General features: G+C 44.5%; 45 protein-coding genes, 3 tRNA genes and 1 pseudogene (1 of these 49 only partly in view). 22 read left to right on the top strand and 27 right to left on the bottom strand.

The window, feature by feature from the left end:
* Positions 1-59 precede the first annotated feature (59 nt).
* Positions 60-132 (bottom strand) — tRNA-Ala (locus tag ACT7WV_RS12330).
* A gap of 164 nt (positions 133-296) precedes the next feature.
* Between ACT7WV_RS12330 and trhO the strand changes: the two genes are divergently transcribed.
* Complete coding sequence (gene trhO / locus ACT7WV_RS12325; protein WP_445103173.1) at positions 297-1,193, top strand: oxygen-dependent tRNA uridine(34) hydroxylase TrhO; 897 nt, start codon at positions 297-299, stop codon at positions 1,191-1,193.
* Here trhO and ACT7WV_RS12320 read toward each other — a convergent pair.
* Positions 1,168-1,845, bottom strand: coding sequence for a class I SAM-dependent methyltransferase (locus ACT7WV_RS12320; protein ID WP_445103172.1), 678 nt, complete (start codon positions 1,843-1,845; stop codon positions 1,168-1,170). The genes trhO and ACT7WV_RS12320 overlap by 26 nt on opposite strands.
* A 196-nt stretch (positions 1,846-2,041) precedes the next feature.
* On the opposite strand from ACT7WV_RS12320, the gene ACT7WV_RS12315 reads away from it, so the two are divergent.
* The 3 genes from ACT7WV_RS12315 to ACT7WV_RS12305 all read left to right on the top strand — a co-directional run bounded on the left by ACT7WV_RS12315 (position 2,042) and on the right by ACT7WV_RS12305 (position 7,469).
* A complete protein-coding gene (locus ACT7WV_RS12315) occupies positions 2,042-3,463 on the top strand; it encodes a WD40 domain-containing protein (RefSeq protein WP_445103171.1) in 1,422 nt (473 codons plus the stop codon).
* A gap of 283 nt (positions 3,464-3,746) precedes the next feature.
* On the top strand, positions 3,747-4,916 hold the full coding sequence (locus ACT7WV_RS12310; RefSeq protein WP_445103170.1) for a hypothetical protein: 1,170 nt from the start codon (positions 3,747-3,749) through the stop codon (positions 4,914-4,916).
* Positions 4,917-5,030: 114 nt separating this feature from the next.
* Complete coding sequence (locus tag ACT7WV_RS12305) at positions 5,031-7,469, top strand: WD40 repeat domain-containing protein (protein WP_445103169.1); 2,439 nt, start codon at positions 5,031-5,033, stop codon at positions 7,467-7,469.
* A gap of 132 nt (positions 7,470-7,601) precedes the next feature.
* Here the strand turns inward: ACT7WV_RS12305 and ACT7WV_RS12300 are convergent, their stop codons facing one another.
* The 6 genes and pseudogenes from ACT7WV_RS12300 to ACT7WV_RS12275 all read right to left on the bottom strand — a co-directional run.
* A complete protein-coding gene (locus ACT7WV_RS12300) occupies positions 7,602-8,636 on the bottom strand; it encodes a cysteine hydrolase family protein (RefSeq protein WP_445103168.1) in 1,035 nt (344 codons plus the stop codon).
* 247 nt (positions 8,637-8,883) lie between these two features.
* A complete protein-coding gene (locus ACT7WV_RS12295; RefSeq protein ID WP_445103167.1) occupies positions 8,884-10,272 on the bottom strand; it encodes an S-layer homology domain-containing protein in 1,389 nt (462 codons plus the stop codon).
* A gap of 151 nt (positions 10,273-10,423) precedes the next feature.
* Complete coding sequence (locus ACT7WV_RS12290) at positions 10,424-11,317, bottom strand: RRXRR domain-containing protein (RefSeq protein WP_445103166.1); 894 nt, start codon at positions 11,315-11,317, stop codon at positions 10,424-10,426.
* Positions 11,301-13,055 (bottom strand): group II intron reverse transcriptase/maturase, encoded by a 1,755-nt coding sequence (ltrA, locus tag ACT7WV_RS12285; protein ID WP_445103165.1) that lies wholly within the window; start codon positions 13,053-13,055, stop codon positions 11,301-11,303. Before ltrA ends, ACT7WV_RS12290 begins: the two co-directional genes overlap by 17 nt.
* Before the next feature lie 51 nt (positions 13,056-13,106).
* Positions 13,107-13,595, bottom strand: a complete 489-nt coding sequence (locus ACT7WV_RS12280; protein ID WP_445103164.1) for a hypothetical protein — start codon at positions 13,593-13,595, stop codon at positions 13,107-13,109.
* Positions 13,596-13,639: 44 nt separating this feature from the next.
* Positions 13,640-14,020: pseudogene (locus tag ACT7WV_RS12275) on the bottom strand (RRXRR domain-containing protein); the annotation flags it as partial.
* 390 nt (positions 14,021-14,410) lie between these two features.
* Here ACT7WV_RS12275 and lepB point away from each other — a divergent pair.
* A complete protein-coding gene (lepB, locus tag ACT7WV_RS12270; RefSeq protein ID WP_463424249.1) occupies positions 14,411-15,070 on the top strand; it encodes a signal peptidase I in 660 nt (219 codons plus the stop codon).
* 153 nt (positions 15,071-15,223) lie between these two features.
* On the opposite strand, the gene ACT7WV_RS12265 is transcribed toward lepB, so the two are convergent.
* The 3 genes from ACT7WV_RS12265 to ACT7WV_RS12255 form a co-directional block, all read right to left on the bottom strand.
* Positions 15,224-16,369: a CO2 hydration protein gene (locus tag ACT7WV_RS12265; protein ID WP_445103162.1), complete on the bottom strand. Its 1,146-nt coding sequence runs from the start codon at positions 16,367-16,369 to the stop codon at positions 15,224-15,226.
* A gap of 27 nt (positions 16,370-16,396) precedes the next feature.
* A complete protein-coding gene (locus ACT7WV_RS12260; protein WP_445103161.1) occupies positions 16,397-17,917 on the bottom strand; it encodes an NADH-quinone oxidoreductase subunit M in 1,521 nt (506 codons plus the stop codon).
* Positions 17,918-17,994: 77 nt separating this feature from the next.
* Positions 17,995-19,866: an NAD(P)H-quinone oxidoreductase subunit F gene (locus ACT7WV_RS12255; protein ID WP_445103160.1), complete on the bottom strand. Its 1,872-nt coding sequence runs from the start codon at positions 19,864-19,866 to the stop codon at positions 17,995-17,997.
* A gap of 701 nt (positions 19,867-20,567) precedes the next feature.
* Between ACT7WV_RS12255 and ACT7WV_RS12250 the strand changes: the two genes are divergently transcribed.
* The 7 genes from ACT7WV_RS12250 (at position 20,568) to ACT7WV_RS12220 (ending at position 26,925) form a co-directional block, all read left to right on the top strand.
* On the top strand, positions 20,568-20,879 hold the full coding sequence (locus ACT7WV_RS12250) for a carbon dioxide-concentrating mechanism protein CcmK (RefSeq protein WP_445103159.1): 312 nt from the start codon (positions 20,568-20,570) through the stop codon (positions 20,877-20,879).
* Between the two features lie 82 nt (positions 20,880-20,961).
* Entirely contained in the window at positions 20,962-21,303 is a 342-nt protein-coding gene (locus tag ACT7WV_RS12245) for a carbon dioxide-concentrating mechanism protein CcmK (RefSeq protein ID WP_445103158.1), read from the top strand.
* An 8-nt stretch (positions 21,304-21,311) separates the two neighbouring features.
* The gene (locus ACT7WV_RS12240) at positions 21,312-21,614 is read left to right on the top strand and encodes a EutN/CcmL family microcompartment protein (RefSeq protein WP_445103157.1); all 303 of its coding nucleotides are present in this window, start codon (positions 21,312-21,314) and stop codon (positions 21,612-21,614) included.
* A 161-nt stretch (positions 21,615-21,775) separates the two neighbouring features.
* A complete protein-coding gene (locus ACT7WV_RS12235; RefSeq protein ID WP_445103156.1) occupies positions 21,776-23,491 on the top strand; it encodes a ribulose bisphosphate carboxylase small subunit in 1,716 nt (571 codons plus the stop codon).
* A gap of 360 nt (positions 23,492-23,851) precedes the next feature.
* Positions 23,852-24,508: a carbon dioxide concentrating mechanism protein gene (locus ACT7WV_RS12230; protein WP_445103155.1), complete on the top strand. Its 657-nt coding sequence runs from the start codon at positions 23,852-23,854 to the stop codon at positions 24,506-24,508.
* Between the two features lie 94 nt (positions 24,509-24,602).
* Positions 24,603-25,367: a BMC domain-containing protein gene (locus ACT7WV_RS12225; RefSeq protein ID WP_445105634.1), complete on the top strand. Its 765-nt coding sequence runs from the start codon at positions 24,603-24,605 to the stop codon at positions 25,365-25,367.
* Positions 25,368-25,965: 598 nt separating this feature from the next.
* On the top strand, positions 25,966-26,925 hold the full coding sequence (locus tag ACT7WV_RS12220; protein ID WP_445103154.1) for a LysR family transcriptional regulator: 960 nt from the start codon (positions 25,966-25,968) through the stop codon (positions 26,923-26,925).
* On the opposite strand, the gene ACT7WV_RS12215 is transcribed toward ACT7WV_RS12220, so the two are convergent.
* Together ACT7WV_RS12215 and ACT7WV_RS12210 are read right to left on the bottom strand one after the other, a co-directional pair.
* Positions 26,922-28,040 carry an ABC transporter permease gene (locus ACT7WV_RS12215; RefSeq protein WP_445103153.1) on the bottom strand — a complete coding sequence of 373 codons (1,119 nt, stop codon included), beginning with the start codon at positions 28,038-28,040 and terminating at the stop codon, positions 26,922-26,924. The genes ACT7WV_RS12220 and ACT7WV_RS12215 overlap by 4 nt on opposite strands.
* Positions 28,041-28,057: 17 nt before the next feature.
* Positions 28,058-28,933 carry an Npun_R2479 family HD domain-containing metalloprotein gene (locus tag ACT7WV_RS12210; protein ID WP_445103152.1) on the bottom strand — a complete coding sequence of 292 codons (876 nt, stop codon included), beginning with the start codon at positions 28,931-28,933 and terminating at the stop codon, positions 28,058-28,060.
* A gap of 591 nt (positions 28,934-29,524) precedes the next feature.
* On the opposite strand from ACT7WV_RS12210, the gene ACT7WV_RS12205 reads away from it, so the two are divergent.
* Positions 29,525-29,596, top strand: a tRNA-Gly gene (locus ACT7WV_RS12205).
* A gap of 669 nt (positions 29,597-30,265) precedes the next feature.
* Positions 30,266-32,956, top strand: a complete 2,691-nt coding sequence (locus ACT7WV_RS12200; RefSeq protein ID WP_445103151.1) for a TIR domain-containing protein — start codon at positions 30,266-30,268, stop codon at positions 32,954-32,956.
* Here the strand turns inward: ACT7WV_RS12200 and ACT7WV_RS12195 are convergent.
* The gene (locus ACT7WV_RS12195; protein WP_445103150.1) at positions 32,926-34,869 is read right to left on the bottom strand and encodes an NB-ARC domain-containing protein; all 1,944 of its coding nucleotides are present in this window, start codon (positions 34,867-34,869) and stop codon (positions 32,926-32,928) included. The genes ACT7WV_RS12200 and ACT7WV_RS12195 overlap by 31 nt on opposite strands.
* A gap of 249 nt (positions 34,870-35,118) precedes the next feature.
* On the opposite strand from ACT7WV_RS12195, the gene ACT7WV_RS12190 reads away from it, so the two are divergent.
* Positions 35,119-36,036 (top strand): calcium-binding protein, encoded by a 918-nt coding sequence (locus ACT7WV_RS12190; protein WP_445103149.1) that lies wholly within the window; start codon positions 35,119-35,121, stop codon positions 36,034-36,036.
* 208 nt (positions 36,037-36,244) lie between these two features.
* On the opposite strand, the gene ACT7WV_RS12185 is transcribed toward ACT7WV_RS12190, so the two are convergent.
* A complete protein-coding gene (locus tag ACT7WV_RS12185) occupies positions 36,245-36,511 on the bottom strand; it encodes a hypothetical protein (RefSeq protein WP_445103148.1) in 267 nt (88 codons plus the stop codon).
* Positions 36,512-36,656: 145 nt separating this feature from the next.
* On the opposite strand from ACT7WV_RS12185, the gene ACT7WV_RS12180 reads away from it, so the two are divergent.
* Positions 36,657-37,874 (top strand): RNA-guided endonuclease InsQ/TnpB family protein, encoded by a 1,218-nt coding sequence (locus ACT7WV_RS12180; RefSeq protein WP_445102131.1) that lies wholly within the window; start codon positions 36,657-36,659, stop codon positions 37,872-37,874.
* Between the two features lie 273 nt (positions 37,875-38,147).
* Here ACT7WV_RS12180 and ACT7WV_RS12175 read toward each other — a convergent pair whose 3' ends face one another.
* Complete coding sequence (locus tag ACT7WV_RS12175; RefSeq protein ID WP_445103147.1) at positions 38,148-40,706, bottom strand: sigma 54-interacting transcriptional regulator; 2,559 nt, start codon at positions 40,704-40,706, stop codon at positions 38,148-38,150.
* 360 nt (positions 40,707-41,066) lie between these two features.
* Between ACT7WV_RS12175 and ACT7WV_RS12170 the strand changes: the two genes are divergently transcribed.
* Together ACT7WV_RS12170 and ACT7WV_RS12165 are read left to right on the top strand one after the other, a co-directional pair.
* Positions 41,067-41,321 (top strand): SemiSWEET transporter, encoded by a 255-nt coding sequence (locus ACT7WV_RS12170; protein WP_463424248.1) that lies wholly within the window; start codon positions 41,067-41,069, stop codon positions 41,319-41,321.
* 519 nt (positions 41,322-41,840) lie between these two features.
* Positions 41,841-45,167 carry a PAS domain S-box protein gene (locus ACT7WV_RS12165; protein ID WP_445103145.1) on the top strand — a complete coding sequence of 1,109 codons (3,327 nt, stop codon included), beginning with the start codon at positions 41,841-41,843 and terminating at the stop codon, positions 45,165-45,167.
* Positions 45,168-45,221: 54 nt separating this feature from the next.
* Here the strand turns inward: ACT7WV_RS12165 and ACT7WV_RS12160 are convergent, their stop codons facing one another.
* The 3 genes from ACT7WV_RS12160 to ACT7WV_RS12150 form a co-directional block, all read right to left on the bottom strand.
* Positions 45,222-45,746: a hypothetical protein gene (locus ACT7WV_RS12160; RefSeq protein WP_445103144.1), complete on the bottom strand. Its 525-nt coding sequence runs from the start codon at positions 45,744-45,746 to the stop codon at positions 45,222-45,224.
* Positions 45,733-46,599 carry a lysostaphin resistance A-like protein gene (locus tag ACT7WV_RS12155; protein WP_463424247.1) on the bottom strand — a complete coding sequence of 289 codons (867 nt, stop codon included), beginning with the start codon at positions 46,597-46,599 and terminating at the stop codon, positions 45,733-45,735. The genes ACT7WV_RS12160 and ACT7WV_RS12155 overlap by 14 nt, the downstream gene beginning before the upstream one ends.
* Before the next feature lie 103 nt (positions 46,600-46,702).
* Positions 46,703-47,107, bottom strand: coding sequence for an AbrB family transcriptional regulator (locus ACT7WV_RS12150; protein ID WP_445103142.1), 405 nt, complete (start codon positions 47,105-47,107; stop codon positions 46,703-46,705).
* A 402-nt stretch (positions 47,108-47,509) separates the two neighbouring features.
* On the opposite strand from ACT7WV_RS12150, the gene ACT7WV_RS12145 reads away from it, so the two are divergent.
* Positions 47,510-48,508 carry a succinate dehydrogenase/fumarate reductase iron-sulfur subunit gene (locus ACT7WV_RS12145; protein WP_445103141.1) on the top strand — a complete coding sequence of 333 codons (999 nt, stop codon included), beginning with the start codon at positions 47,510-47,512 and terminating at the stop codon, positions 48,506-48,508.
* Between the two features lie 14 nt (positions 48,509-48,522).
* A complete protein-coding gene (locus tag ACT7WV_RS12140) occupies positions 48,523-48,708 on the top strand; it encodes a chlorophyll a/b-binding protein (protein ID WP_445103140.1) in 186 nt (61 codons plus the stop codon).
* 241 nt (positions 48,709-48,949) lie between these two features.
* Here ACT7WV_RS12140 and ACT7WV_RS12135 read toward each other — a convergent pair whose 3' ends face one another.
* From ACT7WV_RS12135 to psbX, 5 genes are all read right to left on the bottom strand, one after another.
* Positions 48,950-50,395 (bottom strand): trypsin-like peptidase domain-containing protein, encoded by a 1,446-nt coding sequence (locus ACT7WV_RS12135; RefSeq protein ID WP_445103139.1) that lies wholly within the window; start codon positions 50,393-50,395, stop codon positions 48,950-48,952.
* Positions 50,396-50,540: 145 nt separating this feature from the next.
* A complete protein-coding gene (locus tag ACT7WV_RS12130) occupies positions 50,541-51,047 on the bottom strand; it encodes a TolB family protein (protein ID WP_463424246.1) in 507 nt (168 codons plus the stop codon).
* A gap of 20 nt (positions 51,048-51,067) precedes the next feature.
* Positions 51,068-51,634 (bottom strand): TolB family protein, encoded by a 567-nt coding sequence (locus tag ACT7WV_RS12125; RefSeq protein WP_445103137.1) that lies wholly within the window; start codon positions 51,632-51,634, stop codon positions 51,068-51,070.
* Positions 51,635-51,737: 103 nt separating this feature from the next.
* Entirely contained in the window at positions 51,738-52,559 is an 822-nt protein-coding gene (locus ACT7WV_RS12120; protein WP_445103136.1) for a Ycf66 family protein, read from the bottom strand.
* 200 nt (positions 52,560-52,759) lie between these two features.
* Entirely contained in the window at positions 52,760-52,879 is a 120-nt protein-coding gene (gene psbX / locus ACT7WV_RS12115) for a photosystem II reaction center protein PsbX (RefSeq protein ID WP_445103135.1), read from the bottom strand.
* A gap of 480 nt (positions 52,880-53,359) precedes the next feature.
* Here psbX and ACT7WV_RS12110 point away from each other — a divergent pair, with 480 nt between their 5' ends.
* A complete protein-coding gene (locus tag ACT7WV_RS12110; protein WP_445103134.1) occupies positions 53,360-53,650 on the top strand; it encodes a YggT family protein in 291 nt (96 codons plus the stop codon).
* A 140-nt stretch (positions 53,651-53,790) separates the two neighbouring features.
* Here ACT7WV_RS12110 and accC read toward each other — a convergent pair whose 3' ends face one another.
* Positions 53,791-55,137, bottom strand: coding sequence for an acetyl-CoA carboxylase biotin carboxylase subunit (accC, locus tag ACT7WV_RS12105; RefSeq protein ID WP_445103133.1), 1,347 nt, complete (start codon positions 55,135-55,137; stop codon positions 53,791-53,793).
* 246 nt (positions 55,138-55,383) lie between these two features.
* Here accC and ACT7WV_RS12100 point away from each other — a divergent pair.
* Positions 55,384-55,465, top strand: a tRNA-Leu gene (locus ACT7WV_RS12100).
* 99 nt (positions 55,466-55,564) lie between these two features.
* Here the strand turns inward: ACT7WV_RS12100 and purF are convergent.
* Both purF and purL read right to left on the bottom strand, forming a co-directional pair.
* Complete coding sequence (purF, locus tag ACT7WV_RS12095; RefSeq protein WP_445105633.1) at positions 55,565-57,067, bottom strand: amidophosphoribosyltransferase; 1,503 nt, start codon at positions 57,065-57,067, stop codon at positions 55,565-55,567.
* A gap of 195 nt (positions 57,068-57,262) precedes the next feature.
* On the bottom strand, positions 57,263-57,671 hold the 3' portion of the coding sequence (purL, locus tag ACT7WV_RS12090; protein ID WP_445103132.1) for a phosphoribosylformylglycinamidine synthase subunit PurL. The gene runs 1,985 nt beyond the window's last position; the window shows 409 of its 2,394 coding nt (coding positions 1,986-2,394); its start codon lies beyond the right edge, outside the window; the stop codon is at positions 57,263-57,265.

Raw genomic sequence — 57,671 nt, 5'->3', positions numbered from 1 at the left:
AGTGTTAACAGCGACACCAATCTGTTAACGGCGACATCTAATTTGTGAATGTACATTAATGGAGGTTAGCGGACTCGAACCGCTGACATCCTGCTTGCAAAGCAGGCGCTCTACCAACTGAGCTAAACCCCCATGTACCTACACTAGGTAAAGGTGCATGCTGCTGAATCAACATGCCTTTGCTATTATACACTTTAAACTTCCGTTGCATAGGGGTAAGCGAAAAAAAGATCTGGAAACATGTCGCGCTGCTTGCTTCTTATCGGATTCATCTAGAGAATTGGTTAAACAGTACAATGACCCAAGTAGTTGCCACATTCTATAAGTTTGTTAAGTTGCCCGACTTGGCACAGAAACAAGCTTCCCTGCTGGAATACTGCCAAGCACAAGACATCAAAGGAACGATTCTGCTAGCGGCAGAAGGTATTAATGGTACGATCGCAGGTTCTTGTCAGGCAATTGATTCAGTTTTAGCTTTTTTGCGCTCAGACCCCTATTTAGCAGACTTAGAGCCTAAAGAATCTTACACCGACTCTCCCCCATTTGAGCGCCTCAAAGTCCGCTTGAAGAAAGAAATCGTCACTTTAGGTTTACCAGAAGTTGACCCCAATCACCAGGTAGGCACCTATGTTGGCCCCGAAGAGTGGAATGCACTACTCTCAGATCCACAAGTGGTGGTAGTTGATACCCGCAATGCTTATGAGGTAGACATCGGCACCTTTAAAGGCGCACAAAATCCTCAAACTGCCTCTTTCCGCGAATTCCCTGACTACGTTGAGCACCATCTAGACCCTAGTAAGCATAAAAAAGTAGCCTTGTTTTGTACAGGTGGCATTCGTTGCGAAAAAGCCTCCTCTTTTATGTTGAGTCAGGGATTTCAGGAGGTATATCATCTAAAAGGCGGTATTCTCAAGTATTTAAAAGAAGTTCCAGCTAACGAAAGCTTGTGGCGGGGTGAGTGCTTTGTCTTCGATCAACGCATCGCCCTTCAGCATGGCTTAGCTACCGGAAACCACGATCTTTGCCGCAGTTGTGGACATCCAATTGCTGAAGCGGATCAGGCTTCCCCAGAATACCAGGAAGGTATTTCTTGTCCCTACTGTTTTGCCCATCTGACGGAAGAAAAAAGAGCACGTCAGCAAGAAAGACAAAGGCAGTTAGAGTTAGCTAAGAAGAAATCTCAGAACACTTAAGTGCTAAAGTTAAACCATCTGCGATCGCAACTAGACTAAGGGTAATTCTCTGGTCTTGATGCAGCTTCTGATTAAACACTCGCATTGCCTTAGTTCTATTATCCTGCACTTGGGAGTCTGCTACTCGCCCAGACCAGAGTACATTATCCACCGCAATTAGCCCACCCGGACGCACTAGCGCCAGTGCTTGCTCAAAGTAGCTTTCGTAGCCTCTTTTGTCGGCATCGATGAAGGCAAAATCGAAGGTATTTGCTTCTCCTTGTGCTATTAACTGTTCTAAGGTTTCTTGTGCTGGGGCAATGCGCAGGTCAATTTTGTCAGCCACGCCTGCAAGTTGCCAGTAACGACGGGCAATTGAGGTGTACTCTTCGTTAATATCACAGGCAACTAGTTTACCATCCGGTGGCAACGCTAAAGCTACTGCTAAGGCACTGTAGCCAGTAAATACCCCGATTTCTAGGGTTTTCTTCGCGCCCATTAATTGCACGAGTAACGTCATAAACTGCCCTTGTTCCGGGGCAATTTGCATCCTTCCCAGAGGATGTTGGGCTGTTTCTTGGCGCAGTTGAGTTAAGATTTCTGGTTCCCGCAGCGAAACTGAGCACAAGTAGTCGTAAAGTTGGCTATTGAGTCCTAAGTTTTGATTGGCCATTGTCCGGATTTACTAAAAGAAGATTAATGCCGCGCTAAGAGAAAAGTGAGAAAAGGGTTAAATTGTTAAATGGTTACTGGAAAATTGAGGCTATAAGCTAGATTCTGGTGTTGGGAGTTCAATTTTCTTTTTCCCTTTCTAGGGGTTAGGCGATAAGTAGTTATCGTGATGGGACGATCAAGATCTGGCAGTGTCAATGAATAATCTCAATCGCTACTATCAAATTCTGGGGCTTAATCCCGGCGCTTCTAGGGAGGAAATTAAGCAAGCTTATCGAGACTTGGCGATGGTTTGGCATCCAGACCGTTTTCATAATAATCCTCGCCTCCAACAAAAGGCACAAGCAGAACTGCAAAAAATTAACGACGCTTACCAACAGCTAAGAGTTTATCAACCCAGTTCTGTGCCGCCAACTTCCTCACCCCCAAGCAACTCAACTCCTCAAATTGATGCCGAAACCTACTACAACCGGGGTATAGCACATGCTAAGCAAGCAAGGTATCAGCAAGCAATTGCAGACTTTACTCAGGCACTAAGCATTAATTCTGGCTACGTTAAAGCTTACCAATACCGGGGGCTAGCTTATCTGAAGCTGGGAGAACAATTAAAAGCAATTGAAGATTTCCAAACAGCAGCAGAATTCTATAGACAACAGGGAAATAACCAGGCTTACCAAGAACTTCTAGAACGCCTTAGCCAGCTAACAACTCCCGCGTCGTCTCCAGCAGTAAGGAATTGGCACTATATCTACAGCCTCAAAGGTCATACTAAGGTGGTAGAATGCTTTGCTATTAGTCCTAAGGGACAGATTTTGGCTAGCGGTAGTTGGGACAAAACGATCAAATTGTGGAATTTGCAAACAGGCGAGGAAATTTACACTCTCAAGGGTCATAATGCCTTAGTTCTGACTATTGCCATCAGTCCCGATACTCAGATAATTGCTAGTGGTAGCCTCGATAAAACCATCAGGCTGTGGAATTTGAAGACAGGCAAAAAACTGTCCACCCTTAAGGGACATAGCCAGGGTATTCTTACCATCGCCATTAGTTCGGATAGTCAGATAGTTGCTAGTGGCAGTAGTGACAAGACTATCAAATTGTGGGATATCAATAAAGGGAAGAAACTAGGAACGTTAGCAGGTCATACTCAACAGGTAAATGCCCTTGCTATGAGTAACAATGGTCAGTTTCTCGCTAGCGCTAGCAGTGACAAGACTATCAAACTTTGGGATATTAATACTGGACGGGAAATAGATACCTTAGCAGGTCATACTCAACAGGTAAATGCCCTTGCCATCAGTCCTGATGGTCAGATTTTGGTTAGCGCTAGCAGTGACCACACAATTAAACTATGGTCACTCACAAAAAAGCAAGAACTTGATACTCTCACCAGTCATCAAGCGGAGGTAAATACTCTTGCTATGAGTCCTGATGGTCAGATTTTGGCTAGTGGCAGTAGTGATAAAACCATTAAACTTTGGTCAATGGAAGATAAGCAAGAACTTTCTACTCTCACGGGTCATACTAAAAAAGTAAATGCAGTTGCTCTAAGTCTCCATGGTCAGATGCTCGCTAGTGGCTCTCGTGAGAGTACCATTAAGATTTGGCAGTGTGAGTAACCCAACTGGCATCAATAATGTTACATTTCCGGCAGATAACCGACTTCTGCATCAAATTCAATCAGGACAATCAAGACTTGAATCAAGAAGTCGGGGATCTGGGTTGTTTTTTGAATAAATTTTTTCTGAGTTTACGGATACAAGTGGTTGTTGTCTGATTAGTGTAGTGGCGGGAAAAGCAATTGTGATCTAAATAGTAAGTATACCTCTTTGGTAAAACCCGCCTTCAACAGAGTACACATCTCTGGTTTACTAAAAATTATTCGGGTTTCCCTATCCAGCTATGAACAAACGCCACGGCTTCGAGATTGCTGAATACCTCTTCCTCGCTGGCTTAGTCTGGGGAAGCATTAAGGCTGCCCAAACTGACCAGGTTTTGTATGCAGTAGTACCACTGACTGTAACTCTGCTGTTGAATATAGCCAATCGGCAGCAGCAAAGCCACTTAAATCAGCAGCAAAATGAAGCCGTGATTGCTCAAGTCAATCAATTGATTGAAACTGTTAATCAGCGCCTTGGTCAAGTTGATACCCAAATACAACAGGATCAAAGCCGCGCACAAGCAGAACTGGCTCAATTTCAAGAGTTTTTGCAACAACAAAATGCTGCAGAACTAGAGCAAATGTATCAACTGGTTGAAATGGTCAACCTACGTCTAGTTCAAGTTAATAAAGAAACACAACAAACCGATAACTACCTACAACAGCAGATTGCTCAATTAAAAGAGTTATATCGGCAACAGCAAGCAGCAGGTTTCTCTCAGGCGAAGCAACTAATTGAACCATTCAACGAACGTCTCACTCAACTAAAAGCACGAATACAACAAATTGATAGCCAAACAAAAGAGAGAATTGCTCAATTAAATAAGGTACATCAGCAGCATCAAGCAGCAAATTTTTCTCAGGTAAATCAACTAATTAATCCCCTCAACGAACGCCTGACTCAAATCAGTAGGCAAATCAAGCAAGTTAATCATCAAAGCCAAGAGCAAATTGCCCGATTAAATGGACAATTACAAAGGTTACATCGGCATTACCAAGAAGAAGGGTTTACTCAAGTTCATCAACTACTAGAACCGATCAACCAGCGCCTTGCTCAACTTAAGGGACAAACACAACAAGTTGAGAGAAAACTTCAAGAAGAAATTGCCCAATTAAAGGAATTAAACTGGCAGCACAACGAGACGGGTTTTGCCCAAGTGCAATGCCTAATTGACCCAATTAACCAGCGCCTTGCTCAACTCAAAAGACAATCCCAACAGATAAATGGTCAAATTCAAGAGCAGATTTGCCAATTAACAGAGACTAACCGACAGCAACAAGCGACTATTGCTCAACTCCAGAGTGAATTAGAGGCTCTAGTGGTGATAATACCCCGAAATGAGCAGCCAGCCTCCCCTAACCTCAACCAGAAAAATGCCCCGATGATCACTAATAGTCTGAATTGGGGATAAATTCCAGAGTGCATCTGCCATGATTACAGTATTGCTACCCTCCATGTAGCGATCGCACTCTTGCGCCCGTCTTGAGAAGATGCGATTCTAACGGAAAAGTCAAGCAGTACAGCCATGACCAAACGCCACTGGCTAGAGATTAGTGAATACCTATGCATCGCTGGTTCAGCGATCGGAACTGTTGCCGCAGCAGTAACCCAGCAGGTGACTTTTGCCGCAGTTCCCCTAACCGCAACAACTTTGTTGAATGCCGTCAATCGTCAGCGTTCCTACAAAATCAATCAGCAGCAGCACACGGCTACAGTTAATCAAGTTCATCAACTCTTCAACCCTTTTGATCAAAAAATAGCTCAACTGGATACGCAAACCAAGCAGCAGTTTGAGCAATTACAGCAGTCGCAACAACAGCAGCAGGAAGCAACACTGCTACAAGTAAATCAACTCTTTGACCCCCTTAGCCAAAGATTTACTCAACTGGATACGCAAACCAAGCAGCAGTTTGAGCAATTACAGCAGCAACAAGAAACGACACTGCTGCAAGTAAATCAACAAGTCAATGAACTGTTTGCACCCCTTAATCAACAACTGACTCAACTAGATACGCAAACCAAGCAGCAGTTTGAGCAATTACAGCAGCAACAAGAAACGACACTGCTGCAAGTAAATCAACAAGTCAATGAACTGTTTGCACCCTTTAGCCAAAGATTTACTCAACTAGATACGCAAACCAAGCAGCAGTTTGAGCAATTACAGCAGCAACAAGAAACGACACTGCTGCAAGTAAATCAGCAAGTAAATGAACTGTTTGCACCCCTTAATCAACAACTGACTCAACTAGATACGCAAACCAAGCAGCAGTTTGAGCAATTACAGCAGCAGCAGGAAGTGAGTCGGCTACAAGTAAATCAACTGTTCGATCCCCTTAGCCAAAGATTTACTCAACTAGACAAGCAAACACAACAGCAGTTTGAACAATTACAACAGTCCCAACAACAGCAGCAGGAAGTGAGTCGGCTACAAGTAAATCAACTGTTCGATCCCCTTAGCCAAAGATTTACTCAACTAGACAAGCAAACACAACAGCAGTTTGAACAATTACAACAGTCCCAACAACAGCAGCACGACGCCACGCTGTTTAGAATAAATCAACTGTTCGATCCCCTCAACCAACAACTGACTCAACTAGACAAGCAAACACAGCAGCAGCTTGAACAATTACAGCAGTCGCAACAACAGCAGGAAACGACTCTGTTACAAGTAAATCAACTGTTTGACCCTCTCAAGCAACAATTGACTCAACTGGATACAGGAACAAAGCAGCAGTTTAAACAATTAAACCAAGAGGTTGCTAAGTTTGAGCGACTCGTTGATGCGATTAACCAGCGTTTAGCTAGTCAGGAGGCTGCAATACCGCAGATTAACCTCCATCGATACAAGCAGATTGAACAATTAAAGGATGCGATCGGTCGGCTCCACAATACGATAGGCTACATGGAAGAGGGCAAAGACTTGCATTGGCCGTCCAACGATCAAGAAACCGGTGAGGTAAAAAAGAGTATCGGTGAGATTGGTAGTTCTCTCCAGGATTTAGTAGTTGGCCTAGAAACTCCAGGAAATTCTCAGTTATCTGCCCAATTGCGATCGCCTAATTGGCAATGTTTACACACCATTCCTAATGGACATTCTGCTAGGGTTAGTTACCTGGCGATTAGCCCAGATGGAGAGATTCTGGCTAGTGGCAGTGATGACCAAACTATCAGACTGTGGCGGCTAGCTACAGGCGAGTCAATTGGCACTCTTGCTGGACATTCTGGCTGGTTTAAAGGGGTTAATTCCTTGACTATTAGCCCGGATGGTCAAATTCTGGCTAGTGGCGGTGGTGACCAAGCCATCAAGCTCTGGCAGCTTACCACAGGTGAAGCGATTAGCACGATTAAAGCTCATTCTGGTTGGCTGAAAGGGGTTAATTCCCTTGCCATTAGTCCAGATGGTTTGATTCTCGCTAGTGGTGGTGGTGACCAAACTATCAGATTGTGGCGGCTGGCTACAGGTGAGGCAATTGGTATACTCAAAGGGCATACTGGGTCAGTCCTGTCTCTCGCTTTCAGTCCTGATAACCAAATTCTCGCTAGCGGTAGTGAGGATAAGACGATTAAGCTGTGGCAATTAACTACTGGCAAAGAAATTATTACCTTCACAGGGCATATCGGACAAGTTAATGCGATCGCGATTAGCCCAGATGCACTAGTATTAGCTAGCGGCAGTGAAGACAAGACGATTAAGCTCTGGGAATTGCCTACTGGCGCAGAAATTCGCACTCTTGGCGGTAATTTAGGCAAAGTTCAGGCTTTAGCTATTAGCCCAGATGGTAAAACTCTGGTTAGTGGCGGTACTGATCAAGTTATTAGGCTGTGGCAATTGTTTACTGGTCAACACAGTTCGAGCCTTAATGAGCATCGTGGCACAGTTTCTGCTTTGGTTATGAGTCGGGATGGCAAGACTCTAGTTAGTGGCGGTGCTGACAAAACCATTAAGATTTGGCAGCGGGATTAACGGAGGCAGAGAGCACTTTTCTCTGTGAAGATTTAACCTTGCCTGAAAAGAAGCCGCTTAGGGGGGTTTTAACTGACTAAGAAGCTATCAAAATCTCTATAAATACGGGTCGCCGCAGCGACCCAAAAAATATCACAACCAGGCTTCAATTGTATCAGTTGACTTAATAAGATGCATCCCGGCGGCGGCAAAGCTTCTAAAAGCGTCGTCTGCTGCTTCTGTGTAGTCTACTACGCCCGGAACTACTACTGGCGAGGTGCAATCTTCCAGCAAATAAACCTTTTGGGCAAGTGTCAGATCTTTTGCCTCAATTTCTGTTAGCAAATCAGCGACTGTCCAGGCTACACAGTGACTTTTTGCTTGTCCTGCAATAATTACGGCGTCAAACTCTAGTAGATAGTTAATTAAATTGGTATTTTTGTTGGCAATGGGGTTTCCCTCGGCATCTGCCAATACTTCTGGTTTGAGGACAGAATAGTTTTCTGTTAAGGGATTGTTGCCTTTAATTTCATAGCGCGTTTGGCTACTGCGAGCTATACAGTAAAAAAACAATGCTTCTTCCACTGCGGAAACTAAAGCATGACCAATGCCACCTAGCTTGCCATGGTAAGGCCAAATTGTTAGGGGATACTTGCTGCTGAGATTGAGGGTTTTGACATAGTGTAAGGCGTAGTTTTGTAGGGTGTCGTAGTCACTTTTGCCAACACTAGGGACGACTGCTGGATTGACTCGCCAAACACCTTGTTGCACGTCTTCCCCAGAAATGCTGCTCATTGCGGGTGGATGTTCCCCAGCTTCGTTAATCCAAAATATAGGATGGAAAATCTGCATCGCTGTGTGGGTGTCCAGCGTCGCTACGATCGCACTAATTCTTCCCAAATTGTGGTAAATAAACTTACAAAGTCGTACATTGTCATCTATCGCTCCTCTTCCCGATTGACCAGCGACAAACAGTTCAAAGTCGGGAAGGCAAAAAGTATTTTGCACGTCGATGAGTAAGAGGCAGACGCGGGTTTCATCCTCAGTAGCTGGTCTGATCTGATGCTTTTTTGTCCATTCTTGGGCTTCTTTAGCTCTGTCTTGATAAGGGACACGCCAGACTTCTTCTACTTGGACAGCGTTAAAGTGAGGCGGAATTGGCAATTGCTTGCTAGTATTTTTGACCATCTCTCTAACGCTAAAATCGACATTCAAAAGGGGAAAAGTGGTGGTTACCGAGTTATTTAGCAACTCAGAGATGAAACTTACATTTTGCTAATTGTAATTTACTCCAACTCCTACCAGGAAGACTTTCCGGTTGATTGCATCTGTGAAATCATCGCTGCGGTAGCCTTACAAGGAGAAGGAGTTAGGGGTTAGGGGTCAGTGTAATTCTTCACGCCAAGTCACGCGATCGCCATCAAGCCATCAAGTTTTATTCAGCCGCAGACTCCGCAGTTCCGGACAACTGAGTATTGTCAGTTTTCAATTGCAGCGCATTATTAGCCGATACTCCCTCACCCTGAGAGCCAAAATACCAAAGTACTGCGGCTGCCTCAGCTTGGGTTACTGGTTTCTTGGGCTGGAATAGCCTGGTGTAACCCAAAGCCCGACGTACATTAGAGACTTCTCCATTCTGGAAATCTGCTAGTAGTGCTGACAAAGCCTTGGGGTCAATTTTTGCAGTATCCTGAAAACCCCAGGTTTGCTTCACAGCGTCCATGGAAGCCGAGGGTAAAGGCTGACGGTTATCTAGAGGTACTTTCCACAAAATGAGATTTTCTCGTGTTAGTGGGGCATCTGGGCGAAATAAAACTGCTGTAGTATCACCACTTAGAGGACTAGGAATTAAGCCAGTTTCGGCTAATCCTTGAATTACTGGAAAATCTGGATCCGTTCGGGGAACATCTTGGAAAGCGGGTTGGGTTGTTGATGAGGCTAAACGAATTTGTAACCCTGGACGATTGGCATAAATCCGATTATTTGCCTTGGCTAGCCAACGTGCAAACTCTCTACGAGTGATGGTTTTATTCGGTTCAAACTGAGTCGCCTTAGTGCCTTGGTTAGTTTTGCTTCCCGATGTGTTAGCAGTCAAGACTCCCAAAGCGGTCAAATCCTTAACATACTCACGCAATTCTTGAGGTACTTCCTCTAGCACCGCAGAGTTATCCAACTTTGCTGAAGATATTGTCTCAGGGGAACTGTTAGCATCTGAGGATGGAGTCAATCCCGACTCTTGCTCACCGGATGGTTGGGAAGACGCCTCAGTGCGATCGCGAGTATACTCAATGTCAAACTCTGTTGTCCCTAGTGCCGTCTCTGTCTGTGGCGTTGCCGCTGAAGCTGTTTCTTCTGAGTTGTCGGTTAAGCTACTCCCAGGCAGCGATACAGTAACCTTCAAGTCATCTCGACGGGCAACAATAGTACCACTGCTGCCATCTTCATTAGCTTTGTCGGAGACAATTTGCCAGTTAGCAGTCTCAAATTCCTTTTTGTAGAAACTCAAAATAGAATTGCTAGGGTCAGAACTTGACCAAACCGTTTGCTGGCCTTGAGCAGTAGCTGCCGTTAGCGCCTCAACTTTCTCTAACTTAGCTTCTGGATAACGGGGAATTTCCGTCGGGAAATCCTCTGGCAATTGCACTAATGTCTGGTTTTGAGCATTTCCCTGGACTGGACTACCAAAAAGACTAGAGTTTTCCTTTAGCTGAGGATCGGCCGCAAAGGAGTTCTCAAGCTTTTTATTGCCAGCACAAGAAGTCAACAAACCTAGTAGAAAGGCAGATAAACCAGCAACGATAACAGGGTGTTGATTAAACAGCACGGCTATTTTCCAGGGGAATCTCATTACCCTACGCTAGCGTAAATTCAGACATGTTGAAGTCCGTTTCATCTAAAACTCGCGTGAGACTCCGACCTCAGCATTAGCGCAGCGAGCCGAAGGCTAGCGGGTCGGAGAGGGATAGCGGTCAAAGTTAATTACGTTGAGTAGTTAGCTTTGACAATCCAGTTGAAGGTAGGACAATTAAACCCGTACTTTGCTGCAACAACTGGACTTTCTTGGCAGTGAACTGCCCCATGCGTTTCCAATGGCCATCGGAAACTGAAACTTGAGTCTTGGTGTCTCCTGAAACCCAACCTTTGTAGGTAATGCCTGACTTTTCGGCAAGCACAAGGTCACCTTTCCTAAAACCATGACGGGTAACAGTACCGCCATACTTGCGTCTTTTCCCACCCTTGGTGGGGAGACAAAGATGCAACTGTCTACGGCTAAGGGGAGGTCTCCGAATTACGGCAAATGGTGCCAGAGTTATCTCAACAGTTCCTTGCCAGTTACCATGTTTGGCGTTAGCTGTGTTCCATTCCTTCCACTCAACAAACTCAAAAGCTGCCAGGGTAACGCCGTCAACAGCATGAGTGGCTGGTGTTTGATTGGACTTGTTTTTCTTGTCTTTTGCTAGCCCTAACCAGTTTCGTAATTGACTGGTTCCGTTACCGTCTTTTTGCCAGCCTTGATGAGTCTTGACAGGGGTTAACTCAGACAACCATTTAAGCATTTGTCTTTGTCCCACCATTACTGGTGAGAAACCTTTGCCAGATTTCGCATTTTTGCGCCCGCTAGTCCTATCCACGTCAGCCATCACTAATTCGTAATGAATGGCACTGATAGGAAATAGTTTGAGTAATTCCTTAACCACCCTTAACTCTAGCTGTTTGTTGGCTCGGATTGAGGGAGGCAACTTCCCTTGACGACGGTGTTGACCTAAGCCGGATGGTCGCCCATCTGACTCGGCTTCAGAACCGTACATGACGGTTTCCCAGTCATACGGCTCCTCAGAAATACAGTGCTTGTCATGCATACCTTTCATTACGAATTAACTCCAGGTCATTTCTTGTTTTCTCGTCATGACAGTGCCTGTGGAGCAGTTGTAGGTTTTCGTACCCGCCCTTTCCTCCTAAAGCACGAGGAATTTTATGGTCTTTTTCCCATAAATCTCCATCTCTGAAGTACAGTCCGCAGTGTGGGCATTTGCCCTTTTGCTTTTTCAGTAGTGAGGCTACTGTTTTAGAGCATTGTGGGTGTTTACCCATTCTGCTGCTCCAATAAACTAATTCTCCGTCGAACGGGCTTTTCTCACCTTTGACTTTGACGTATTCGGTCTGTTTGATTTGAGTCTCTTGGTGTTTGACTAGGATAATTGGGTCATCGCTTTCTAGTTTTGTAGCGAATCTCCAACAGTCATTGCCTATCCTTTTCCAGTATTTTTGAGCTTTCCAGCTAGCACTTTTTGTTGGGTGCCGCCGATTAACCCATGCCCTTAACTTTTGCCATAGCAAGTTGTCAAGGTCATTGTAAGTCTCTTTACTGTTTACTACGGAGAAGTAGTTAGCCCATCCCTTTATGACCGGATTGAGTTTCTGTATTAACTCTGATTGTGTTCCGGCTTTGCACCCATTAATAATTTTGGTTAGGGCTTCCCAGTGGGCTTTGATATTGTCCCTGCTGGGTCTGATGAGTGTTTTGAAGCCTAGTAATTTAGAGCGTTTTCCCCCAGTTTTACCTGAGTGGTGTTTACCTACTCGAAATTGCCTAATGTTGAAGCCAAGAAAGTTAAATCCTGCTTGTTCTCCATTAAACTCTTCCAGCGTGTGAGCTAATCTCGTTTTACTTGGCTTCAGTTCCAGCCCTATTTCTGCCAGCCATTTAGCAATTTTCTCCTGACATTCCTGCACTACTTTTAACTCCGGGTGTATCACCACAAAGTCATCAGCGTATCTAATAACTGCCAGAGTTTTTCGCTTTTGCTCTTTGCTTATGACTCGCCCTCCAGACCTGAGAGGAACAGTTTCGATGTATTGATTTAACATCTCTTCCATGCCGTGGAGGGCGATGTTTGCCAATAGTGGAGAAATCACCCCACCCTGCGGCGTTCCTTCCTCGGTTTCACTGAATTGGGTGTTTTCCATTACCCCAGCCTTGAGCCATGCTTTAATTTGCCGTCGTAGCTTGGGAAATGTATTTACCTTTTTTAGCAGAACCGAGTGATTGATTTTGTCAAAGCACTTGGCTATATCAGCATCTAGGACATATTTGGGTTTGTGTACCACATTGTCCCAAGTAGCTTTTATGGCATCATGGGCTGAACGTCCAGGGCGAAACCCATACGAATTGGGTTCAAATTGCGCTTCCCATTCTGGCTCCAATGCCAGTTTGACCAACGCTTGCACGGCTCGGTCGTACATTGTGGGTATTCCTAATGGGCGTTTTTCCTCCTTTCCGGGTTTGGGTATCCAAATCCTTCTAGTTGGTCTGGCTTTGTTGCCTAACTTCAATTGCCCTACTAGCTCAATACGTGCTTCTGGGGATAATGCCTTGACACCATCCACTCCTGCCGTCTTTTTGCCAGTATTCTCTTGTGTGACCCTACGAACCGCTAAGCATTTTGCCGCCCAGGATTTCATCAGCAGTTTTTGGAGCTTATGAACTGTTCTGTTATCTCCGCGTTGTGAGGCTCGGTAAATCTGTTTTTGCAGCTTAAACACCCTCCGCTCCAGCTTTCGCCAGGGGATTTGGTTCCATTCATACGTAGTCGTTAACTCGCTCATGCTTTATTCGCTGCTATTAGTAGCTTTACCTTCTGTATTTCCGTGAGCTTGTCAGCTTATCCCTCTCATTACGACAGGGCATTTGCTTCTAGCCCAATCCCTCCGCTCCATAGCATCCGGTTGGCACCTACTCGAAAATTGCTCTCCGAGAGCGTATGGAGGGTTAACTCGTTCCTTACCAACTTTAGTTTCTGACTTTAGGAACCTCTCTATCCGCCGGGTTCTAATGAGTGTTTCCAAGACCTCAACAACGCTCTTGGCATCTGGTGAACCTTGGTCGTATTTCGACCCCTGCGTGTCAGCCCTTTCGCAAGTAAAACGTGACGACGGTTGAGCAAGAGTTCGCTTTCGCTGTCCATAGTCAGTTGCTAGAAGGTCACCGATATGGGCTATCAGTGTTGCCCCCGTTTCACCCCGCTTCAGGCGTTGATGACCAGTCGCAAACCTGGGGGTGATGCTTTCAACCCAGCACCTGGGCGATTGGACTTGGGATTTTCTCCCGCACCAATAAGTTGGTAGAGTTGTCATGACTTTCGTCATGCTGCCAATCCCTCACTTAGCGTGATTTCTGGCAAACGAGTCGCACTGTTAAAGCGTTTTTGGCGATGTGCTCTTTGGTTAAAGGCAATTTTACGGTTGATTCTTCTGCCACGTCTGGCACGTCGCATAATACGCCTTAATTCCATCCGTTCTGTAATAGTTTGGAACGGTAGAACCAAGTGAGCCATCCAAATGGTAGACTTGCTGGACTGAACGCCTATGCCTGAATACATCTTCCCTGGGTCGATACCGAGAGCAATAGGTTGAGTTTCTTGACTTGTATCAACCGTTAATCGAACAGCGAAAACACCTAAATCGTTGTGATAGACTTTTGCCTTACCTTCTTTTAACCATCGTCTAGCACGACTAGGTTTAGTTGGCATCAAAGGTTTGCCTGATTTTGAGAGAACTGGTACTCGTAACATGGAGATAATCCTAACGAGGTTAGTTGTTTGTCCCTTCCCGCATCTCAGCTAAGATGTCCTAACTTAATAGCGACTCAACAAAAAGCCTTAGAGGTAATCCGAACTAGGGAAGAATCCGAAAGTCTGTGCCAAGCTGAGACTCAACGCGGTATTCAACGTTTTAAATCGCCGTTTGTTCGGTAATCCCTAATCTCAGCTTTTAGCGGATTAGGGTTGTTGAATGTCCGTAATAAAACCTGCTCCGCGTCCCCGTATCTGAAGCTTCTCTTTTCCCATGAGATGTCTACCAACGGTGGTCTTTCAAGCGGGGGAGAAGTCACTCGTGTTATCTTGACTGAGTGCCAAAATCGGCAAATATTTTTGGGTTTTGGCGAGCAAAGGACACCACATATGACAGTAGAGAAAGAAAAATTAGCGGCAACCAACAATTCTCCTGAATTGGCAAAGGCAAAAGCAGACGCAGAAAAAGTAGGTGAGTCAAAGCTTGCCGAACAACCTCAGCAACCGACCAAGCCTAATCCAAGCTTTTGGCAGCAAACACGAGAGAATCTGCAAATTATTGTGATTGCCCTAGCTTTAGCCTTTTTTATTCGGTCTTTTGTCGCGGAACCTCGTTATATTCCCTCGGATTCTATGTTACCTACTTTAGAAGTAGGCGATCGCTTGGTTGTGGAAAAAATCTCTTACCTGTTTCGAGCTCCCGCTAATGGTGAAGTAATTGTCTTTAGCCCGCCACCACAACTACAAATTCAGGGTTATGCTCCCGATCAAGCCTTCATTAAGCGGATAATTGGTACAGCAGGTCAAACTGTTGCGGTGCAAGGGGAAAAAGTGTACTTGAATAACACCCCCCTAGAAGAAGACTATATTGCCGAAGCACCTGAATACCAAATGGCACCAGTACGAGTACCCGGCGATCAGCTGTTCGTCATGGGAGATAACCGCAATAATAGCAACGATTCTCACATTTGGGGGTTTTTGCCTAAACAAAATCTTGTTGGTCATGCTTGCTTCCGTTTCTGGCCTTTGAGCCGAATTGGTCGTGTCTAGTCCCCAATATTTTGCAACTAGGTAACGCCGATAATAAGCGCGATGCCTTCTCTTCTTTTTAAGACGCTCCGCGAACGGCGGTGCGCAAAGCGCCCATCGCATCTGCCTACAGTCAAAGGCAATCGCACTATCAACTGACCAATACAGCCTCAATTAAGGGTTAATTTCACAGCTATTAACATCACTCAAACGTGAGGTAAGCAAGCGATCCATCCAACCTTCTAGATAAACTTGATTTGCCTCTTGTTGCTTTGGATCATTGGTATCCAAGGGATGAGGTGCTAACCCTAAAATTGTGGCTGTGGTAACACAAAACATTGACTTTTGGAAGGTTTGGCAAATCTGCACCCGCAAGTCATCCTTACCCCGTTGCGATCGCTGATAAACCTCCTGTAGATAGTCAGGGAGGTAATGACACATATCCTGCATCAGCAGTGTTGGTGGAATTCCAGCGCCGCCAATGGGTAGAGGATCAGCATACAGTGCCCCATAAGCAAATCGGCTTTGATCTGGGGAAATCTGATTAGCTTGAGCATTATAAGAAACTGTGCCAGGGAAGGGCGTCCCTCGAAAGAAAACCGCCTCTACATAAGGTACTGCTGTATCTGCAAGAAACGTCAAACCAGCTTCTTTGGGAATGATTTCGTACCTCTGACCCCGAATACTAGGGGCATAAGTAATTGGTTTGTTTGCTGCTTCCACTAAACCATTGAGGATATGTTCTACTACTTGAGGAATCGAGGTAATTTTACCCTGGTCATAACCCTCAGACAAAGTCATGAACATATCACTCATCACCCGCCAGAACTGCCCCAAGCCACTGTAATAGGCTAACTGACGCACTTGCTCCGGCAAAAAGTCAGGAAATAGCCAGTTCAGACCCTGCATTAAGGGATTACCCTGAAATTTTGCCTGAATTGCCGCTGCAGATCTTTGTGCAAATTCCGGTGTATCCAAGTAGGCATCCAAACCGCCACCACCATGCCAAAACATGGCTTTCATACAGTATTCTGCGTACTCAAAATTAATGCGATCATGCCACCAGTGATGCAGTAATTTACTCCAAGAGATTTCCCCATTGAAGTATTTAAAAAAGGGGAAAAGTACTAAAAATTGATGGTCTGCAATATAGATTAGATTACGGGAGTAGGCGTCTAGAACAATGCCGTAGCTATGAAGAATGCCGACAACCTCCAGAACATTGTCCGGGGAATCCGGTAGCAAGGCTTCACCGGCTTTGAGCCGCTCGATATATGCTTGTAAGGGATGATTACGAGACCTTTTTTTGCCGACTAGCATCTAACTTTTCTTTTCCGAACAGTTTTGTCAAGGCGCTTTCCAATTAGATTCTAATTTTGCACTATTGGAGGTTCCCAGCGCGACTGACTTTGGGGTGGTGACCATTGCCGCTGTTGTCGTCTCACTGAGTACGGTAAGCCATTGGGGTTGTATGCCCAAAATTACGATCAAGATGGCTAAGACAATCGCTGGTATACGCTCCCCCCACTTTACTGGAGGTAAGTTGATCACTGCAGTAGACAAACGTCCAAAGAAAGCGCGATCCAACAAAACTAAAAAGTAAACAGCGGTTAAACCAGTACCAAGCATACACAGCAGGGTTTGTATCGGAAACATCTGGAAGCTGCCTCGGAAAACTAAGAATTCCGAGATAAACCCTACCATTCCTGGGATACCTGCACTTGCCATTACACCCAAAACCATCAAACTGCCAATTAGGGGTAAGCCCCGTTCTGGATTTAATAGACCATTGAGGAGAGTTAAATCCCGTGATCCAGTCTTCTTATAAACTATACCCACCAAGAAAAACAGTAGTGCTGATATCAAACCGTGACTGACCATTTGCAGTACACAAGCCACTAAAGAAAGCGGTGTAGCGGCAGCAGCGGCTAGTAAAATATAGCCCATATGAGCTACGGAGCTAAATGCTACCATTTTCTTCATGTCTCGTTGGGCTAGGGCGGCTAGAGCACCATAGAGTACACTCACCACCGCCCAAATTGCCAACCAAGGAGCCAGTATTGCCCAAGCTTCAGGAAATAGTCCCAAGCCAAACCGCAACAAACCATAAGTGCCTAATTTCAGCAGTACACCTGCCAATATGATCGAAATCGGCGTCGATGCTTCAACGTGGGCATCCGGTAACCAAGTATGGAATGGAACCAAGGGAATTTTAATACCAAAGCCAACCACAATTGCTCCTAGTAGCAGTAATTGCTCCCCTAGAGGCAGTAGAGAGGCCAGTTCGGCAGTTTGTGTGTAGGAGAAGTTGGAGACGCCACCCAAGAACGCCAAGCCCAAAAATGCTGCCAGAATTATCACTCCGGAAGTTGCTGTGTACAGCAGAAACTTGGTTGCTGCATAACCCCGTCGTTTGCCTCCCCAAATGGCAATCAATAAATACAAGGGAATGAGTTCTAGCTCATAGAAAATAAAAAACAGCAGCAAATCTTGAGCGACAAAGGCACCTGCCACAGCGGCATTCAACAACAAAATCAAGGAGTAATATAAACGGTGGCGAGGTATTGTTTCGTCACTGGTATATAGGGCAATTAAGGTCAGCAAACCGTTTAAGGCCAGTAACGGCACAGACAGACCATCAACTCCCAGGCTATAGCTTAAACCAATTAGATCAACCCAGGGCAGATGCTCCTGAAACTGCTGATTCAACTCAGTGGGGTTAAACTGAAATAACAGTAAAATCGAGACAATCAATACAGCAAAAGCAGCTACCAAAGCTACTTTACGGGCAACTTTTGGGGTAATTGCTGGCCAAAAACCTACAACAACTGCACTGAAAATTGGCACCCAAATCAAGGCACTCAGCATAAAGTAATCAGTCTCCTCAATAGTCCCTATTTGTCTGAAAATTGAAGATTAACTACTAGCAATCTTCTAATCTTCAACTAATAACCTATAACCAATGACCAATGACCAACAACCAACTCATAGGTCATCAAAATCGTCAACAGACCGACTGCTAGCAAGACAGTCAGTAGGTAAAATTGTGACTTGCCTGAAACGTTGTACTTCAAGCTTTGACCACCAAACACCGTGACTAAACCCACCAGGTTAACGACACCATCAACGAGATAGTTATCAATCCAGGCAGTAATTTTAGATAGTGAGTCAACAGTGAAAACTACTGTCAGACGGTAAAGTCGGTCAATATAAAAGTCATAGGCTAATAAATCCTGCACAAATCTTACAGGCAAGTGAATTGACCTGGCTCCAATTCTTTGTAGGTAAATAGTTGCTCCTAAAATACAACCTAGTAAGCTAGAGCCTACCAGCAATAGCTGAGGCTGACGAATCAGGTACTCGTACTTGGCTAGAGGTAACAGTTCTAGTTGCTGTAGCAGTAGAGGGATGAGCAGGGTAACTATAGTTAAAGCAACCATTGGTAGAGCCATTGGCCAAGTTACTTCCGGTGCTCGGCGTGTTTTTGGCTGAGATTTCCCTAAGAAAATTAGACGAAAGACACGGGTTATGCCTAAGGCTGTTAGTCCATTGACAAGCAAGAAGATTACTACACTCCAAGGGTGTTCACCCCAAAAGGCGTTAATCCCCTTACTTAGCGCCCAATAGCCTCCTAGCGGCAACAGTCCAATGAGACCAGCCGCCCCTACTGCGAAGGCTGTAGTTGTAGCCGGCATTCGAGACCATAAACCTCCAAGTTCAGTCAGGTTTTGGTTGCTGGTGGTGATAATTATCGAACCAACGCCCATAAACAGTAGCGCTTTTGCTAAGGCGTGGGCTAGAAGTAAGGCAATGGCAACATCGGATCTTTGCAAACCAATGGCGATAAATACTAAACCTAAGTAAGCGCTGGTGGTATGAGATAGCGATCGCTTAATATCAACTTGGGCAATAGCAACTAATGAGGCACCAATTGCCGTTACTGTGCCAATCACGATCAAAGCTGATAAAGTGACTGGTGAGAGTTTCAGAATTGGCACCAGTTGAATCATTACATAAGCACCACAACCTACTACCAAAGAGTTGCGCAGCAAAGAAGCCGGGTTTGGTCCTTCCATTGCTTCATCTAGCCAGAGGTGCAGGGGAAATTGAGCGCATTTACCCACAGGCCCAGCAATTAAAGCTAACCCCAGCAGGTTCGCTGTCAACGGCGATAGTTCGGCAGTGCTTGCCCAAGCATACAAGTCTGGAAAGTTTAAGCTTCCTGATAAAGTGGCTAGTGCTACCACACCCATTAATAGCAAGATGTCTCCTACCCGTTTGGTTAAAAAAGCATCTCGTGCTGCCGTCACCACTAGAGGCTGAGCATACCAAAAGCCGACAATTAAATAAGTCGAGAGAGTGAGCATCTCCAACAGCGCATAGCTGAGGAATAAAGAATTACTCAGGGCAATACCGCCCATGGCTCCTTCAAAAAATCCCATTAGGGCAAAGAAGCGAGCTAGGGCCCAGTCCTTTTCCATATACCCCAAAGCATAGAATTGTGCCAGTAGACTTAGGCTGGTCACTACCTCCATTGCCCCAACACTGACTGGTGAAATTTCTAGCGCTAACGATAAATCTAAGTCAGCAACATGGAGCCAGTGAAATATAATCTCTTGCGCTGGTTGGTTCCACACTGAATAGAAGGTGAGCCAGCCATGAACACAGGCTAAAACCGTCATTAACAGGTTAAAGTAAGCCGCCGGTCGAGGACCAGTGCGACGAATTACTCCTGTTGCCCAGGGCAGAGTTAAAATTGCGCCAATTAAACCATAGACAGGCACCCACCAACTTGTCTGAGTAAAAAACTCAGTCATCACGTCTTAACCTCGCCATATTTTATATGTATGATAGTTTCTGAAATTTTGGCTATAACAACTCTGCCATTGTCTAACCAAAATATGAGATTTAATTGCTAAACTTAACTAGCATTTCATTTTTTTATTAATTGATATCTAAGTTTTTTCAAATCATCAGTTAAAAGTTTTGCCAGGTAAAATCCTTGTTTATTGATTAAACTTTCCTGAGCTGAGAGTCATCTAACGATATCTTTACCTATAAGAGAAGTAAGTCTTATTGAAGCAATAAAACTTACTTATGAAAGCTAAGTCAGTATCTGCTCAGCCTCTAACTTGCCCCGTAAATGCTACTCCACAGGAGTGAAGTGCTTTCTGGAGATCTGCAACTGTCAGAAGCTTAGAGTAGCAGTAGTTTAACTTATACAGAAACCTTATAAAAAAAATTATAAAACAAAAGCAACCGTTCTCAAGACGGTGAATTTTGGTTACATCTTTTAGCTAATGAATACATTACATTAATTTTTTTTAACTTTCTTATTAAGAAGTATTATAATACTTTATATTGTCAAAGATGCCAAGCTTATCTATGCTTAGTTTGTCTCTAAATAAATCATCAGAGCATTCTCAAGCTAGATACGCTGGATACCCCCGTCCAAATTTTTCAAAACACTGGTTTGCATCTTAACGATATTTGACTAACCCACTAGGAGAAAAACATAATGTCAATCGCTGTCGGAATGGTAGAGACTAGAGGATTCCCCGCTGTTGTAGAAGCCGCAGACTCGATGGTCAAAGCTGCCCGTGTCACCCTTGTGGGCTACGAAAAAATTGGTAGTGGTCGCGTGACGGTTATTGTTCGAGGAGACGTTTCGGAAGTGCAAGCTTCTGTAGCGGCTGGAGTTGAATCAGCTGGACGTGTCAATGGCGGCGAAATTCTCTCAACCCATATTATTGCTCGTCCTCATGAGAATCTAGAGTATGTGCTGCCGATTTCCTATAGCGAAGCCGTTGAACAGTTCCGCTCCTACTAAAGATATGCTCTCATTCTGAGTTCGGTTGACCTCAGTTCGCCCCTCAGTACAAACACTCGCAAAAAATATTGGAGTAACGTTCATGTCAATCGCCGTCGGAATGGTAGAAACTCTGGGCTTTCCTGCTGTTGTCGAAGCAGCCGACTCAATGGTAAAAGCCGCCCGTGTCACCCTTGTGGGTTACGAAAAAATAGGTAGTGGTCGTGTAACTGTGATTATCCGGGGAGATGTCTCGGAAGTCCAAGCCTCAGTCGCGGCTGGAGTTGATAATGTCAAGCGGGTTAATGGTGGTCAAGTCTTATCAACCCATATCATTGCTCGCCCCCACGAGAACTTGGAGTACGTGCTGCCGATTCGCTACACCGAAGATGTTGAGCAATTCCGCGAGAGCACCAATGCTATCCGTCCTCTCAACCGTCCTTAATATAGTCAATGCAAATTGCCAAAGTCCGTGGCACGGTAGTTAGTACTATTAAAGAACCAGGTTTAAGAGGCGTTAAATTCCTGTTATTGCAATTCCTAGATGAGAATGGCAATTTACTGCCAAGCTACGAAGTGGCAGGGGATAATGTCGGTGCGGGAAGAGATGAGTGGGTTCTGGTGAGCCGCGGTAGTGCCGCACGCCAAGTGGGAGAGAGTAATCAGCGTCCCATTGATGCAATGGTAGTAGGGATTATCGACACAGTCAGTGTTGATAATTACATTCTCTACAGCAAGAAAGATCAATATCGTTAGTAGGATAGTTAGGCGTGGTAATCCTCAAAAGATAGAAACACTTGGTAAAAGTGGCACTCTTGTTCCTATATTTTTGAGGCTCTCCATCTGCAGTTTCCGCCTGTAGCTTTCCCAGACTGTAATCACTGTGTATCGCTTTTTCAGATAGGAGGAAGACATCTATGGTAGTTCGCGGTCACGCGGCTCCCCCGACCCCTTGGTCAAAAAATTTGGCGGAACCCAAAATTCATGAAACTGCTTATGTTCATTCCTTTTCTAACATCATTGGAGATGTAGAAATTGGCTCTAATGTAATGGTCGCTCCCGGCACTTCGATTCGAGCCGACGAAGGGACGCCTTTTTACATTGGTGACAGCACAAATATTCAAGATGGCGTGGTGATTCACGGCCTAGAACAAGGTCGAGTAGTTGGGGATGACCAGAAGGAGTACTCTGTCTGGATTGGCAACAATGCTTCGATCACCCACATGAGTCTGATTCATGGACCAGCTTATCTTGGGGATAATTGTTTTATTGGCTTTCGCTCCACGGTATTCAATGCGCGGATTGGTGAAGGCTCTATCGTGATGATGCACGCCTTGGTTCAGGATGTAGACATTCCACCGGGCAAGTATGTACCTTCAGGAGCAGTAATCACCAATCAGCAGCAAGTTGATCGACTCTCAGATGTCCAAGATGAGGACATGCAGTTTGCTCTCCATGTTGTAGAAATTAATGAGGCGTTACGGTCGGGTTACCGATGCGCGAAGGATGAACGCTGTATCGTATCCTTCCGAGATCAGATTACCAGACAGTTTAACTCTCCCGATGACGCTAACAAATCTCAAAGTCGTCCTGATAATTCTTCTAGTTCCATGTCTTCGACTACCAAATTAAATTCAGACCTGCAAAACCAGGTTCGCCAACTCCTAGCCCAAGGTTACCGCATCGGTGCCGAGTACGCTGACGAACGCCGCTTCCGCACTAGTTCTTGGAAGAGTGCCACCGCAATTCACTCAGACCGGCAATCGGAAGTGATGGATGCTCTGTCAGCTTGTTTAGCAGAACATGCAGGTGAGTATGTACGTTTGATTGGCGTGGATAGCAAAGCCAAACGACGGGTTGTCGAAGAAATTATCCAAAGACCTGGTGATAAGGTATCTGGGGTGGCTAGCGCCTCAACCGGACGAACTACTAGCTACAGCACTCCAGCTTCTAGCAATCAGCGGCTAGCTCAAACTTCATCTAGTACCGGCTTAAGCTCAGACCTCCGACAAAAGGTTAGCCAGTTGCTCTCCCAAGGTCACCGGATTGCGGCTGAACATGCAGATGAGCGTCGCTTCCGCACTAGTTCTTGGCAAAGCGCGACCTCGATTCACTCAGATCGAGAAGCGGAAGTAATGAGTGCTTTAGAAGATTGTTTGGCAGAACATGCTGGCGAGTATGTCAGGTTGATTGGTACAGACATCAAAGCACGGAGACGGATCAGCGAGGAAATTATTCAAAGACCGAATGACCAGCCAACCGCCAGTGCTCAGAATTTTGGCAGTAATGGCGCTAGCCGCAATTCCTCTAGCTACCGTGCCCAAATATCTGAAGCTTCACCGGCTAAGATTTCTCCCAACCACAGCACTTCATTGAGTGAAGATACTGTTAAAAAAATACGTCAGCTTTTGTCCCAAGGCTACAAAATTGGCACTGAACACGCTGATAAGCGCCACTTCCGTACTAGTTCTTGGCAAAGCTGTGCACCAATCGAATCAAGCCGGGAGTCGGAAGTGATTGAATGCTTAGAGGGTTGCATGCAAGAGCATGGTGGTGAGTACGTGCGGCTGATTGGCATTGACCCCAAAGCAAGGCGTCGTGTCCTGGAGGCAATTATTCAAAAGCCTGACTAAAACGCTCCTAAAAATTCTTTGGATTTTGGATGACTCGATTTTGGATGACCGGATAGCTGATTAGTCCTCAGCAATCTCTGAGCTGAAAAAAGGTGAGGCTAGTACCACTAACAAGTTACTGGCTTCTCCAAATTAATTGCTGAATTTGTCTCCTGATTACTGGATTTATCCATTTAGAGGAACTCATACTCAGGAAATGCCGAGGAGGTTCCGGGGGAAAGACTTTGCTTGGCGACAAGACCAAAGTCAAGTAATACTCTCTCAGCTACCTCTGTTCTACCCACTGATTCAGACTTTCCGTAATCCAAAATCTGCTTTCCTTAAATAAATCTAAAATCATCCAGCTCTTCTCCAATAAGAATGCATTTGCCGACACTGCCATTAGTCAGTAATTATTCTGTACACGTGGAAGGCGATGTGAGCATTGATCCCAGTGCTGCGATCGCACCGGGTGTCATCTTGCATGCTGATCCAGACAGTCGAATTGTCATTGGTGCCGGCGTTTGCATCGGCATGGGAACTATCTTCCACGCTCACCAAGGAACTCTAGAGGTAGAAGCTGGTGCAATCCTGGGTTCTGGTACTCTGGTAGTTGGCAAGGGCAAAATTGGGGCTAATGCCTGTATTGGCTCGCTAACCACAATCTTGGATGCTTCAGTTGAACCGCAGCAGGTGGTGCCAGCAGCTTCTGTAGTGGGAAACCAAGGGCGTAGCCTGAGTAAGACTTCTCAAGAGTCTCCTGAACCTCCTGAAGCTTCAACCTTTCAGCCACCTTCAACGCCAGTCAACACCACGAGTAAAGAGATACTCAACGGGCAGTTTGACTCAAATCCTCATTTGCTGACATCTTCTAGCACAACCGAAGACGACGAAGAATCCTCAATCGAGCTTCAGGAAAAATCACCTTCTGAGCAGCCTGATGCCCTGATCCACGGACAAGGTAATTTGAATCGGCTCCTCAAGACTCTGTTTCCCTACAATAATCCGCCCCTGAGTAGTCCACCTCCAGAAGGTTAGATTGATGAGTTGTTTTTGTTAGTTTTTAGTTGTTAGTTTCTAGACTTGATCTCATCCAACAGCTAACAGTCAACAACTCGATTGAGGTCTTATGATGGAGTCAGATAGATATGGTATTATCCCCCAAGACTTCTTGCGACGCAGCAATCAACATAGCTCAGCCTCCTTGGGCTTAGTCTCTACTCTCAGCTTCCCCATAATCGTTAGTACAGCCGATGCGATGCTCAAAGCAGCAAGTGTCACTCTGATCGGCTACGAAAAAACTGGTAGTGGTCACTGTACAGCCATTGTTAGAGGTACTACTGCTGAGGTACGGATTGCGGTGCAAGCTGGTGTCGATCATGCTAAGCAAGAAGGTCGGTTTCTCTCTTCTTTAGTTATCCCACGACCCTTCCCTAATCTAGAAGTCATATTTCCCCTGGGTTCTCATTTATTAGAGCAGGTATCTAATCATCACAGTCGCGTCAGTAAGGACGCCTTAGGTCTTTTAGAAACAAGGGGCTTTCCAGCAATGGTGGGAGCTGCTGATGCCATGCTCAAGTCAGCTAATGTGAAACTGACTGGCTACGAGACTATCGGAGACGGTTTATGTACTGCCATTATCCGGGGTCGGGTGGCAGATGTAGCTATGGCACTACAGGTAGGCATTTCTGAAGCTCAGCGGATTGGAGAACTAGTAGCGGTGACTGTGATTCCTCGACCTCTAGAGGACTTGGATAAATCTTTGCCGATGGCGAAATCTTTGAAGGAGGAGGAACCAAAACCCCTAATGCTACCAGTTGAGGTTAAGGAAGGCGAGAAAGAACTGGTAGAATTGCCAGATCTACAAAAGCTGCCACTGCGGCTGGAAGATTCTTAAAAATGCCTACTCCAACGACTTTGCTTAAGAGGTAATTGACAAAACTATCAGCATGATAGTTTTGAGGCTCAACAAGAGATGGTTTCGCCACAGGTTAGGTAGGAATTAGTAGAAAAGGCGATCGCCTCCAATTGCGGTTAACCTAAGACAAGTAACTGGTAATCCTACCCCTTTGGTTTAGAATGTTTATTGAAATGCGGCAATAGCTTTTAATCTAAAATATCGGCCGTTTAGCTTAGACACTATTGCCTCGGCTGCTTTTACTTAGTTCTAAACTGACTGAGTTGCCATTATTTAGTATCTTACCTACTAACATCAGTCAGATCTATGATCAATCTCAGCCTGAGCAAAAGGAAAGCGTTGCACTTACCAGAATGGGTAGGATGTTAGCTCTATCCTGGAAAATTAGGATAAGAAACTGCTAATAACGTCCTAAGTCTAAAACTAGTAATTGTGCAGCGCTAGACGGAAGGAAGACTGTCATCTTTTCCAGTTACCTTAAGGATCATAACGCGGAATATTCATAGAAATATACTGCATTTGCTAATGATTGGGATAGGGTATATTCTATACTTCGTTAGTTTGAGGAGAATTTTCCTTGAAGCAAGCCACCCTGCATCAGCTAAAGGTATTTGAAGCAGTCGCTCGGCATAGCAGCTTTACCAGGGCAGCAGAGGAGCTATTTCTTACCCAGCCTACTGTTTCTATGCAGGTAAAGCAGCTAACGAAAGCCGTTGGTATGCCTCTTTTTGACCAGGTAGGCAAGAAAATTTACCTTACCCAAGCTGGTGAAGAACTGCTGAAAACTTGCCGCGAAGTATTTCATCATCTAGACCAGTTTGAGATGGCCATAGCAGATCTCAAGGGTCTCAAGCAAGGGAGATTGCGTGTCGCGGTGATTACCACAGCTAAATATTTTGTCCCTCGTTTACTAGGTCCTTTTTGCCAACGCTATCCGGGGATTGATATTTCTTTGCAGGTAACCAACCATGAGTACATACTTGGTCGTCTGAGTGAGAACTTAGACGACCTGTATGTTATGAGTCAAATACCAGAAAATATCGATGTTATCTGCCAGCCAATTTTAGAAAATCCCTTGGTGGTTTTGGCACCTGCGGGTCATCCCTTAGCCCAGGAAAAAAATATTTCCCTAGAAAGGATTGGTGCTGAACCCTTCATTATGAGAGAACCAGGATCAGGGACTCGTCAAGCTGTAGTAGACCTGTTTGACGAACATGAGATTGCTCTCAAAGTCCAGCTAGATTTAGGTAGTAATGAGGCAATTAAGCAAGCTGTGGCAGGCGGTTTGGGCATTTCAGTGCTTTCTTACCACACATTGGCCCTTGACGGCTCTAGCGATCAACTAGTTGTTTTGGATGTCGAGAAATTCCCCATTGAACGCTATTGGTACGCAGTCTACCCTAGCGGTAAAGACCCCTCTATCGTCGCTCGTACTTTTCTGGAGTATTTACTCACCGAAGGGAAACAGCTTGCGGAGAAAACATTGCTCAAAAATTTCCCTGGTTTAGTTATTCCCAACTTTACGAAAAGAATCTAACGCCGAAGAGTGCGTGGATCAAGAGCGTCGCGCAGACCGTCTCCGAGTAAATTGAAGGCTAAAACCGTCAAAACAATCAGCAGTGCCGGTGGCCAAATTAACCAGGGCTGCAGCACTAAAATAGACGCATTAGTTGCCAGAGACAGCAAATTACCCCAAGAAGGGTCGGGTTGCTGAATTCCCAGCCCAATTAAACTCAGCACAGATTCTGCCACAATGAAGCTAGGAACTGCTAGGGTTGCCGAGATGATTACATAGCTAGCTGTTTGAGGCAACACATGGCGAACAATAATATACAAAGGTTTGGCACCCATCGCTCGTGCGGCTTGGACAAATTCCCGCTCTTTGATGGATAAAACTTGTCCGCGAATTACTCTCGCTAATCCTGCCCAGCTAATAAATGAAGTGATAAAAACAATTAATAAGAACCTTTGGGCACTAGTGAGTCCCGGCGGTAGCACAGCAGCAAGAGCCACCAAAAGGTAAATGCCCGGTATTGTTAGTAGTACTTCTACCAAACGCATCAAAATACCGTCTACCCAGCCGCCAAAATAGCCGGAAATTCCACCAACTAATAGACCTAGGGGGAAAGAAATTGCAATGCCCACTAGTCCAATACTCAGGCTAATGCGACCGCCGTAGACAAGACGGCTGAATTGATCACGAGCTTGCTCATCTGTTCCCAAGATATTAACTTTTGCCTCACCCACCGTACCGAATAGGTGACGATCCCAAGAAATGCCCCCGAATAGTTTTACTTCCTGGAAATTAGGTGGCAGCGGTAAACTAATTTCTAGTAGCTTGTACTGTACTCCTTTAACAAATAGGCGCACTGGAGAGGGCTTTTCCAAATTTACAATCAGTTCACGAAAGCCCGTTTTTAAATCCGTCGGCCCTTGGGTTGTTAGATAGACATGGGGACCGATGAACTCACCTGTCTGTTGGTTACGCCAGTAAATCTGGGTGGGTGGTAGCAGCGAACCATCAGGTTGCGAGGCGTAGGGGTCATAGGGCGCAACAAAATCAGCTGCTATGACGCTTAAATAAAAAATCAATAGCACTAATGCACCAAAACGCGCGAGTGGATTCTTTTTGAGTTTCTGCCACCAATTCATGCTCTTAAAGAGTTAAGTTATATGTTAAGCTGCCCTGCCAGTTGCCTAAGTTCTCCCTCATTTTTTTCGTGTTCTACAACAAAGACATTCGAGTAGAGGTTGGCAACAACTTGTTTACCCTGCTGAGTTAGCTGTAGATAACGTAGGGCGTCTTGGATGTACGGATGGACTCCGTTCCAATAAAACATAGAATAGCCCCGCCGCAAATCTCCAGGGTTTTTGTACCCTAAAACTTTATTCATTCCGGTTTCTTCAAATTCGTAGAATAAAGCACTTATTTTTTTAAGATAGCGCGGGTCACTCAGTTGACCGATTAGGTCGGAGGCGCGAATCAAACCAGGGTAGTTGATAGTGTCTTGATGATCCTCAGCTTTAGGAACCGGAAAACGAGTTAGTTCAATATTACGCTTAATTATCTCAGCATCAATCAGCTTGTGACCACCAAATCGCTCGTCAATAAATAACTTCGCTCGGTCTACATGATGAGGAGTCAGAGCAGCATCTGTAGCCCCTGGTAAGAGATAAACCATCTCTTTATTTTCACCACTAGCGTAGAGTCTCTCGGTTTCTCTGTCGCTGCGACACACTCCCTTAACGTAGCCAATATCATGGCACACCAAAGAAATGATAAAGTGCAACCAATCGTCAGGAGTTACTCCTCCCTCACGGATATGTTTACCTCGTAAAATTTCCTGTCCGACTAGAGTCACAAGGATCGAGTGCTCGACATTGTGATATAGGGCATCACTGTTGGCAATATTTTCCATTGCCATGCTTCCCGCCCAAGCAATAATATCTTCATGATCCGTCTTGAGTCCTCCGTAGGTTCGGTGGTAGCCGTCTCGCAGCCTTTGAACAAATGCATCAATTAAAATCTCGGTTACGTTAAACATCCTTTTTATCGACTCTTCGTGAGTGCAATGTGCTAGGCATTCATCAAGCAGAACAAAACCTGAATAGCTGCCCTTTGCTTGTTAAACTCCTTCTTGTAAACAGTCTAGGGTGTAATACAACAAGAGTGCGAGGTGCGAGGATAAGCTACCTAGGTTGAGGCTCAACTGTTCAGCACACTAACAGTTTTTACAATGTACAAGATTCGATAGGATATTGCCGATGTAGCTTGGGGCTTCATCAATACATCTAATTCCTTGAATAATTAACCTAGGATTAAGCAAACAGACAAAGTTTAAGTAGTATTACTTATGGTTCCCTAGTTGTGAGTAGTTTTACTTAAAGTTTTCTGAAAAAACACTGAAAATAGGGTTTTTCCAGATATGGGCTTCCCTGGTAATCAGTAAATTTACTGACTAATCTTCTGCATCTTCGGGGGTTGAGATTAATTTGTATAAATTTTTTTATCTCTCAGCTTGGATACTCCAACAAGTTCCCCAAGACACACTGCTCTCAGCAACAAGAAAGTAATGTAGCTAGCTATTGCTTAATCGTTTTATAATAAAGAGCGACTATTCGCTGAGAAATTTTACGCGGGTGTAGTTCAGTGGTAGAACGTCAGCTTCCCAAGCTGAATGTCGTCGGTTCGAGTCCGATCATCCGCTTTTGTTGTTTGTTATCAATCGACTCATTATTTGTCGCTGTTGTCAAATTAGTGTCGTTATGACAAATTAATGTCGCCTTGATTCAGAAAAGCATCTGAACATAAAACTGCCATACTGGAAAGCTGACGTTCCTTTCAATCCACCTTAGAACTTTTAAATTTTGGCGTTGGTAAATGAAGGTGTGATTAAGAGATAAGGCGATTATACCGTAGGGCCAGCGCTTGCGCTGAAAAGGAATATACTTTTGCATAAGTAGATGGGCTTAATTAAGCATAAAATAATAAAGTAGTTAACCAGGTGAAATTGCCTGATGCCAGCTCGCTTAAAAATCCGTATAACTGAGTCAGAAGCTCAAGAACTTTTCAAGTGTAGCCATGAGCAAAACTCCTAGAAAGAACCAGAAAAAGAGCAGAAATGCTAGGCTTAAATGCCCAAGGTTGGAGGGGCAATAAAATCGCTTCCTGGATGAATTGTGGCTAACATATCCAGGGTTTTGTCAATAATTTTTAGATGCGTTTACCCTGATTCTAATTCTTCTTTCAAAATCGGTTAAAACTCAGATCTTGCACTATTCTCAGTAAACCTGACAAACAGCGATCGCATTTACTCATTTTGGCAGAGTAGTTTGCATCGGTTAAGCTGGGGAAAAATATTATCGCAAAGGGCTGCATGAGTGCCGCTGAATCTTCTATTTCCAGTCCACCAAACCGGGATGATTACGATATTTTTATTTCCTACTCCCGTCGGGATAAGGAGTTTGTTAGCCAATTGTGTGAAGCGTTGACACAAGCCAAGCAAAAGATTTGGGTTGATTGGCATGATATTCCCCCGGCTGAAGATTGGAGACAGGAGATTTATCGGGGTATTGAAGCGGCGAATAACTTTGTTTTTATTATCAGCCCTCATTCTATATCTTCTAAGGTTTGTATAGAGGAACTGGAACACGCGATTAAGCACGGGAAGCGCTTAGTGCCAATCGTGCGGCAGAATGTGGGATATGATAATGTTCATCCAGACTTAGGTCGTATCAACTGGATTTTTTTTCGAGAAGAAGATGATTTTGACGGTGCTTTAGATAAGCTTATTAGTGCCATTAAAATTGATTTAAGATATGTCCGAGAACAGACTCACTTACTGGTGCGGGCGAGGAAATGGGAAAAGGAAGGCCGTAATAAGGGTTATCTGTTGCAGGGTAGTGAATTAAAGAAAGCAGAACAATGGTTAGTTGAGAGTGAAAGCAAACAACCCCCAGCTACAGCACTGCATCGAGAATACATTGAAACCAGTCGTCGGGTAGAAACAGAACGAGAAGACGCGGAAATGCGGCTACGTCGCCTGACACCGCAGCAGGTAAAAAATCGCCAAGCCATCCTTAATAAAGTCAGGAATTTCTGGGTTAAAGGTGTTTTAGAGAATTCCTTGCATGACCAAGTATTGATAGAACTGGGTTTGGAGAAACGCGCTGATGCTGTTGTTTCTGCCTGGAACATGGAATTAGCAACGACTGATGAGGCGCAAAAAGCTTTACCCAAGGGAACTAAAGTTATTGCTATTTTTGACCAGTTGGGTGAGGGGCGAACACTGTTAATTTTAGGGGAACCAGGGGCGGGAAAAACTACTACTTTACTGGAATTAACCCGTGATTTACTTAACCGTGCCGAACAAGGTCTAGATTACCGCATTCCTATAGTATTTAACCTCTCTTCTTGGGTGGGAAAGAAGCAGAAGATTGCTGATTGGTTAGTGGCAGAACTCAACAGCAGGTATCAGGTTCCTAAACAAATTGGAAAGGATTTGCTGGCAAAACAGGAACTTTTGCTGCTGCTAGATGGTTTGGATGAGGTAAAAGCAGAACTCAGAGATAGTTGCGTTGCTGCTTTAAATGATTTTCATCAAAATTATGCACCGGAAATGGTGGTTTGCAGCCGCATCAAAGACTATTCAGTCCTTTCTAACCGTCTTAATTTTCAAAGTGCAGTTTATGTCAGGTCACTTACTCCAGAACAAGTTAGTAACTATATAGATAGTATTGATGCCGATTTGACAGGATTGAGAGCATTGATGGCAGATAATACAGCCTTGCAGGAGTTAGCCAAATCACCATTAATGCTCAATATTATGGTTCTGGCTTATCAAGGAGTAGCTGTTGAAGATTTGCCCAAAACTGAGGTGGTGGAAGAACGGCGTAAGCAGCTATTTGATGCCTACATTGAGCGAATGTTTCGTCGCCCTACTCGCCTTAAGGTTGAGCAACGATATTCTGAAGTTCAAACTAAGCGTTGGCTGACTTGGCTGGCACAGAGGATGGTTCAGGAGTCGCAAACGGTATTTTTAATTGAGGAAATGCAGCCTCGTTATCTAAAAAATAAATTCCGTCAATGGCAATATTGGGTGTTACTTTTCATAATGAATTTAGTAATTTCTGGAACTATTTCTACGATTGTTGTTTTGCAATGGTTTCAGTCCGAGCATTCATTATCATGGTCATCTATTTCTAATCGCCTCTTACTATTCAGCTTATGCCTTGGATTTGTTTTATCCACTGAGTCCAAAGCTGATAGTATGCGATTAATAATGTATCCCATCGTTCAAGTTTTTTGTTTTCTATTCAGGAAGAAGCTACCAAGAGACTTCCGAGATAATATACCTATTCTTCATGACATCGATCTCTCGCGGAGATTTCGATTAAAATTTCCTTCATTCAGAACTTTGAAAGATGAAATACTTCAGCCTTCATTAGAATTCGCTTATCTACTATCTTATTGCATGTGGCGGATGCCGCTATTGCCGCTATTACTATCTGATATATTAATGTGTGTGCTTTTCATAGAATTGAAACCTGAAATACTAAAACTGTACGTTATTACTAAACAAAAAAGCAGATTTTTACTTCAACCAGTGTTTAAGCCACTAGCATTTCTAACCACATTTCTAACCACATTTGTGGCATTTATATTTTTTCTAATTCCAAACTCATTTTTTGCTCTGTTTACAGAAACAATAGAAGAGTCTCTAGCTCCGAACTATCGAGTTAAAGAAGTTTCAAAAACTGCATTTTTTATTTCAATGCTTTTCTGTATTTTTTCTATCGTGGCTTTCCAGATGCCAGCCGCATACTATCGAGGCATTCCTTGTATTCTTGGCTTTTTGGCTGGCTTTACTTATTTATCTTTGCTCAAACACTTATCTCTACGCCTCATCCTCTACCACAACAACTACATCCCCTGGAACTACGCTCGCTTCCTCGACTACGCCGCAGAACGCATTTTCCTACAAAAAGTAGGCGGCGGTTACATCTTCATCCACCGTCTACTGCTGGAACATTTTGCTCAGATAGAATTAGAACCTGTGCGGCTTTGAGTTAAGCGAGTGCAATTAGCGTCTGACTGGAGATATTGTCCAAATGAGTCCAGAAAGACCATTACACGCCTCCTGTATCCGAAAAAGCGATCGCTTTTTTCAACCGCACCGAGAGCTGTTAAGGCGCTCTGCTGTGCTAAAGTTAAGCCTTTAACTCCAGTAATATTTATTCTTTGATAAGGTCTATCAGCTTTCCAAGTTTTTCGGCACTTACCTGTATTGATATCCCAAAGTTTAATCGTTTCATCTTGAGAACCACTAACTAAAGTTTGACCAGAGTTCGCTCTTAGTTGGTAAAGTAGATTGATAATATTTCCGCCTGCATATCCTTTCTGGTGCTGCCCTTGATGACAACTTGCTCCTAATTCCTCTGCTCCTGAAGAGTCAACTTTAAGCTGATCATTTTCGGCAAAATTGCATACTTGCGATCGCAGCCTTTCCAGAATTAAAGCCAGTTGATTTTCTACAGCTTTTTTAGAGCTAAATACTGTGATTAGTTTATTAAGGATTGGTTGCAAAATAAGATCTAATTGAGCATCTCTAACATAGTCTTTGGCCTGAGCTTTAACTAAAGCGTGACTGCGCAATAAGTCAATTTTTGTGGTAGCAATTTCTTGAGAAATCCGCTCCATTAATTGATGAGTTATGTATTCCATAACCACAGGTTGCTGAGTAAAACCTGCGGCATTTTTTTCGATTAATGACCGATTTTGTAAAGAGACCAAAGCCTTTAGAATTTCACTAGCTGAGACGTGAGCCAGTAAATCCTCTCGTAAATCTGAGAAGGACATCGGCTCTCGGTTGAGAGCCAGCCAGTACATAATCTCTCGCTCAATATCTGTCAAACGCTGTAGCTGCTGTTCTAATAAATCGCTAATGTCGTCAACAATAAACGGTTCTTCCTTTAAAAATTCCCCAAAGCTGTCAATATTACTATCAAAAAAATCTCTAATTGCAGAAGCCACAATTTTTAAGGCTAAAGGATTGCCTCCATAGTGTTCAATTAAAGCCTGCCACTGTGCATTGGATCCGACAAAAGACCCCTTAGATTGAAAAATTTCTCGTCCTACTTCTGGAGATAAACCTGTCAGTTGTAAGCAGCGAACTGGCAAAGTTTCGCCCTCCAAAGCAGCCAAACCCTGGGGTTTTTCCCGAGAAGTTAGCATTAAGCAGCTACGGTGAGTAGTTTCACTAACACGACTTAGTAGTTGGCCATATCCTTCGTAGCCCTCTCGATAGCGTCCCGTGCGGTCACCTGTTAAAAGCACTGACTCCAGATTATCGAGGATTAATAAACAGCGATGTTCTCGCAACAGACTAATCAGTCGTAATACCTGCTCGTCGAAGGTTTCAGGTATTCGCTCTTCCTGAGACAGGAACTGGATTAAGTTTGCTAAAGTATCTTCTACAGGTGGAGCATTACAAAGACTACGCCAGATAATATACTCAAATTGACCCTGAATCTGTGATGCTAATTTCGCAGACAAGGCAGTTTTGCCAATGCCACCCATGCCCAGTAGTACTACTAGTCTGCAATCTTGCTCAACAATCCATTGTTGGAGAGTAGCCAGTTCAGCAGTGCGATTGTAGAATTTAGAGATATCAATTGCCTCCCCCCAATCTTGGCGGGGTTCGGTTATTGTTTCCTCGGACTTAATTGTTGTATCTGAGTGAGGCAAATCAGGTAATTGATAAGCTAAATCAGCAAAATCTTGCCACTCTATAGACAGTCTGTCGGTAATTTCCACAAAAGTAGCAAAATCAACTGGTTTCCCTCTGAGAAAGTTGCTAACTGTGGCTAAGGCAAGTCCGACATCTTCAGCAAGTGCTCTTTGACTGCGAAAGCCGTTGTGTTTGAGAGCTAACTTAGCCCTTTCAATGCAGTCTGGGCGGACTTTGAGTGAGCGTGACACCAGCGCTTCCTCCTATTGCACTAGATCAACACCAACTAGTTGGTGCTATGGCTCAAAAGTGGGATGAGCGACTGTAATACTTATCAGTGCTTCTTTTATTTATTACGCAATAAATTACCTAATTTTCTCTCTTCATCAGAAATTTTCACTCTCACGACAAACTCAGCAATAAGTCAGTACATTCTCAGTCTTGAACTCAGTCAACCATCAGGTTTGATGAAAGTGTTGAGTTCAGACGAGCAACTGACTATGGATTACACAAACTACATGCCTGCTGGTGACGTTATACAAGGTGGCGCAGGAAATGATGTACTGTTCGGTTCTAACGGTGATGACCTGATTCGGGGTGGCGAGGGTGATGATACTCTTAAAGGTCTTCAAGGGAACGATGTCCTAATTGGTGACCAGGGCAGCGACCTCATGGAAGGCGGTTATGGTGATGACCGCATGGTTTGGAACAATGGTGACGGCAGCGATATCATGGAAGGCGGCAACGGCTTTGATGTCACTGAGTTTAACGGTTCTGTTCCGGGCGGCGACGAACTCGTTCTGCAAAGCAACTGGGGAAGAGCTCTATTTGATCGCGTTAACCTCGGGCCGATTACCTTAGATGTTGATGATGTCGAGCAGTTTGAGATTAATGGTCTTGGTGGCGACGACACTTTGACAGTCAAGGATTTATCTGGCACAGACGTACAGCAGGTAATCTTCAACGGCGGTGACGGCAACGACTTCCTCGACGCTAGCCAGACGGCTGTCAATATCTTAGCTATTGGCGGTGACGGCAGCGATACCTTGATTGGTGGCTCTGGAAACGATACCATCATCGGCGGCAACCTAGACGCTGCTGACCCCTTGCTCAGCGGTCTGGACTACATGACCAGTGGTGGCGGTTCTGATACCTATAGCTTGGGAGATGCTCAGTACGTCTACTATAACTCTCAAGGTGAAGGCGACTATGCAGTGATTACTGACTATAACGCTGGTTGGGACAAAATCGAACTCAACGGAGGCGTCGAGTACCAACTACAAGATTACTATCAAGGCTCTGACTACGGTAGTGCAATCTACACCAATGGCGAGATGATTGGTTGGGTTCAAGGGTACGGTTCAGATTCTTTGCAAATCGACTACGCTTACGGTGAAGGTATAGCTGCTATTTACTAGAGGAGCACTATTGTGTGTGTGGAGTTCAGCCTTTAACCCTTAGAGCGAGAGAATATCAGGAGTAGAGGAGGGGAAAGATCAATTACTTTTCTCCTCCTCTCCCTTCAAGAGTTTCTCGAAACTAGCTTCGAGTTTAATCAAGCACTGAAAATTTTTTAAACTACGCTCGGTTTTAGGTCAGGATTTTTAGTGTCAGCATTGCAGTTCATTATGCGATGCCTCCGATACCTCCGTCTGGCTCCACTGGAAAGGCATAAAATGGTGGTGGCTCCGGCAGGGGATCTGGGTCATCATAAACGCAAATACTCCCCCATGTGCCATCTGGATAATGTTTGTGAACAGGTTTTCCATTACCTGGACATCCTATAGTTAGGAGGGGACTATTCCCTGGGTGTCCTCCCAAGAATAGGGAACTCTCTTGAAGAGAAAGCTCAAGCAATAGCGTAGTTTCTTCAAGCTCATTGATTTTGATCATAATTTACTCCTGATAACTTGATGAGTTAATAGAGCTTACCTAATTCGGCAAGAAAGCTCCCGCTATAATCTCTGATTTAGCGGTGAGATGAATTGCCAGTGAAAAGCACTTGTGCTAGTATTTTATCGTGGTTGTTAAGTGATAAATGCTAGTCTACGAAGCCAAGTTAAAGGGAAATATAAACCAGTACGAGAGGCTAAACGAAGCCATTCGCACTGGTTTGTTTATCCGTAATTCTTGTCTTCGTTTTTGGGAAGATGGCAACGCCAAGAGTCGGAACGACTTATACAAATACGTCACGCGATTAGCCAGAAATACAGACTTCCCTTGGACTAAAAACCTTAACTCACAAGCTCGTCAAGCTATGGCAGAGCGTACTTGGGCAGCTATTTCTAGGTTCTTCGATAACTGCAAAAAGCAGATACCAGGCAAGAAAGGCTACCCAAAATACAAGAAAAATAGACCCGCCCACGGCTCAGTAGAATACAAAGTCACGGGCTGGAAGCTGTCTGAAAATCGAGACAGAATAACCTTCACTGACGGCTTCAATGCTGGCGAGTTCAAACTCTACGGCAGTCGAAACTTAAACTACTACCAACTTGAGCAAATCAAGCGAGTCAGGGTAGTACGTAGAGCTGACGGTTTTTATGTCCAGTTTTGTATCGACTATGACCGGACTGAGGAGAGACAGCCAACAGGTAAAACTGTAGGACTTGATGTTGGCATCTGTGCTTTCTACACAGACTCTGATGGTAACAAGATTGATAGTCCCAAGTACCTGAGAAAGTCTGAAAAAGCCCTAAAGCGCCTACAGAAGCGAGTCTCTCGAAAGTTCAAGAAAGGTCAGGCTCAGTCAAGTAGCTACAAGAAAGCCAAGCAAAAGCTTGCAAGAAAGCACCTCAAAGTAAGTAGGCAACGTAAAGACTTTGCAGTTAAGACTGCATTGTGCGTAATCCGGTCTAACGACTTGGTAGCCTATGAAGACTTAAAAGTGCGAAATATGGTGAACAACCACAAACTAGCTAAGTCTATTTCTGATGCTAGTTGGACGATGTTTAGGACTTGGGTGGAATACTTTGGGAAGGTATTTGGCACGGTAACCGTGTCCGTACCTCCCCACTACACTAGTCAAAACTGCTCTAATTGCGGCGCAACCGTCAAGAAATCGCTTAGTACTAGAACTCACAAATGCGGTTGTGGAACTGTATTAGATCGTGATGAAAACGCGGCGAAAAACATTCTCAAATTAGGACTACGTACCGCAGGGCATGCGGGAACATTCCAGGAATACTGGACCAACGCTTCCGGACAGATGAGCCTCTTTTGTCTTGATGAAAATCAAGATACTAAGTTCGCTGGTTGAAGGAAGAATCCCCCGCTATAACCCTTCGCTTTGCTCGAGGGCAAGCCTTTGATTTAGCGGCGGGAGTGTCAAGCAATTCCCTCTGTAGAACTTGGTGCCTAAGTTCATGGGTTGATAAGCTACTTATAAATCAGGATTAAGTTCTCCAGTTTTATACATAGTTGTAGTTTTTGTAATGATTATTCACACGTAAGTAGCGCCATCCTATTTCAATTAGGGTGGGTAAGGACACGAATCTATGCTTAGCAACATCTCTCTAACTTTTGCCTGAGATTAATAACCGACAATAATCGCCCACAGGCTAGCGCCCAAAACCACTGCGGCTAGATGTTGTAGTAAAAGCGATCGCAATTGTTGACCAGCAATTTTTTGTGTCAGTAACACGGATAAAATCAGACCAGCAATTAGTGTTACTCCTTGCAAAAAGGCAATCACCGCCGGATGGGCAACCCAAATCGGCAAGCCTTCACCACTCAAACCAAAAGTAGCAAAAGTCACTGGCAACAATCGTCCACCTTCGCTTAAACCCAGCCGCAAAAAGTGGGCTAAGTTACCTGAGAGTACCAACGGCAAGTAGCCATAAGCAAGTTGCACAAAGGGCTTGGGCTTTGGATGGGAGAATGTGGAGTCGAGATTTTGGATAACTCGGTGCCACAACTTCATGCAACCATAAGCAACCAAGGGAATAGTAGCTGGAATACTTAAAGCCGCTATAGATAATGCTAAGTGTGGCCAAAACTTAGTCAAATCCAGCGATAATCCCCACTGGGCCTGCAACTCTGGCAGTCGGTGGAGAAAGACACCCCCTAGTAGCAACAACAACAATGCCACTTCGTAGGCACGGGGTATGTGTGTTGTCCAGAGTTCAATCCCCGGTGGACGCAAATTTAACTCAACTGAACGATGGGGACAGGCTTTGAGGCAAGTCATACAGAGTACGCAGTCACGATTATCCTGTAGCTGAGCAGGGTGAGAGTACAGGGGACAGCCACCAGTGGCTAAACCCTCTCCCTTTTGCGGGCCGCCCTTATAACACTGATATGTAGTACATTCAGCAGAACAAGTCCCTTGCTGTGCCCGCAGTTCAGTCATTGACAATTTGGCAAACAGACCATTCATCCCTCCAATGGGACACAAATAGCGACACCAAAAGCGGCGCTCAAAAATCGCCGAAAAAATCATTGCCCCGGCAGTAATTAACAATAACAAAGAAGCCGAAAGGTAAGCCGTATTTTCTAAATCCCAGAGTTCTTCCCAGAGGAAAATTAGGGCAAATAGGCCACACAAAAACCAGCCGCCCCACTTTTCTGCTGAGTGCCTCGGCCAGGCCTTCAACTGACGCGGCCACAGCCACAAAGAAAGCTTTTGGGTAATTTCGCCATAAATCATGAAAGGACAAACTGAGCACCACAGCCGACCAACAAAAGGAAAGCCAACAAGGATTACGGGCCACCACCAGGCCCAAAACATATTTAAAGCAAAATTTTCTTGGCGGTTTTGTGGGCCAACAAATCCCACAATGACAATTAAGGCAAAAACACTTAAGGTGAAACCGTAGTTAATGCGGTCTGGCCACCACTCACTCCGTAAGAAGTGCCGTAGTCCCGGATAGGCATTGAGCAAATTGAACCGGAATTGTTTTTTCTTGCTCTGGGAAGGCCAGACAATTTCTTCGGTGAGTTCTCTAGCCCCGTCCGATTGTACAATAGCTCGCTCTACGAGATTTTGTAACTCTCTGAGGTTGCTAGGAAAGTCATAGGCTTGTAACCGCCGCAGTGCTTCTGGTGTGACGCGCGGCTTGGCAATTCCCTTGGCTCGACAGGTGAGACTTATATAGTAATTTACCTGATCACCTAGGTCAGCTTTGCGCACCCGCAGTGGTGGTACTTTAATTAAATGCCCCACCAGAGGGTCAATCTTGGGCAGTCTTCTTTCCGAAATCATAATGATGCGGGCGCTGCAAGTTAACCGCTGTGCTGGTGTGTCTTCTGAACGACTTACCGGGGTGTAGGTGCCCGTTTCGAGGAGTGTTGCTAACTGAGGGACTAGTTCTTCGGGTAGTTCTTCAACATTGTTGAGAATTAAGGTGCCTTCACTGAGGGCTTCAACTAGTCCTGGTTTGCCCCCCGCACGACCAAAAAGTTCTGCCCCAGAAGACTGGACGGTGCTGCAATCAATTTTGATTACTGGTTGGCGGCGGTAGGCTGAACCAAAGTGAATTAATGCTGCCGTATTGTCTTTTTCTAGTCCTGGTTCACCGAAAATCATTACCGACTTACGATCTTCGGCTACCTTTTTAATTTGTTGCCGCAGTCGCACTGCATAGCGGCTTTTACCAATAATGCCACGTTTGGCTTTGTTGACAAGGTAGGGACGCAGGATGGTTTGACGTTCTTGCTCATAGGTCAGTTGGGAGGACAACTGGGCTAGTTCCTGAGCCAGTTGAGGCGAGAAACTCTGGGAAATTTCGGGGTATTGGGCCGCTAATTCCCGAAACTTTTCTCCAGGAAGTACCCAAAAGTGACACTCGTTGCGGGTAATTACTGTTCTCTGAGCAGGCTGGTCTAAAAGTAGCTCTTGCAAATTGATGATAGCACCAGGAAGCCAACTTACCGCCCAAGCAGCAACACTTTGATTGTTGCGATCGCCTTCAACACGCCCTTGTTTAAGAATATACAGATTTTCAATCGGGGTGTCTTCTACTACCAAGCGCTCATTGGCTGGTACTACTCGTTCTTCCAAGGCTTGTGCGATTACGTCCAGTACCGACTCAGGAAGAAGACTGAGGGCTGTTCGTTCTTTTAACCAAGTCACTAAGGCAGGAAAGGTCATTATTCGCCCTCCATTAAAGCTTGGATCTCATTTTATCAATCACCGTCAAGATTAAGTATTAATACAATGTTTATATTTAACTCCAATGTTCTTGAAAGTCAGAAAATTACCGACAACTAACACTGATGCTTCTTCTAAAAACCGATGGGTGAACCAGGGAAGTCTTGTGTTTCATGCTGCGGGCTCTGCACCAATTCCGTAGATTAACTGGCTTGATACCTACAACTAAGATTCTTCTTAATACCTCTCCTAATTCAATAAATTTACCTGCCAATTCCCATCTTTTTTTGCGAGGTTTTGGAATTATTTACCCTAAAATAAACAATGTCAGCTTTTCGGCAAACTTTAGAGCTTACTCCTATGAAACTTATCACGCTTTTAGGATTATTAGCAGGGACTTTAACGACCATTTCTTTTATGCCTCAGGTTATTAAAACTTGGAAAACTAAATCAACTGCAGATATCTCTTTGGGTATGTTTATTACTTTCTGCTCTGGCGTTTTTTTATGGATAGTGTACGGAACACTAGTCCAAGATTTACCTTTGATTGTTACTAATTTAGCAACCCTACTGCTGGCTTCCATAATTTTATCGATGAAAATTAAGTATAAATAATTAATTGCCCCCTGAAAATGGTTAGTTGGGCTGTCTACACTCCTGTTTTGGGTTGTGACGTCAATTTTCCATTTTTATTTCTTTTTGGTATTTAATTCTGGTATCGATTTAATTGGATGAGAAGTTAATATGATATCTACTTATTCTCTGTGGCAATTAACATCTATTTACTTATAACTACTTCATCAAGTGACCTCAGATGGGAAAATAGATAAACCAAGTGATTTTCTAATAAGACAGATAGCTGTCTAGGGTATAACTGCTTAGTACTTCAATTCAATAAAATGTCACATAGCCATTATTGGCAAATCAATTAAGGGGAATTTGGGGATTTTCTCAACAATTACCCTAGCAACCTCCTAGCAGTACCGAATTTACTCGGAAAAATAACCTAAACTAGGCTAGTCTAAAATAAGTGTACAGTCGCTGAGCGCAATTTTCTACGTGAATATACTTAGAACTGAAAAGCAGGGACGGCAGTAACATTTTTATAGTAATTTTTACGGAGTGAGGATCCAGATGAATATTCCCCATTCTCAAATCGAATCAACAGAGCAATCTGTTAAGGCAGAAGCCACGTTGAAGGCATTTTTAAAACTATCAGTTGATCTGTTCCGCATAAGTGAGCAACAGGGATACTTTCAGCAGTTGAACCAAGCATGGGAAAAAACACTGGGATGGAGTATCTCAGAACTGCAATCACAACCTTGGATTGAGTTTGTTCATCCCAATGATCAAGAAGCAACTCTGGCTGCCGAAAGGCGGTGTCTCCAAGAAGAATTTGTCGAATACGAACATCGCTATTGCCACAAAGATGGTAGTTACCGTTGGCTCTCCTGGAGAGTATCACATCATGAAGATGGATTTTTCTACGGAGTTGCCAAAGATATCACCACCACCAAACAAGCAGAGGCAGCATTAAACTATCGTCTCGAATTAGAAAGGCTAATCACCACTATTTCAGCAAAATTCATCAATCTTTCTTCAAAAAAAATCGATGGTGAAATCAACAAAACTCTACAAGTCATTGGAGAATTTGCGGGTTTTGATCGTGGTTATCTGGTGCTGTTTTCCGAAGACGGTTGCTGGAGTCACCTAGCCTACGAATGGCATACTCCATCAATAGAATCCCTGTCTAGAGAATGGCAGACATTTTCTAGCGAAAGCTTACCTTGGTGTAGGGCAAAACTCATTAATTTTGAAATAGTTCAAGTTTCTCGGAGGGAAGAACTACCGCCGGAGGCTTTTAATTTAAAGCACAGGATGCAGTCAGTCGGCACTCAATCTCTTGTCTGTATTCCTCTAATCAATGGTCAGTCCCTAATGGGTTATATGGGATTTGCTGCTATTGAGGAAAAAAGGATTTTATCACCAGAAATTTCAGCATTAGTCAAGATTGTTGCCGAAATTTGCGTTAACGTCTTACTTCGCCAGCAAGCTGAAGCAAAACTCCGGGATAGTGAGAGACTATTTCATGCTGTTTTTAATCAAACTTTTCAATTTGCCAGTATCTTGAAACCGGATGGCACAATTGTAGAAGACAATCAGACGGCAATGGATTTTTGTCAGCTAACCCGTGAGGAATTAGTTGGTCTTCCTTTTTGGGAATTAAAATGCTGGACAATTTCCTCAGAAACCCAAAACTTCTTGAAGAAGGCGATTACCGAGGCAGCAGCAGACAAGATTGTCCGCTACGAAGCTGATATTCTCAGTCCCGGTAATACTGTAATCACCATTGATTTTTCACTCAAGCCTGTCAACAATGAAACTGGAGAAGTGTTGTTTTTGATTGCTGAAGGGCGCGATATCACTGAACGCAAGCAAGCAGAGTTAATTTTAAGGGAAAGAGAAGAACGCTTAAGGCTTCATGTGGACAACTCACCCTTGGCAATCATGGAATGGGATCAAGAATTTCGCTTGCGGCGTTGGTCAAAACGAGCAGAAAAAATTTTTGGTTGGCAGGCTCAAGAAGTACTTAATAAGAATCCCAGAGAGTGGCAGTTCGTCTGTGAAGAAGACGCTGAGATGGTGGATACTATTTTGCATCGCTTAATAGAAAGAAATTGCCACTACACTGTTGATGAAAACCGCAATTACACTAAAGATGGCTCAGTTGTTTATTGCCAATGGTATAACTCAGCTGTCTGTGATGACTCAGGTAACTTAGTCTCAATTCTGTCACTAGTTCAAGATGTAACTGAACGTAAACAAGCAGAAATTGCTCTGCAGCAGGCAATGAATGAACTAGAAACCAGAGTCCAGCAACGTACAACTCAACTTGAGCAGGCAAATCAACAACTTAGTGCTAAAGTTGTTCAGCATCAACAGGTAGAAGAAGCTCTGCGCCACAGCGAAGAACAATTCCGTCAAGTGTTTGATGAAGCACCCATTGGTATGTCGTTGACCAGTCTGGACGACCACTATATTAGGGTCAATCGAGCCTTTTTTGAAATGCTGGGCTACAGTCAGTCTGAACTTATGGCTGTCAATTTTAGAGACATCACCCACCCCGAAGACTTAGAAAAAGAACTTCCTGCTTTAGGTAAGATAAGAACGGGAGAAATTGATAACTTTAAACTAGAGAAACGCTACTTAAAAAAGAATCAGGAGATTCTTTGGGTAAATTTGACTTTAATGGCGTTGCGGGACGAAGCGGGAGAAATCCTCTGTGATTTAGCAATGGTTGAGGACATCACAGAACGTAAGCAGGCAGAAGAAGCTCTCAGGCAAAGTGAGGCACGCTACCGGGCTATTGTCGAAGTGCAAACTGAACTTATTTGTCGGTTTAATACTGAGGAGATTTTGACTTTTGTTAACGACGCCTACTGCCGCTATTTTGGCAAGCAACATTCTGAATTGATTGGACATAACTTTATACCCAATATTCCTCCAGAAGACCAAGAAATTGTTACCCAAGCTATTAGTGATCTTTCTCCAGAACAGCCAATCACCACTTACGAACACCGAGTAATTCTGCCCTCAGAACAAACTCGCTGGCAGCAGTGGACGAATAGAGGCATGTTTGATCACCAAGGCAACTTGATTGAATATCAGGCTGTAGGGCGAGACATTACCGAACTAAAACAAGCGGAAGCAGAAATTCGCAAGGCGTTGGCAAGGGCAAGGGAACTCAGCGAACTGCGCTCTGGGTTTGTGTCTCTAGTTTCCCACGAATTCCGTACGCCGTTGACCACAATTTTATCCTCTGCCCAACTCCTGGAACGCTACACCCACAGATTATCTGAGGAGAAACAACATAATCACCACCAAAGAATTCAAGGTGCTGTTAATCGCATGACCCAGCTATTGGATGAGGTTCTTACCATTGGTAAAGCAGAAGCCGGAAAACTAACCTGCAATCCAGAACCGATAGATTTAGTAACTTTCTGTGCCGACGTTACAGAAAGTATGCAAATTAGTGTGACTAGCCAAAGCCAGATTAATTTTAACGTACTTGGTGAGATACCTAAAGCCCAAGTGGATGACAAACTCTTAGGGCATATTCTTACGAATGTACTCTCCAATGCTCTTAAGTATTCCCCTGGAGGTGGTACTGTTGAATTGGAACTTAGTAGTACTTCCGATTTAGCAGTTTTCCGCATCCAAGACAACGGTATCGGTATTCCCCAAAAAGATTTAGGACAACTATTTGAATCTTTTCGGCGAGCTAGTAATGTTGGTACTATTCAGGGTACTGGATTAGGATTGGCAATTGTCAAAAAATGTGTCGATTTACACGGCGGAGAAATCAATATTGAAAGTGAAATTGGAGTAGGTACAACGTTTACTATCAAGCTGCCACTGAATTACCAGCCATCAACTCAGGTGCTACCCATAAGTGAATAGCAGGATTTCAGCATTCATCTAGACTAAGCTAATAAAAAGAGATCAGAGTTTGCCCTAATCTTCCTGTTGTGCCTCCCAGCACAAGAGTCTTGGTAGCTGCGATAAATCTAAGCAGTAGTTTAAACTCCAGACAACAATCTGTAGTAGCAATAGATTTTTTAGCCAAATCAGCTCAGTTTCAGGACTCAGGAGTGTTAAACCTTGATATAACTGCCAGATGCGGTAAGGCAAGTATAAATAAGGCACCATTACCCAGACTACGGAGTGAAACCACCTCAGAGTTAAAATCTCAGATAAGATTTGCAACCCCAGCATGATAAAGTACGAAATCAGCACCATCAAAACCTTAGAATAGCCTTGCCATACACCCCACCAGATCATTGCTACCAGTGGCAGTAATCCTCCCAGCAGTTGTACTGTAGAAAACCAAATCTTAAACCATCCTGGAAGTGTTTCAGGCAGGTAAAAAGGCTTTGATTCTCTCCATACCCAGCCTACAAATATCAGGAAAAAAGTAGCTAAAACTACGAAAAGAAGATTTTCTACAAAAAGATCGATAGAAGTCTCAGAGAAACTCATGGAGTGAAAAATGATTCTGCAAGAGTAAAAGGAACAATCCAACTCCGAGCAAGCAAAGAAAGCCAGCAACTCCAGCCAAAGGATTTTCTCCCAAACCCGTAATCCAGCTTGGAACTTTGCCTGTATAAGAAATAAACTCAGCCGTATCTAAACAAGTCAAACCCCAAATCCACCCAGTGTGTAGTCCCCAGGCTAAACCGAGGCTATTCTCGTTTACCAGACGAGCCAACACTAATACCATTCCCATCAGCCACAGTCCCGGTAACTGAGGCAGTGTATTTTTTTGTTCCCAAAGTAAGTGCAAAAGGGCAAAAATAATGCTAGAAATTGTCGCTGCCACCCAAAGGGAATAATCAGCCTCTAGTTGGTTGAGTAAAAAGCCCCGGAAAACTAACTCCTCAATTACACCAATCCACAAACTTAACAACAGTATGGGTAGTAAGACTCGTGCCAAATGTTGACATTTTTGAGCATGCCATGCCACCCAACCTAACGTCGATTGCAGGGTAAAAATTATTGTTAAGCTAATAACTGCCAAGCTTAATCCTAGTCCTAGAGAAGATAAGACAGTTAATTTACCCTCCAAGCCATAGCTGGAAAAAGATACGCCATCTACCCAACAAGCCCACCACAAAACTAGGGGGGCAATCAAGTAAAGTGCTGCTAGTAAGGGCAGCTTTTGTTGTGCGGTCAAAGTCTGCGGAGGACGCCATTTCAAAAACTTAGCAATAGGAACTGCCAAAGGTAGCCATAAAGTTACCCAAGCCAAGAAAAAAGCTGCTACTTTCAGAAGGGCAGTTGGCGTCAATGATGACACCAACAACCGATTAGCTGCCTGCTCAAAGAAAGCCATTGGCAAAATTCGTAAATTTTGATGAGCTACAGACCATTTCACTAGTGTTACAAAGGATGGATAAAGCCAACAATCCATCCTTAAAGTTCACCAATCACATCTATTAGCTTGCTGCAACTCTATCTTCAGATGTACCAAACTCACCATCTACTTGTTTGAGGTGGATATGTTTGTAGCCTAGTTTAATTTCAAATTCATCACCAGGCTTTAATCCCATTGCCATAGTGTAGGTTGAACCAATAACAATTTGACCGTTTTTATGAACGCTCACACGATATGTCGGCTCTCGACCACGACCATCTTTTGTTCCTTCTGGATCAAGAGGAACACCCTTAGCTGCTAACACCGCGTCATAAAAATCTGTTAAATTGACGCGAGTCTGGTCATTTTTAGTCGTAGTGTAATATCCACAGCGTTTTGCTGTTTCTCGTCTGGGTAAGTGTGAGAGCTCTTTTACTTTTTGAAGCAAGGCTTTCCCGGTCAATGGAGCAGTTGCTGTTTCTGTCATAATTGCGTAAGATATCCTTCAAATTTCGATACTGTAAATGTTATTGTACTGCAAACCTCTTAAGCTATATCAAAAATATATCGTTAAATCTATGTAAATTGACAAGGTTTTTGGGCTCATTTGTTCCAATCTTTACATATTTTGGCAAGAGCAGATTAACCATCACTCAATAAATGCTTATATCAGTAAAATTATTCTTGAACAATTATCTGGGTTGGAGAGCAAAGCAGAAGTATTCTAATATAAAATGACGATGCTGGTGTATTAGAGTGCAAAAAGCATTGCTCCAAAATCTACTCAGTTCTCAAGAGAGACATTTCCTTGGAGAAGCGATCTGTTTGTGGCAGCTCGTGAATTGCCTATCTATCATCCTAGTGTTTGAATAATTAAGAGCTTGTCACTATGCAAGTTAGTTTTAAAATCCTTCGACAGACTCAGAATACCTCCGCTGTACTCCAGACTTATACACTGGATGTCCAGGAAGGAAACACAATTCTAGAATGCCTTAATCGTATTAAGTGGGAACTAGATGGAACTCTAGCTTTTCGCAAGAATTGTCGCAATACAATTTGTGGTAGCTGTGGTATGCGCATCAATGGTAGATCAGCGTTGGCTTGCAAGGAAAACGTTGGTCAAGAATTGGCAAATTTGCATTTTTCTGCTGCTTCAGCAATTCCGGAAATTACCATAGAACCAATGGGTAATATGCCAGTAATTAAGGATTTAGTTGTAGACATGGGAAGCTTCTGGGATAACTTAGAAACCGTGGCTCCCTACATCAGTACTGCCGCAAGATCCGTTCCTGAGCGGGAATTTTTACAAACTCCCGAAGAGCGATCGCGTTTAGATCAGACAGGTAACTGTATCATGTGTGGAGCCTGTTATTCTGAGTGCAATGCTCGTGAAGTCAACCCAACTTTTGTCGGTCCTCATGCTTTAGCCAAAGCACAACGCATGGTGGCAGATTCTCGCGATGGAGCCAGGGAAAATCGTTTAGAGAAATATCATCAAGCCACCGCAGGAGTTTGGGGCTGCACTCGATGTTATATGTGTAATGCGGTTTGTCCAATGGATGTAGCACCAATGGATCAAATTGGCAAAATCAAGCAGGAAATTCTTGACCGAAAGGATGAGCAAGACAGCCGCCAGATTCGTCATCGTAAGGTAATGATTAATTTGGTAAAACAAGGAGGCTGGATTGATGAGCGCAAATTTGGTCTACAGGTAGTAGGCAATTATTTTCGTGATCTCCAAGGATTAATCAGTCTAGGTCCTTTGGGATTAAGAATGCTAGTACGGGGTAAATTTCCCCTAAGATTTGAGCCATCGGCTGGGGTATCTCAAGTGCGATCGCTAATCGAATCTGTACAAAATTTAGAGTCTCAGACTGCCAAAAAATAAGCAACATCAAAGCAATGAGTTCTGAAACACCCTTATCTGAACAATCTCCCCAAGCAGCTTCCCCGCAACCAGAACCAGCTTTTGGTTGGACTCCCTACGCAGAGCAAATCAATGGCAGATTTGCCATGATTGGTTTCGTCGCTCTATTAATATTGGAATTGCTTACTGGTCAAGGTCTATTAAGCTGGCTGGGTCTGTAATAGGACTCAAAAAATTTGTCTGGTGATTTGTAGCGGTTCGGCTAGTTTGCTAAGCGTAATTTTATCTAATCCTTAAGAATCAATATCGCTTGGCGGGTAAATAGTTAAGGGAAAATAGAAAATTGAGCTTTTAACACCAGAACCTGGCTTATCGCGTCAATTGTCCCTTAACCATTTTCTCTTTAAGACAAATCCCCCGCCTTTCAACTGAGGGAAAAGTCAATAATCAAATCCCCAAATCTCAGCGAACTCTTAGCAGATATTTACCGCCACCTCTTTTGTCATAGGCATTAACAATCACGGTATAAGTACCGCTACGAGACAAGGTAACTGTAAGTATTGAATTATTATCATTTGGGGAAACGTCATCGTTTTCGCCAATCAGCCGCTTGTCAGGGTCAAGTAGTACTAGATAAGTATCAAAATCAGGACTTGCTAGGTTAATAGTTATTGACTGACCAGCGCGGCCCTCAAAGGTGTGAGCTGTGAACAAACTGCCATCAGTACGCAATCGGTCAGCAAGAGGGCCAAGGAAGCCCTCTTGCTGCAAAATGTAGTCTTCCCGCCTTGCTGCATTCTCGACACCAGGTGCTTTGACCTCGGCTCTTAAACTGTAACCCCCAGCTTGTCCAGCATCGTAAGAATTTGCCATCAACAGGTAGGTGCCAGTCGCTGGCAGCGTGGCAGCAAGCCGGGAGTTAGTACCACCGCCACCATCGTCATCTTGAGCCACATCTTGACCATTGGGCCCTAGTAGAATCAGATAAGAGTCGATTTCGCGGCTCCTCATGTCAATCTGAACTTGCTGACCAGATTGACCCTCAAAAACGTATAAGTCAAAGAAGCTGTTATCCACGGGCAAAACATTGCTGCCGGGCCCAAGCCTGCCAGTAATTACAGCACCATCAAACGTTAGGGGTTGCTGTTGTAAGTTGCCAGGAGAGCGACGAAGCTGAGCAGTACGCGGAGCACGTCCCTCTTGTACTGCCGTCAGAAAAGGCTGAATTTTTTCATTAGCGATCGCAAAACCGATCCCAATATTACCTGCGCTGGTAGAACCGCTAAAAATAGCAGTATTAACACCAATTAATTCACCTTTGCTGTTGAGCAGTGGTCCTCCGGAATTGCCAGGATTAATCGCAGCATCGGTTTGAATCAAGCCACGCTCTCTGTCGATACGGCTGACAATTCCCACAGTAAAGGTTCCCTGAAATTGACCAAAGGGATTACCAATAGCAAATGCTCGCTGACCCACTTGTGCGGGACTCTGGGCGAAGTTAATCGTAGGTAGGTTATCCCGACCAGCAATCTTGACAACGGCTAGGTCAAGACCATTTTCACCAAACGCCAGGACATCAGCTTTCAGGCGGGTGCCATCGGAGAGAATCACATCGACACTACTAGCGCTACCAACAACGTGGGCATTGGTCAATATCAAACCATCCGGGCTAATAATACTGCCACTACCCGTATTATCACCGGACTCGACGGAAACGACTGCGGGACTCGCCCGCTGATAAACTCGAATATTAGTTTGTTCGTCAATATCTTGGGCAACAGCGCTGTTGGACTGTAGAGATAAACTGAGCCAGTCAATGCTTGCGATTGCATCAATAGAGATAACACCGATGGCACCGGCGGCGGCGATTACTCTTGATGTAACGATACGCAGGCGTCTGGTACTCATTGATTGATGTGCGTAAACCTTGTGGGACTGTTCTAGCATAGTTCGGACTAAGAGTTGAACTATTGTCAATCCGGGAGATATTTTATCGAATTTATTGAATCTGTTGACTATTCCGGTAGCTTTACCAAGAGAAAATTAGAAATGGTTAATTGAAAATTGATGAAGGCAAATTCAGGGTTCTTCCAGAAGGGTCACAAACTACAATATTCCAGTGACCGTTCTGAGACGATTCAAAGGCAATTTTACTGCCGTCAGCACTGATAGTGGGATGGCGCACTTCTGCTGGCAGATTTTCTGTAAGATTTCTTAGCTGGCGCGTTTCCCGATTATAGAGATAAATTCCTGAACGACCTTCACGTATTGCAGCAAAGACGATAGTTTGACCGTCTTCAGACACTACTGGGTGAGATGCGATCGCATCCAGGGAATTGAGACCTGGTAAATCTATGAGACGCCTCTGAGTCAAATCGTAGAGATAAACATCCTGGCTACCGCGTCGGTCAGAGACGAAAACGATGTACTCTGCCCCCAGATGAGGAGTTAATTCTGAGGCAGGGCTATTTAAACCGCGTCCGGCTAGATCTAAAGGAAAGTTTAATAGTCGTCCGGAACTACTACAGCTTGCCAACGAACCGGCAAGGACAATAGCCATTAACAGCAAAAGAAAATGCTTCACTTTTGAGGGGGTATGCTGCTATCTGGGATGTCTAATTCTACATTAAAGCCCCGGTCAAGTACTTCGATATCCCACTGACCACGACGACTAGTTTCAAACACAAGGTAGCGACCGTCGTTACTAATACTTGGATTACGCAATCCACCCCGGTAGCTGTAGATAAGTACTTTTGAGCGCTTAGTTGCTCGGTCGTAGAGCCTTAATTCTGGGCGTCCTAGAGTATTAGCTGTATAGGTAATGTAGCGACCAGTACGGCTTAAACTTGGACTTTCTGTAATCCCCCGGCGCTGATTCAGTCGAGGCAAATCAACAAAATGCTCTTGTTGTAGGTCGTACATCACAATTTTTTGTTCGCCATCCCGGTTAGAAACAAAGGCAATAAATCGACCATCACCACTCAAAGCTGGTTGTTCGTTTGTGTAACCACTCTTAGCTAATTCCTGGGTTTTGTTAGCTGGGCTACAGGCTACGAGCAAACCTATGAGGCTTAAACCGATAACCCAGCTTAGCCATCTATGAATTAACTTGGCAGCTATAAATCTTCTCAGCTTGAGTTGTACCACTGTAGCCGTAGCAAAATTCCTGAATTGAGCAGCCCCTGGCGGATGTATTGCTCAAGGATAAGTTTGTTTTCTCTCTTAGGTTCCGGAAAATCAGTCAACCTGATTAATAATCGAAGTCCTCTGAACTATCGGTTTCTTGACCTGGCTGGTCTATCGGCTGGTAATCAACATCCGTGGGAGTAACTTCCCCGCTTCTAGGAGATGGTCTCTGATTCTGCGGTGGCCGACGCCTTCTTTGTTTGGGGGAACTCTCTGGGCTAGGGCTTGGTGGGTAGTTGGATGCTGGACGTCTACTGCGAGAAGGTTTTTCTTCCCAATCACTCTCACTGTCTAACTGAGCATCCCAACTATAGGCAGTTTGCTCCGCAGGACGGCTACTCGTGCGAGGAGGGCGACGTCTAGCACTAGTAGGTCGTGCTTCTGAGCCATACCCCTCTGAATTTGCTGCTCGTGTTCTGGGAGGACGAGCTTCTCCCTCATAGCGTTCTGTACGCCGTTCACGAGTACCGGGGGTTCCTCGAAGTCGACGACGGTCTTCATAGGGTTCATCTACTGGCTCTAGCCCGTCGTAATCGTAAAGCTGTGCATCTTGGGTACGATACACTTTGCTCACAGGTCGCTCATAGTCTTCAATGGGCGTGTTCCGTTTTGCCTGTTCTGTAGCAATACCCCGCAAACGAATTGCTTCAAAGGCAAAAAAGCCCGCAGAACCAGTCAAGAGAACCTGACCAAATAGCAAAATTGGATCAAGTCGCCATCCCTGGAATAAGAGAATGAAGCCACACAAGACTCCCAGCGCCGCGAAAAAGATATCATAGTCTCGTGAGAGTTCAGGACGTATTGTCCGCAGGAAATACAGACCTGCTCCGGCAACTGCCAGAATAATGCCTAAAATAGCGGCTGAGTTAAACCCAACATTTACCATATGCTGTTCTCCTAAGTCATTCCTATGGTAGCGATTTCTCCTTAACCAGTCTCTACTCTAACGGTTGATGGGGTAATTCTTTGGTAAGTTTCTCAGCAAAACCTTTTAAGTAAAATCTACCCTAGTTTGGCAAAATAGGGCAGCTGAGTTACCAGCTGCCCTCCGCTTCAGTCAAGATTTTCAACAGTTCCTAATCAAGTCTAAGAGCGTTGAATTTTATCTCTTTGACTGATGAAGATGAGTCCGACTGTAGCAGGGATAACGACAATTAAACCACCCCACAGAAGACTCCAGAAAAAGTTTGCTAACGAAGGTGTCATAGAACTTCAACCCTTTTTAATATTCTTCATACTAATTCTAATAGTCTGTTCCCTGCTTGAGAAGTCAACTTCAGCTTGAGTTTTTTGTGCATTCCACCAACTAATGTGGATTTAAGCCCGTTTAACTGAGGTAAAGTTACAAAACTTAAAGTTAAGATAATCAGTGTTAGCTTCCACTAACAGCAGAAGACTTTGTTGTTTAGCATCGCTTTAACCTTGATACTAAGGCGCGTTCAGGGAAATCTTTTAGTAATTATGGCGACTCACTAAGTAAGGGATATTACCTTATTCTGAGCGATCGCCTGGGGCGGTAGCTCCCCAGGAACTAGAATCTCAAACCCTTGTTCTAGCCTTAGGGTGTGTAAGTCCTAAGTAGATGCGGAGAAGGGGTAAGCTGAATTAATTAAGCTTGGTGAGAAAGTCATACCCAAAATGGGGAGCTATTTGATACCACAATCAAGAACTGACAATTAACAACTTATGAGTGCTACTACTATTACTACCTGGACTCTCGGTCTCACTCTGGGACTGATGATTTTTTTGTTTATTTTCCGCATCGTTCTTACCTGGTATCCCCAGGTAGACCTAAATCGCTTTCCGTTTAATGTAATTGCTTGGCCTACAGAACCATTCTTGGTGATTACACGTAAAATTGTCCCTCCAATTGGAGGGGTTGACATTACCCCCATCATTTGGGTGGGCATCTTCAGCCTGCTGCGAGAATTTTTACTTGGTCAGCAGGGATTGCTCAGGATGATTTCAGGGGTTTGAGTGGCAACGAACTGTTGCTGAGGAGAGCAACAGCCTCCGAGAGCAATTCTCTCAAGTTAGGCGGGGGTGGGAATAGCAAGAAAAATACCAAAAGCACAAAACCCCAATTCCCAATCCCTAATTCCCTAACCCTGAACAATTCATTCTTGCATCATCTGCTCAACAAAGTTGGTATAAACCTCACCCTTAAGAAAAGCTGGTGTTTCCATAATTTTTTGATGGAAACCAATTGTGGTGGGTACACCAGTAATAGCAAACTCTCGCAAAGCACGTTTCATCCTTCTAATGGCTGCCTCGCGGTCGGGGCCCCAAGCAATTAGTTTGCCAATTAAAGAATCGTAGTAGGGAGGAATTTCGTAATCAGTGTAGACATGAGAGTCCATACGTACGCCCAGCCCCCCAGGTGCTAAGTAACCGCTAATTCTGCCTGGATGAGGACGGAAGTTATGATCTGGGTCTTCGGCATTAATCCGACACTCAATGGCATGACCCTTGAGAACAACCTCGTCTTGGGTCAATTGTAGTTTCTCTCCTTGGGCAATACGAATTTGTTCGGCAATCAAGTCCAAACCCGTGATCATTTCAGTGACAGGGTGTTCAACCTGAATGCGGGTGTTCATTTCCATGAAATAAAATTCACCGTGCTGATCAAGTAGAAACTCTACTGTGCCTGCACCTGTATAGTTGATCGACTCTGCAGCCATCACTGCTGCCGTTCCCATTTTTTCCCGCAGTTCTGGGGTCAGAACTGGGCTAGGTGCTTCTTCAAGCAGCTTCTGATGGCGTCGTTGAATCGAGCAATCTCTCTCTCCTAAATGAATGACATTGCCGTAGTTATCAGCAAGAATTTGGAACTCGATATGGCGGGGACGCTCGATAAATTTTTCTAGATAGACACCAGGGTTGCCAAAGGCGGCTTCGGCTTCTCCTTGGGCTGCTTGGAACAACCGACTCAGTTGACTTTCTTCGCGAACCAAGCGCATCCCACGCCCACCACCGCCAGCAGTGGCTTTGATGATAATTGGATAGCCAATTTTCTGGGCAATTTTCTGTGCTTGAGCCTCACTTGTCAATAAGCCATCACTCCCTGGCACTGTCGGAACCTGGGCACGCTGCATGGTTTCTTTCGCCGTGGATTTATCGCCCATTGCCCGAATAGCTGCCGGAGTTGGACCAATGAAGGTAAGTTGATGGTCGGCGCAGATTTCAGCAAAACGGGCATTCTCTGCCAAAAAACCATAGCCTGGATGAATGGCAGTGGCATTGCGACTCAGGGCAGCAGCGATGATGTTGGGAATATTTAAGTAACTTTTGTTACTAGGGGGTTCACCGATGCAAACTGCTTCATCTGCCATTTGGACATGGAGGCCATGTCTGTCAATTGTCGAGTGAACGGCAACGGTGGGAATTCCCAATTCTTCACAGGTGCGGATAATCCGTAGGGCAATTTCACCACGATTAGCAATCAAAATTTTGGAAAAGTTCATAGAACAGCGCGGCTAGATCAGTATCAGTAAGGATAGAGCTTTCGAGAACTCTGTGGCATACTTGCAGGCAGTTCCTAGTCAAGGAGAGGAAGTCCCACCCAATTGCTGGGTAGTAATCGTGGTGATCAGCTGCACCAGGGGTTCGTTCCTCTGAGTGATCACCTGAAATTTTGCCTGTTGGGTAATAGAGGACGATAAGTATGTTAAATTAAGATCCGCGTCCTTTCTGATACAATATGAATCCACGCGGATGTGGTGGAATCGGTAGACACGCACGCTTGAGGGGCGTGTGGCTCACGCCTTGCGAGTTCGAGTCTCGCCATCCGCATATTTACTATCTAATCAGAGATAAGAGATTTCTCTGGTTTTCTTTATCCCCCTTCGTCCTTCTGGGAAACCGGAGCGAAAGGGGTCACCTTTAATCTGCTTAAACCTTCAGCTCTTCCAACATGAGCTTAGAACGTTTCAATGTTTCTGGAACTGGAACTGGATAATCGCCAGTGAAACAAGCAGAGCAGAAATTGTTAGGGTCTTCGCCCGTTGCCAACATCATACCCTCTAAACTCAAGTAAGCTAAGGAATCTACACCAATATGGGTGGCAATTTCTTCTACTGACTTGGTGGCACCAATCAGTTGATCTTGAGAGTCGGTATCGATGCCATAAAAGCAAGGGTGAGTCACTGGTGGCGAAGAAATTCGCATATGTACCTCGCTAGCCCCAGCATCGCGCAGCGCTTTGATAATTTTGCGGCTGGTAGTGCCTCGGACAATCGAGTCATCTACGATCACAATTCGTTTCCCTCCCAAGACATCTTTGAGAGGATTGAGTTTCATGCGAATGCCAGCTTCTCGCATGCTTTGGGTAGGTTGAATAAAGGTACGACCGACATAGCGATTTTTAATCAGTCCTTCGCCGTAGGGAATACCAGAGGCACGGGAAAAGCCAATCGCTGCTGGTACGCCAGAGTCAGGCACAGCAATGACAATATCAGCATCGGGTGTTGACTCCAGTGCCAACTGACGCCCCAATCGCAACCGATAACTAAACAAAGTTTCGTCATGCACGACGCTATCGGGTCTGGCAAAGTAAATCATCTCGAAAATACAAAGCTTGCGTTCTGGCTTAGAACTCCACTGGTAGGACGTCAATCCCTCTTCAGTAATCCAAACTAACTCTCCGGGTTTAACTTCTCTGAGGTATTCAGCGCCAATAATGTCTAAACCGCAAGTTTCTGATGCCAAGACATAACGCACAGGATTACTACCCAGGGTGCCAATAACCAGAGGGCGGATACCGTTAGGGTCACGAGTACCTATTAAACCAGCAGGCGTACCGATCGCCAAACTAAAGGCTCCTGAACAACGCCCAAAGGCGGTGATGGCTGCATCTACCCAATCTTTACCACTCTCTACCTCTGCTGCGATCGCAACGGCGATCATTTCTGAATCGGTTGTGGTGGCTAGACTAAAATTACGCTTGGTTAAATCCTCCCGCAACTGTGCCGTATTCACTAAGTTGCCATTGTGAGCCAAAGCCAAGGCTCCTAAGCGAGTTTCTACCACTGCTGGCTGGGCATTGGCAACACGGCTTGAGCCAGTGGTAGAGTAACGGGTATGGCCAACCGAGATTTTTCCTGGTAGGCTAGCTAGAATCTCTTCATTGAAGACTTGGGAAACTAGTCCCATACCCTTATGTAGATGTACTTGCTTTCCTTGGAAAGTAGCAATCCCTGCTGATTCTTGACCCCGGTGCTGTAAGGCATAAAGACCAAAGTAAGCTAATTTAGCGACGTCTTCCGTTGGTGCATATACGCCAAAAACTCCGCACGCCTCCTCTTGTTTATCTGGTCTGTGTGTATCTGTAGAGGTATGCTGTTTAGTAGACTCAACAGTATTCTCTTCGGAGGAAAGGGGTTGCTGGGGCATCATATCCAATGCTTGCTCCTGACGATGTTAGTAAGTCTTTGAAACCTGTATCAAAGCGGATCGGCTCTGAATTGTTTACCAAAATTAACAGTTTTTTAACAATATCACACAGAAATAATCGTCTTTAAAGGCACTTTTGGTAGATCTGCCGCTGGGCGACTCCCTCGAAATCCACTACGGCAGTTTTTTTCGGTGGCTCTAAGCCTTTAAGCGCCGTTCAATGGCATTGTAGAAGTGAGTACTCACTTCCTCCATCTTCACCTCAATTAAGGGTATGTTGTCAGTATTAATCACTCGTAGATCACTGTCTTTTTGGCTAACAATCCCCAGCTTTTGCCAACAAGGTAACTTCTGTGCCGAGTATTTGCCCAATGCTTCTTCTAGATAAGACTCCCAACTGGTTTGTTGCTCTGGGTTGACTGAAACCAGAATGCGACTGGCACTTTCACCGAAAAGGATCTCGTCCCAACGTCCTTGAATCGACTCAGGTGTCAGCCCTAGGTTAATTTCTGCCCCCAACTGCCCAGCAAGACACGATTCAGCGATCGCAACGACTAATCCCCCTTCAGCACAGTCATGAGCCGAGCGTAGCCAACCTTGACGGATA

This window comes from Symploca atlantica LB2515 (assembly GCF_052546295.1).
The sequence above is the reverse complement of the archived record's forward strand: the minus strand, read 5'-3'. Positions and strand labels throughout refer to the sequence as shown.

What these genes read in the sequence shown, in the direction of transcription:
- trhO (WP_445103173.1), top strand. Translation starts at nt 297, where the DNA reads ATGACCCAAGTAGTTGCCACATTCTATAAGTTTGTTAAGTTGCCCGAC.
- ACT7WV_RS12320 (WP_445103172.1), bottom strand. Translation starts at nt 1,845, where the DNA reads ATGGCCAATCAAAACTTAGGACTCAATAGCCAACTTTACGACTACTTG.
- ACT7WV_RS12315 (WP_445103171.1), top strand. Translation starts at nt 2,042, where the DNA reads ATGAATAATCTCAATCGCTACTATCAAATTCTGGGGCTTAATCCCGGC.
- ACT7WV_RS12310 (WP_445103170.1), top strand. Translation starts at nt 3,747, where the DNA reads ATGAACAAACGCCACGGCTTCGAGATTGCTGAATACCTCTTCCTCGCT.
- ACT7WV_RS12305 (WP_445103169.1), top strand. Translation starts at nt 5,031, where the DNA reads ATGACCAAACGCCACTGGCTAGAGATTAGTGAATACCTATGCATCGCT.
- ACT7WV_RS12300 (WP_445103168.1), bottom strand. Translation starts at nt 8,636, where the DNA reads ATGGTCAAAAATACTAGCAAGCAATTGCCAATTCCGCCTCACTTTAAC.
- ACT7WV_RS12290 (WP_445103166.1), bottom strand. Translation starts at nt 11,317, where the DNA reads ATGAAAGGTATGCATGACAAGCACTGTATTTCTGAGGAGCCGTATGAC.
- ltrA (WP_445103165.1), bottom strand. Translation starts at nt 13,055, where the DNA reads ATGAGCGAGTTAACGACTACGTATGAATGGAACCAAATCCCCTGGCGA.
- ACT7WV_RS12280 (WP_445103164.1), bottom strand. Translation starts at nt 13,595, where the DNA reads ATGACGAAAGTCATGACAACTCTACCAACTTATTGGTGCGGGAGAAAA.
- lepB (WP_463424249.1), top strand. Translation starts at nt 14,411, where the DNA reads ATGACAGTAGAGAAAGAAAAATTAGCGGCAACCAACAATTCTCCTGAA.
- ACT7WV_RS12265 (WP_445103162.1), bottom strand. Translation starts at nt 16,369, where the DNA reads ATGCTAGTCGGCAAAAAAAGGTCTCGTAATCATCCCTTACAAGCATAT.
- ACT7WV_RS12260 (WP_445103161.1), bottom strand. Translation starts at nt 17,917, where the DNA reads ATGCTGAGTGCCTTGATTTGGGTGCCAATTTTCAGTGCAGTTGTTGTA.
- ACT7WV_RS12255 (WP_445103160.1), bottom strand. Translation starts at nt 19,866, where the DNA reads ATGACTGAGTTTTTTACTCAGACAAGTTGGTGGGTGCCTGTCTATGGT.
- ACT7WV_RS12250 (WP_445103159.1), top strand. Translation starts at nt 20,568, where the DNA reads ATGTCAATCGCTGTCGGAATGGTAGAGACTAGAGGATTCCCCGCTGTT.
- ACT7WV_RS12245 (WP_445103158.1), top strand. Translation starts at nt 20,962, where the DNA reads ATGTCAATCGCCGTCGGAATGGTAGAAACTCTGGGCTTTCCTGCTGTT.
- ACT7WV_RS12240 (WP_445103157.1), top strand. Translation starts at nt 21,312, where the DNA reads ATGCAAATTGCCAAAGTCCGTGGCACGGTAGTTAGTACTATTAAAGAA.
- ACT7WV_RS12235 (WP_445103156.1), top strand. Translation starts at nt 21,776, where the DNA reads ATGGTAGTTCGCGGTCACGCGGCTCCCCCGACCCCTTGGTCAAAAAAT.
- ACT7WV_RS12230 (WP_445103155.1), top strand. Translation starts at nt 23,852, where the DNA reads ATGCATTTGCCGACACTGCCATTAGTCAGTAATTATTCTGTACACGTG.
- ACT7WV_RS12225 (WP_445105634.1), top strand. Translation starts at nt 24,603, where the DNA reads ATGGAGTCAGATAGATATGGTATTATCCCCCAAGACTTCTTGCGACGC.
- ACT7WV_RS12215 (WP_445103153.1), bottom strand. Translation starts at nt 28,040, where the DNA reads ATGAATTGGTGGCAGAAACTCAAAAAGAATCCACTCGCGCGTTTTGGT.
- ACT7WV_RS12210 (WP_445103152.1), bottom strand. Translation starts at nt 28,933, where the DNA reads ATGTTTAACGTAACCGAGATTTTAATTGATGCATTTGTTCAAAGGCTG.
- ACT7WV_RS12200 (WP_445103151.1), top strand. Translation starts at nt 30,266, where the DNA reads ATGAGTGCCGCTGAATCTTCTATTTCCAGTCCACCAAACCGGGATGAT.
- ACT7WV_RS12190 (WP_445103149.1), top strand. Translation starts at nt 35,119, where the DNA reads ATGGATTACACAAACTACATGCCTGCTGGTGACGTTATACAAGGTGGC.
- ACT7WV_RS12185 (WP_445103148.1), bottom strand. Translation starts at nt 36,511, where the DNA reads ATGATCAAAATCAATGAGCTTGAAGAAACTACGCTATTGCTTGAGCTT.
- ACT7WV_RS12180 (WP_445102131.1), top strand. Translation starts at nt 36,657, where the DNA reads ATGCTAGTCTACGAAGCCAAGTTAAAGGGAAATATAAACCAGTACGAG.
- ACT7WV_RS12175 (WP_445103147.1), bottom strand. Translation starts at nt 40,706, where the DNA reads ATGACCTTTCCTGCCTTAGTGACTTGGTTAAAAGAACGAACAGCCCTC.
- ACT7WV_RS12170 (WP_463424248.1), top strand. Translation starts at nt 41,067, where the DNA reads ATGAAACTTATCACGCTTTTAGGATTATTAGCAGGGACTTTAACGACC.
- ACT7WV_RS12165 (WP_445103145.1), top strand. Translation starts at nt 41,841, where the DNA reads ATGAATATTCCCCATTCTCAAATCGAATCAACAGAGCAATCTGTTAAG.
- ACT7WV_RS12160 (WP_445103144.1), bottom strand. Translation starts at nt 45,746, where the DNA reads ATGAGTTTCTCTGAGACTTCTATCGATCTTTTTGTAGAAAATCTTCTT.
- ACT7WV_RS12155 (WP_463424247.1), bottom strand. Translation starts at nt 46,599, where the DNA reads ATGGCTTTCTTTGAGCAGGCAGCTAATCGGTTGTTGGTGTCATCATTG.
- ACT7WV_RS12150 (WP_445103142.1), bottom strand. Translation starts at nt 47,107, where the DNA reads ATGACAGAAACAGCAACTGCTCCATTGACCGGGAAAGCCTTGCTTCAA.
- ACT7WV_RS12145 (WP_445103141.1), top strand. Translation starts at nt 47,510, where the DNA reads ATGCAAGTTAGTTTTAAAATCCTTCGACAGACTCAGAATACCTCCGCT.
- ACT7WV_RS12140 (WP_445103140.1), top strand. Translation starts at nt 48,523, where the DNA reads ATGAGTTCTGAAACACCCTTATCTGAACAATCTCCCCAAGCAGCTTCC.
- ACT7WV_RS12135 (WP_445103139.1), bottom strand. Translation starts at nt 50,395, where the DNA reads ATGAGTACCAGACGCCTGCGTATCGTTACATCAAGAGTAATCGCCGCC.
- ACT7WV_RS12130 (WP_463424246.1), bottom strand. Translation starts at nt 51,047, where the DNA reads ATGGCTATTGTCCTTGCCGGTTCGTTGGCAAGCTGTAGTAGTTCCGGA.
- ACT7WV_RS12120 (WP_445103136.1), bottom strand. Translation starts at nt 52,559, where the DNA reads ATGGTAAATGTTGGGTTTAACTCAGCCGCTATTTTAGGCATTATTCTG.
- psbX (WP_445103135.1), bottom strand. Translation starts at nt 52,879, where the DNA reads ATGACACCTTCGTTAGCAAACTTTTTCTGGAGTCTTCTGTGGGGTGGT.
- ACT7WV_RS12110 (WP_445103134.1), top strand. Translation starts at nt 53,360, where the DNA reads ATGAGTGCTACTACTATTACTACCTGGACTCTCGGTCTCACTCTGGGA.
- accC (WP_445103133.1), bottom strand. Translation starts at nt 55,137, where the DNA reads ATGAACTTTTCCAAAATTTTGATTGCTAATCGTGGTGAAATTGCCCTA.
- purF (WP_445105633.1), bottom strand. Translation starts at nt 57,067, where the DNA reads ATGATGCCCCAGCAACCCCTTTCCTCCGAAGAGAATACTGTTGAGTCT.